This window comes from Bacillus cereus group sp. BfR-BA-01360, assembly GCF_022663595.1.
GTDB classification, from domain to species: domain Bacteria; phylum Bacillota; class Bacilli; order Bacillales; family Bacillaceae_G; genus Bacillus_A; species Bacillus_A cytotoxicus.
Genome location: NZ_JAKUFV010000001.1, coordinates 173,015 through 230,685, shown reverse-complemented (window position 1 = coordinate 230,685; position 57,671 = coordinate 173,015). Strand labels below are relative to the sequence as shown.

The window sequence follows — 57,671 nt, the reverse complement described above, 5'->3', positions numbered from 1 at the left end:
TTGAACCAGGTTTTTATGTAAAACATTTTATGAAAGATATGAAAATTGCATTAGATGAAGCAGAAAAGTTACAATTATCTGTACCTGGTTTATCGTTAGCAAAAGATTTATATGAGCAGTTAATTGAGGCTGGGGAAAGCAATAGTGGAACACAGGTGTTATATAAAAAATATATAAGGGGGTAACATAAATGGATTTAGTGAAATTTGATGGAATGATTGATGCAGTGCAGAGAGCAACTTGCATACCGATTCATGATAAGCAAAAAGAAGCTTTTAAACAAAAATATGATTTTGAGCCTGAATTTGAATATGGTCGTGATGAAAATCAGCATTATGTTATTCGAACTTCGAAGAAAATGTTAGAAGAGATGGAGTTCTATTTAGCGTTAAAATATGATCGTGACGGAATTGATTTATATATGAGTGCGGAAATTGATGGAGTAAGTTATGTGTCTGTTAGCTATAGAGAAGATGCATTACATTTACAGGAGTTATTTCAGTTTTTAGAAGATAATAGATAAAAGTCTTCGCATTGTAAAAAAGATCGTAAGGGGAACTGTCCTTACAATCTTTTTTATCATAATGAATGTGTTATCAATGTTATAAGGAAGCGGAACAAAGTTAAAAAGAGTGTTTAGAAAGGATATATGTGAATCGGTGTCCGAGAGGAAATACTTCTATAAAAAACCCCCACCAGAGTCTCGTGTAGAGGTAGGTGGGGGTTTTTATAATATGGAGGATAAATTAGAATAGATAATGGGATGAGGAATGGATTATAAATTAGAAGCACGACGCGAGCGCTCAATTGGAAAAGGAATAATTTGTGCAACATGATTAGGAGCAAATTGTTTTACACGAGCATGACGTACGATGTAGAAGGCAAACAGAATAGATACAGGAATAGCCCCGTATAAACCAAATAATAAAGCGCTTACAGAAGATGCGACAAAACCTAACATGCCGATTTCTAATTCCTCCATAATAGCTCCGAGAATGGCAGGAATAGCCCCGCATGTAACCCCAATTATAAGTGCCATAATTAAGTTCATGATTTTCCCCCTCTATCTATATTTTTCTTTCCAGTTCTATTATTGGTATTATATCACAATTTAAACAGAATTTTCAGAAAAAGTTCAAAAAATGTTCAAAAAATATTGATAAAGATACTTGATAAAATAAAAAACAGGTTTATTACTTGATTTGTAATAAACCTGATCCATAGGAGGATGTATATATGTAGAGTGAATAAAAGGTGGGAAAAGGGGATCCACTTCCTTTTATTCAGCTAACTACCCTTAGTAAATAGGAACCCAGCCTGCTGTTGTAACAAAAATACGAATGGCTACAACTTGGCGATCATCTTGTAAAGTAAAATAATGTCTTACATTTTCAGGTACAGAAATGAGATCGCCTGGCTCAAGTTCAACATCAAAAAAACGACCGTCTTTGCCTTGGATAGCAAAAATGCCATGGCCGCTGACAATGAAGCGAACTTCATCGTCAGTATGATGGTGTTCTTGTTTAAAGTTAATGAGTAACTCATCCAGATTAGGTGTTGCACTTGAAAGAGAAATGATATCATGTGCTTTATAACCACGGCGCTGTGAAACATCTGCTATTTCGTTGGAAAATAAAGTTAAAATTTCTTCCTTATTTTCATCAGTTAAAGCATAGTTATTTTGTAAATGCGCAGGTAATTTAGAAATGTCCCATTTCTCATATAGTACATCTTCTTTTTGCAAAAACAGCTGTACTTCTTTTTCATTTTCAATGCGAGTATTTATTTCATGAATACGAATTTGCGCCACTAGAAACGCCTCCTTGAATGGATAATAATTTTATATGAAACTGGAATAAAAATTCATATGCTTCCAGCCTTTTCTTTGCATCGAAGCTATCTTCTCCCCATACTGTAATACCATGATTTCGAATTAAGACAGCACCGCAATCTGATTGAATGTGTTTTTTGAATGCTTCGCCTAGAAGCGGGATGTGCGCATAGTTTTCAATAATTGGAATATGAATGGTTGCTCCTTCTTCCCAAATATTAAGTGCTTTTATAATTTCTTGATTTCGAATCATTACTTCTTTCTCGTATAGGTTTGTAATCACATTATTATCGGTTGTATGAACATGTAGAACACAGCCAGCATTTGTATGGTTATAAATATGTGTATGTAAAATGGTTTCAGCAGAAGGGCGTAATTCCGTCTCCAATACGGGATTTCCTTGATGATCCACTAATAAAAAGTCATCTGGCGTTGTTTTTGTTTTATCTTTTCCACTAGCTGAAATAAGAAAGGTAAGCGGTTCATGACTTACCTTTATAGAGATATTGCCACTTGTTGCTGGGAACCAATTTCGATTTGTTAATTCTTTTTTTAATTCACTTAACGTATGCCACTTACGAAAAAGTTGTTTCATAGTTTTACCTCCACCAAGTGCTGCAACTCGTTTTGAATATCATAAAATGTATGAAATGGTGTATAAGGAATATGATATTCTTTGCACTTTGTAATGAGAAAATCACGTGCGAATACTTTATCAGCTTGCTTAGCTGCTTGCAAATCTGTAATAGAATCACCAATGACAATGCGAAAAGCTTGTTGAGAGCTAAGCCTTCGAATCAGCGTGGATTTACAGAGACCACAATGATGGTTACAATGTTTATCGCAAGGATATGGCCATTTTACTTCAATGTATTCTTTTGAAAAGTCAGTTTCATTACAATAAATCTTTTCTTTTGGAACAAGCCCATCTAAAAGGGGGTGCACAAAGAAATCCATTCCTCCTGAAATGACATAGAAAGAAAGGTCATTTTTATTTATAAACTGTACAAATTCCTGAAAACCACTACGTATACTTGCGTTGTTTTTTAAAAATGCAATCATATCGTCATGGAGATTGGTCGGTAATAAATGAAAAAGTTGCTCAACCCCTTCTTGAATCGAAAGCTCTTGAGCTAATATCTGTTTCTTTATTTCCTCAGCCTTTGGTGGCGCGAAATGTTCCATAATAGAAATGATATTGTCGCTATTTGTAATTGTGCCATCAAAGTCGCAGAAAATTTGAATGCTCATATTTTCACCTCACGCGATGGATTTCCCCATAATTGTAGTGCGGTATGTAAGTCAGCATCATCCACTTCATGTAATGGCGTTCCTTGTAAAGTGGCATCAATTGCTGCACGAAATGCTTTGCCTCCGCCTTGTGCACCGTTAGGATGACCATGGATACCACCACCAGCGTTAATGACAACATCATTTCCAAAGTCACGAAGGATAAATGGAACAAATCCAGGGTGAATGCCAGCTGATGGAACAGGGAAACTTCTTTTTAAATGAGAATCTGCGATTGTTAATGTTTCTGCAATTTGAAGGGCATCTTTTTTTTCTAACGCAACATTTCCATATGGAGATGGAAATAAAGAAAAGTCTGCACCAGCATAACGAAGCAATTTCCCAAGTAATAGTGAATGGGAAAAGCCGTATAATTTTGATGATGTATAAGCACCGCTAATAGCAGGGTGAGCCATAATAGGAACATTGATATCTTGATCTTCCGCTAGTAGTTGTAATACATCTAATCCATATGCAAACGCATTAAACAACAGAAGATCAGCACCAGCATTTACTGCCCGTTTCGCGTTTTCTTTTACATCATAAGTACGCCCGGTTATATTGACTGCATATAAAGTTCTATGACCATACGTTTCATAAACAGATTGCAACACTTCTTTTCCTGAACGAACCCGTTTTTCAAGTGGTGTTAATGCATTTTCGAATAAAATTTCATCATCTTTTACGATATCCACTCCGCCAATTGCTTGGTCACGGAGCTGCGTCTTTAAATATCCGATATTTCGCCCAATCATTCCTTTAAAAATGCTCATTAAAAGTGGACGATTATGAACATGTAACCTCTTTCTCACTTCCTCAATCCCAAACTTTGGTCCAGAGAACTGTCTTTTTAAATCATCTGAGAATGTGAGATCGATAAGTTTAATTTCTCCATCTAATGATAATTTTCCAAATGCTGTCGTTAAAATGGCTGGTAAATCAGGACTGAAATTTAACGATGGATACTGAATTTTGATTATACCTTTTGTTACTTTTTTGCCAAGATAGTTGTTTACCTCTTCTTGTTGCGGGAGTTCTTCTACATGAACAACATTGCCTTTATGCTGTTTTAATTGTTTTTGTAATAAGTGGGGTAAATGTGTCCATGAACCAATTGTTAAGCCAAGAGCAATCTGCTCTGCTTTTTTTGTTAAGTTGTGAGAATCATCATGGATTACATATGTTGCAATTATTCCGCTCATTTTCATAACCTCCTAGTTAAATAAAAAAACCTCTCAGCTAAGGAGAGGTTTTTTTACAACCAGCTCCTTATCTGTCAGCGTAACGCTGCGAGAATTAGCACCGTGTCTACATTTGTAGATCGGTTGCCGGGCTTCGTCGGGCTCGTCCCTCCACCAGCTCTTGATAAGAAGTATTTGGAAATATTTTAATTTTTTTGATATCTGAATTTTGACAGAGATAACTTAAGTTGTCAATGGTTTTTTGAAAATTTTTAATTTGCCAATTCGATGAATAGCTTCTTGCAATCGTTCTTCAGTATGTAAGAGGCCAATTCTCACATAGCCTTCTCCATGTTTTCCAAAACCAATGCCCGGAGCAACTGCAACGTGCGCTTGATTTAATAATAGATCAGCAAATTGTTCAGAATGATAACCATTTGGAACTGGTAACCAAGCAAAGAAGGACCCTTTTGGAGTTTTAACATTCCAGCCGATGGAATGACATGCCGAAATAAGAGCGTTCCTCCTAGATTCATAGCGGTTCACTAATTCAGTTACACAAGTTTGCGAACTTAATAATGCTTCGCAAGCAGCTTCCTGAATAGCGCCGAAAAGACTAACATACATATGATCTTGCAGTAGATGAATCGTTTCAATGACACTTTCATTGCCAACTGCAAATGCGATGCGCCAACCAGCCATATTAAATGTTTTTGATAATGTATAAATTTCAATGCCTGTATCTTTAGCACCTCTAGCTTGTAGAAAACTGACCGGTTTTTTTGTATCAAAACCGATAGCTCCATAAGCAAAATCATGAACAACTAAAATGTTATGTTCATTTGCAAAACGGACTGTTTCTTCAAAGAATTCCTTTGAAGCGATCGCACCAGTTGGATTGTTTGGGTAATTTAAAAACATTAATTTTGCCTGCTTGGCAGTATCTTCGCTTATTTTCATGTAATCCGGTAAAAAATGATTCTCTGCTAATAGTGGCATTGTTTCAAGCTTTGCCTTCGCTAAAGCAATGCCAGATAAATAGTCAGGATATCCAGGATCAGGAACAAGAATCGTTTCACCAGGATTTGTAAAACAAATTGGCAATTCTACTAATCCCGCTTTTCCACCAAATAAAATCGCAACTTCTGTTTTTGGATTTATTTTTACCCCATATTCACGTTCATAAAAGATTGCAACTGCCTCTTTTAAGCTGTTATGTCCACGAAATGGTGGATATTTATGATGAAGCACCTTTTCTGCTGCATTTTGTAAAGATTTTACGATATGCGGCGGTGTTGGTTGATCGGGATTTCCTTGCCCTAAGTTGATGACATCATGTCCAGCTTCAATTACTTTATTAACTTTTGTGACAAGTGAAGCGAAAAATTGTGTTGGGAGTGATGTCATAAGCTCGGAAGGTTTAAAATCTTTCATACTTTCCACCTCTTTTGAAAGTTGTTACAATTCTAGTGACAAATAATATATCCTTTCCAAGATTTTGTAAAGAAAAAAATAAAGAATGGGGCTGAAAAAATGAAGGTCGCATGTATTCAAATGGATATTGTTTTTGGTGAGGTAACTTTAAATACAGAGTACGCAGAGAAAAAAATAGAAGAGGCAATGAAAGTGAACCCAGATGTAATCGTATTACCTGAACTTTGGACAACAGGATATGATTTGAAGCGACTTCCTGAAATTTCGGATAAGGATGGAAAACAAACAAAAGAAGTGCTTTCAAAATGGGCAAAAGAGTTTAGCGTGAACATTGTCGGTGGTTCTGTTGCAAAGCAGACAGAGAAAGGTGTTACAAATACGATGTATATTATGGATCGCCAAGGAAACGTACAACATGAATATAGCAAAGTGCACTTGTTTCAGTTAATGAATGAACATAAGTATTTAATAGCAGGACATGAAACAGGAGAATTTACTTTAGACGAGATTCAGTGCGGAGGGGTTATTTGCTATGATATTCGTTTTCCAGAATGGATACGCGTACATACTGCTAAAGGCGCAAAAATAGTATTTGTAGTAGCAGAATGGCCTCTTGTTCGCCTTGAGCATTGGCGTTTATTACTGCAAGCGAGAGCAATCGAAAATCAATGTTATGTCGTAGCTTGTAATCGAGTAGGAAAAGATCCAAATAACGTATTTGGTGGTCACTCGCTTATTATTGACCCATGGGGAAAAATTGTCGCAGAGGCACAAGAAGAAGAGAGCATTCTTTATGGACAGATAGAGCTAGAAAAGATAGAAGAGGTCCGCAGAGGAATTCCTGTTTTTATGGATCGCCGTTTAGAATTGTATAAATAAAAAGATTGACAAATGATTTTTATTCTTGTTATAGTCATCATCAGAAAGTTAAACATTCGAATAAGTTGCAAAACTCTTATCAAGAGCAGGTGGAGGGATTTGGCCCTATGAAACCCAGCAACCGACCGTAATACCATTGTGAAATGGGGCGCTTATGCGCCAAAAAGGCACGGTGCTAATTCCAGCAGAAAATGAATTTTCTGGCAGATAAGAGGGGAGAAGATACACTTCAAACCTCTTTCTTCATGGAAAGAGGTTTTTCTTATGTTGAGAAACCTCTGAATTAAAAAGGGGGATGAAATAGTGGGATATTATGCATTAACGGAAGAAACAGCAGTGCAATATGTTAAAGAACAGGGATATTTTGAAAAAGAAGCCACGATCGTTTGCCGAGAAATAGGGGATGGGAATTTAAATTATGTATTCCATCTCCATGACGGGAAGCGAGGAATCATTGTAAAGCAAGCACTTCCATATGCAAAAGTAGTTGGTGAAAGTTGGCCGCTTTCGCTTAATAGAGCAACTATTGAAAGTTCGGCATTACAAATTTTTGCTAAGTATGTGCCGGAATTTGTTCCGAAAGTATATGGACATGACAAAGAATTGGCTGTAATAGTGATGGAAGATTTATCATCTTTGACAATTGTACGTAAAGGGTTCATTGAAGGAGAAGAGTATCCATTATTGTCTGAGCATGTAGGTCGTTTTTTAGGGAAAGTGTTATTTTATACTTCGGATTTCGGACTGAATACCGAAGAAAAAAGAGTACTAGATGGAAAATTTATAAACCCTGATCTTTGTAAAATTACAGAAGATCTCGTGTTTACAGATCCGTTTGGAAATTACGAAACAAACGACTATGAGAGAGAACTTCAGTCTGTTATAGAAGAGCTTTGGTGTGATAAAAATTTAAAACTGCAAGTTGCGCAATATAAATATAAATTTTTAACGAGAAAGGAAGCATTAATTCACGGAGATTTACATACAGGAAGCATTTTTGCTTCTTCAAAAGAAACGAAAATCATTGATCCTGAGTTTGCAACTTTCGGCCCGCTTGGATTCGATTTAGGACAGTTTATAGCAAATTTATTATTAAATGCCTTATCAAGAGAAGAGAAACGAGAAGTTGTATTTTTTCATATTGAAAAAACATGGAGCTATTTTGTAGATACATTTACAAAACTTTGGATATTGGAGGGTGTGGAAACGTATACGAAGGAAAAGCAATGGCTTCCGATTGTTCTGCAACATATTTTTCGTGATGCGGTTGGATTTGCCGGTTGTGAAGTTATACGTAGAACGATAGGTTTGGCACATGTAGTAGATTTAGATGGAATTGTTGAGAAAGATAGAAGAATACAAGTAAAAAAACAGGCTCTATATTTGGGGAGAAGTCTATTGTTACATCAAACAAAGGGGGCAGACATTCAAGTATTCAAAACATTATTTCAACATATTGTTTCTGAAGGAGGGATAAAGGTGTGAATACAACAGTTGCAGTTCCAAGAGCGATAATTTGGAAAGGTGATTCTATTACCATTTTGAATCAAACGAAGTTACCACATGTTGCGGAATACAAAACATTAACAAGTATTGAAGATGTTTGGAAAAGTATTGTTATGCTAGAGGTAAGAGGAGCGCCAGCGATTGGCATTGCGGCTGCTTTTGGATTAGCTTTAGCTGCTCAAAAATATGAAGCTATAAATATAGTGGAATTCAAAACAAAATTCAATCGAGACTGTAATTATTTAGGGACTTCGCGCCCGACAGCAGTTAATTTATTTTGGGCTATCGACCGTATGAGAGCTGCAATTGAAGAGGTATCCACGATAAAGACAGCACGAAAAATATTAGAAGAGGAAGCGCTACAAATTCAACAAGAAGATGAACAAGTGTGCCGGAGTCTTGGAGAACATGCGTTAACATGTTTCCAAGATGGCGACCGTATTTTAACAATTTGTAATGCCGGCAGTATTGCGACTGCTCGCTATGGCACAGCATTAGCACCATTTTATATCGGAAAAGAAAAAGGAATTCATTTACATGCTTATGCGTGTGAAACAAGACCTGTTTTACAGGGGGCACGCTTGACCACGTGGGAGTTGAGGGAAGCTGGTGTTGATGTAACACTGATTACAGATAATATGGCTGCCCATACAATTCGAACAAAGAATATCTCTGCTATTATTGTGGGGGCGGATCGAATTGTGGCAAATGGAGATACTGCAAATAAAGTAGGAACTTTAAATTTAGCTATATTAGCAAAGCATTATCAAATTCCTTTTTATGTCGCTGCTCCGTTGTCTACATTTGATACGAAGAAAAAAACAGGGAATGAAATCATAATCGAAGAGCGGGATGAAACAGAAGTAACAAAAATAAACGGGCAACAAATTGCCCCGGCTGGAATCCATATATATAATCCAGCATTTGATATAACGCCTCATGAATTCATTTCGGGAATCATTACCGAGAAAGGAATTTTACAGGGAGATTATACAAAAGAAATTGCTTCTTTATTTGAAAAGTAACCTTATGCAAGGGAATTTGTTATTTCTATGCCCCTATTTCTTGTACATACTTATGTATATAAGAGAAAGGGGGACAAAAAGGTGGAAGAATGGATATCGATGATTGGCAACGTAGGGTTTCCGATTGTTGTGACATTATATTTACTACACCGCATTGAAAATAAGTTGGATGGCGTCATTGTCGCAATCGAGAAGCTCCCGCAGCAAATGAAAGGATATGAAGCACCTTACGAACCGAAATAAGAAAGAGCTCGTCCTAAAAAATCTTTTAGGGCGGGCTCTTTTTAGAAAAATTATTGGGCTGTATAGCCTCCATCAATTACAACGGCTTGTCCAGTTATTCCTTTTGCTTGTTCACTGGCTAAAAATAAGGCGTAGCTAGCAATCTCTTGTACTTCCAGTAATCTTTTTTGCGGCACAAGAGGGTAAATAACATCTTCTAATACGCGCTTAAGTGGTACATTTCTCGTATGAGCTAGGTCTTGGAGTTGATTGCGGACAAGAGGAGTATCAACGTATCCTGGACAAAGGGCATTTACTGTAATTCCATGCGTTGCCCCTTCTAACGCAGCTACTTTTGTTAATCCAATTACACCGTGTTTGGCGCTATTATAAGCAGCTTTTCCAGCGAAGCCAACGAGTCCATTAATCGAGGCAATATTAATAATGCGCCCATATTGTTGTTTTTTCATAATAGGAAAGGCATGTTTTATTGCGATAAACGGTGCAATCTGCATAATTTTAATAAGAAGCTCGAACGTATCAGTTGGAAATTCATCAATGGGGGAAACATGTTGCATACCGGCGTTATTGATTAGGACATGTAACGAACCAAATTCTGCTACTGTTTTAGCAATGGCTTCCTCGATTTCTTGCTCGGACGTCACGTCACATTTTAATCCAATTGCTGTATGACCCATCTTTTGTAACTGTTCAGCCGCACTTTTGGCGCGCTCTTTAAGGCGATCGCTCACGACAACTTTTGCTCCTTCTTTTGCAAAGGTAGTAGCCATTTCATATCCAATACCACTCGCCGCACCTGTTAGAAAAATAACCTGGTTTGTAACCATGACGAAATACACTCCTTTATATAAGATGAGATTTCTCTTACTGGCATTATTTAGAGAGTATAGAATGAAAATCCTGCAAACATTTGGAAAAAGATAATTAGCTATCTTGCTTTACAAAATAGTCTTTGTTATACTATTTTGTAAAGCAAGATACTCGTACACATCTATCTTGTATAACAAGATAGAGGGAGGGTTTGAATGATGTCGACAAGTCAAATGCTAAAGGGAATTTTAGAAGGGTGTCTCCTTGCTATTATCTCTGAAGGAGAGATATACGGATATGAAATGAGTGAAAAGTTAGCGAAGTATGGTTTCACCATGGCGAGTGAAGGCAGTATTTATCCGCTATTAATCCGAATGCAAAAAGAAGGACTCATTACAAGTACAATGAAAGAATCGCCATCTGGTCCAAAGCGAAAATATTATACATTAACAGAAAAAGGAGAAGATGCACTCGATGAATTTATGGAGCGCTGGGAAGCGATGCGTAGTAGCGTGGAGCGTTTATTACAAGGAAAGGGGAGAAAATGATGATGCAGATTTCCAAAGAAGGAGAAAAGTTTTTAACAGATACAAAGGTATATTTATTGACAAAAGGAATTAAAGAGGAAGATATCGACATATTTTTAGAAGATGCTGAACTTCATTTGGTAGAGGGAGAAAAGAAAGGGAAGACGGTTAAGGATATTTTTGGAGATTCGCCAAAAGAGTATGCGGATGAATTGGCGAAAGAAATGGAAGTAGATAAAGTAGGAAATATGAAAACTATATTTTCTATGATAATTGGGATTGGTGGATATTGGCTGTTGACTAATATTTTATTTCATCATTCCAATCATCAGTTTACATTAACGGATGTACAGGTAATTGGTTATCCAATTGTTTTGTTAATTACAATTATTGGAACTATAATTGCATTTCGGATGTCATCTTTTCAAAGTAAAATAAAAGAATTTAGCATGATCTATATCATTATACTTACTCCTATTCTATTACTCGTATTATTGATGTTTTTAAATAAATGGTATGGAACACCTGTTTTACAATTATCTATCATACAAAGTTATATATTAGCTGCGATTATTTTTCTGTTGCTGATCATCGGGGAAGTATATGTACTAGGGTGGATTGGAATATTTGTTATACTTGTACCATTTTCCATTATGTTTATATTTAAACAATTGGAAGAACAAAGTGTATATTGGGGGATATTAGAAATTCCGCTTTTGTATATCAGTTTATATGTACTCATGCGATTGCATATAAAGCTGGAAGAGAAAAAGAAAAACAACAAATGAGAGAAAGGAAAGAAGGTGCACACATGCTCTCAAAAGAAGCACAACAATTTCTAGATGATACGACCGTATATTTAGTAATGAAGGGAATCAAGAAGGAAGATATTGATTCTTTTATAGAAGATGCTGAACTTCATTTGATAGAGGGAGCAAAGGAAGGGAAGACGGCTAAGGATATTTTTGGGGATTCACCAAAAGAGTATGCGGATGAATTGGCGAAAGAAATGGAACGGGATACAAAAAAGGATAGAAAGTTATTAATCGCACTTGTAATAGGTGTATTTGCGTACTGGTCGATTCCAAATCTGTTATTTCATAGTGTGAACGAGCCAGTATCTATATCGTTTATTAGTATAATTGGTTATCCGATTATATTGGCTATTAGTATTCTTCTAGGAATCATTAGCTTTCGTAAGTCTGCATTTCTTAAAAGTAAATTAAAAGAATTTTCGATATTATATATAGGTATCATACTTTTACCAATAGGCTTGATTGTTTTTATTATGCTACTTAACAAATGGTATGAGCCACCGCTCTTTTATTTATCTTCGGTGCAAAGTTATATATTAGGAGGGTTACTTCTATTCATATTGGCGATTATGAATATGTGTTTAGCAAGCTGGATGGGATTACTTCAAGTGGTTGTGTTGTTTACCGTTATGTTTATATTTCAATGTACAGCGGTGAAAGATACGAATTTGAGTGCTTTAGAACCAATCTTTTTATACGGTAGTTTAATTGTATTAATGAAAATAGATTTAAAAAGGACAAGAAAAGAAATAAACGCATAAATGAAGGAGAGAGGAGGTACATTAATATGTCAATCGCTCTTGTTTTCTCTTATTTGCTAGTTTAGGTCTATATACTACTTTTGTTAAAAAATAGATGAAGAGTATTTTGGAAATTTGCTTGAAGATACATCCGGATATTTTTCGGGGCGGCTTAATAGGAAAAGGGATACTTTGGATGTGTAAGCGAATATTCTCGAATCAATATTATAAGATTGTATTTCGTGTGATTACATGCTCCTTTAGTTGCTTATTTCTTTTCTGTGCTACATGTATATGTTTTTTAGATTGGGACGTTTTAATTTAAACAGTAACGTATTCTCGAGTTACTGTTTTTCTTTATGCAATAAAATGCTCTGTAAAGCTAACTGTTTTTGTTCTTTTGTTAGGAGAGCATCGAGGGGAACCTTATCTGGTCGCGGAACAATTTTATGCATAAGGTTACTTGCTGAAGGGTGATGTTCAGATCCATTGGGAGAATGAGGATCAGCATGGGTAAGTTTTCCATGAATGCGTCTTGTAAATAAAATATGTCCGATTTCATGAGCGAGTGTATAAATGTTTCGCATGGGTGCAGCTGAATTTGTCAAAATAATATAACCGGTAAGATGCTTTTGTTTTGCTAAAGAATAAGCACAGGCGATGACCGATTGTTCTTGAAAGTAGTTGCTCCCAATATAGCAAATATAAATGTCACAATTTGGAGCTTGTGAAGCGCATGTATGAAAAAAAGATGAAACTTTTGGTTGTTCTTGAATAGAGGCAATATAGCTAATTTCATAATCATCAAAGCGGAAAGAATCGTCTAATATAAGGACATCTTGAATGTGAAACGATATAGGATGCCAGATAAATTCAGCAACGGCTATATCTTTCGCGATACGATTATTTGTAATGTTCGACCCTGGTGTAATGCAGATGCATATGTTTATATACGGGGACATGGAAAACACCTCAAAAGAAAACAAAGTAGTGCTATACAGTATGACAGAAAGCTAGTATGTGTATAGATGGAATCACTATAAGTAAGAAGTAATTTTATCTCATAATGGTCTGGTTAATGAGAAGACATAATCAGTGAGGGATGAAGCCCCAGCGATTAAAGCTTCACTTTATCCCCTGATTGTCGTTAGCAAGATTCTTTGCATTTATACGGCGATTGGAAAAAATAAGTTCAACCTATTTAGATTTTAGGTAAGTTAGGGAAAATATTTATGAAATAGGTACATATAAAGCCTCGCTTTTTTGTGTACTGGTTGCGCTATGTCAATAGAAACTGCGATTATTAAGGAGAGATTTTTGTGAAGTTGCTTATTAACAGCTGTTTTTTACAGATCAACAAGTGTAGTTAGAATTCAGAAAATATTCATAGTTAAAGGAAGTGAGTGGCACTTCCTTTTGATATAGTAAAAACAAGGGGGGAAATGTATGTATACATTAAAAATTGTTTCAGACCGAGAAGCGGTCTATCAGTTTGCCAGTTATGTAAAAGTTGTTCAAGGGGTAGAGAACGTATATGTAGAGGTAGGGGAGCCTTTATATGAACATCCACTGATGAAATTTTATGTACATATTGCAATTCAAGCAACATATGACAATGAAAAGGCACTGAAGGAAATTGCAAGATTAGTAGAATTAGGGCGGTTTACATATGTTCATTACCGCAACGAAGAAATTGAACAGGCATTTGAAGCAGTAAAATATGAAAGTTTTCAAAAATAGTCAAAAGAAAGGGAAGCGGATGCTTCCCTTTTTGATGGGTCAATTTGATAAATTGTAATGTTTACAGCATTCTTTGTTTCAAATAGGAAAAAATAATACGAGAATTGTCCAATTTAAATAAGATAACAAAAAAATTACAAAGGTTTTTCTATGTGCTAACAGAATAGAAGTCTGATATTTAATTCATTTTGAATATTTTGATTTTTCTGAGGGGTTTATAGTATAATACATACAGATAGGCATCTTATGTTATTCCATCTAAAAATTTATGAGGATACATAAGAGAGGGGTAAGTATAAGATGCAGAATGTTGTGATTACAGCAGCAGTTCGTTCACCAATCGGAACTTTCGGAGGAGCGCTCAAAAATATAACACCAGTAGAATTAGTGGTTCCTGTACTTCAAGAAGCTGTAAAGCAAGGTGGAGTAGAGCCACATGAAGTGGATGAAGTCATTTTAGGACACTGCATTCAACGAACGGATGAGGCAAATACAGCGCGAACAGCTGCATTAGCAGCAGGATTTCCAGAAACAGTTACAGGCTATACGATTCAGCGTCAATGTTCTTCAGGGATGCAAGCGATTATGTCTGCAGCAATGCAAATTCAGTTAGGTATTAGTGATGTGGTCGTTGCAGGCGGAGTAGAGGCGATGAGCTCTAGCCCCTATGCGTTAAAACAGCACCGCTGGGGACAGCGTCTTCAGCACGGCGAAATTCGTGATACGGTGTGGGAAGTTTTAGAAGACCCTCTTCATCATATGATGATGGGTGAAACGGCAGAAAATTTAGTGGAACAATATAACATTACAAGAGAGGAACAAGATGAAATTGCGCTGCGTAGCCATCGGCTAGCTCTTCAAGCTATTGAATCTGGTTATTTTGATAAACAAATTGTGCCGATTACAATAAAGGAACGAAGAAAAGAAGTTGTGTTTTCGAAGGATGAACATCCGCGTGCTGATATTACAGCGGAAAAGCTAGCAAATTTAAAACCAGCATTTCGTAAAGGCGGTTCTGTAACGGCCGGAAATGCATCAGGTATTAATGATGGTAGCGCCGTTTTAGTAGTAATGAGTGAAGAGAAAGCGAAAGAAAAAGGATTGCAACCATTAGCGAAAGTTGTAGGATATTCAGTAGCCGGAGTAGATCCTAAAATTATGGGAATTGGTCCAGCGCCAGCAATTCGTAAAGGATTAAAAAAAGTGAATTGGTCGCTGGAAGATGCCGACTTACTAGAAATTAATGAAGCTTTTGCGGCTCAATATTTGGCGGTCGAAAAGGAACTCGGTTTAAATCGTGAAAAAGTAAATGTGAATGGTAGTGGTGTAGGTCTTGGTCATCCAATTGGATGCACAGGAGCACGCATTACGGTAAGCTTAATTCATGAATTAAAAAGGCGAGGTCTTAAAAAGGGAATTGCTTCCCTTTGTGTTGGTGGCGGTATTGGCGTAGCATTATTTATAGAAGCATTATAAAAAAGAAGCGGCGGTGACCGCTTCTTTTTTATGGTTGAAATAATCGCTCACAATTTTCGAAAAAGAGTTTCATTATTTGATCATGTTCAGTTTCTTCTTAATGTTACATTTGGATGGAAATGAAGTGATGGTAATGTCTGAATAACAGGTAAGTAATAAGGATAAACCGTGAAATTATGAATTTGCTCTTTTGGTAAAGAGATGCTTTTTAGAAAAGGGTCGTGTTCATTCCATATATAAATCTCAATTCATCGAAGATTTTGTTTCTAGTATAGCAGCGAATACGAGAGTAAGACAGCTTGCAAGTAAAAGAATAAATTATAAAACTCCAAATCCTAATCCTTCCCATCCATATGTATGTCTCTTGAAAAGGAAAAGTAACACTGTAGAAAAAAGACCAACTAGTGCGGGAATATATTTTATTATTTTTAAATGCTTCCAAAAGAAAAGCAGAGATATGTACTTATGAAAAGCGGCATGAAAATCAGAAAAAAGACGAGTGTTATGGACAAAATATTTCTCCATTCTCTTTATTCCTTATTATAAAAATTCTATCATTGAATGTGTAGATATACCAATGTGAAAATAAATATTGCATAGAAATGAAGGGAATCGGTATGATAAAGTTAAATTTTAATCAGTGGGAGTTTTCTTCATCCCTTACTGATTATGAGTTTTCACCAATCGGGCTGTTACTGGCCTAAAATGGCGGATAAATATACATATGAATTCATGCGTTAGCTATGAAAAAAAGGAGATATTCTCTTACTTTGTTTCATACAGTATGGTGCCAAAGTAGAGTAGACTTCTGTTTTCATATTTTACAAATAGAGAGTATAATAGTATCCAGGTTTACAAGTGTTGTTTACAGGATTTTCACTGTTTCCGTTCTATATAAAATGAAAACAGTATTTTGTTAAATGAATGAAAGTGTTAGGAGTAATAGAAGATGAAAGTATGGAAAAGTATTGGTATTTTATGTAGTTGTCTCTTGATATTAAGTGGTTGCTTTCAAAAGGAAGAAAAGAAAGAACCGAAGAAGAAGGTAGAAGCAATTCCAGAGACGGCTGAATATGGTGGTAAAGAATTGAAAAAAGTTGGACAAGCTGTAAAAGAAAAAGGATGGGGAACATTTAAATTACAAAAATTGAAACATGTAAATCAAACATTCGAAGTAGCGCCAGTGAAAATTCATGTACAAGATGTGAAAGTTATTGAGCTATCACAAATGAGTAAAGAGGCAAAGGATACATTGAAAGTTTATACAGCTTTAAGTCCAGAGGAAGTGCAGCGCAGACTTGGAGATAAAGTGAGTCAAGAAGACGCTGAATTATATGCTTCTTTAAGTGGTCAAGAAATTAAGGACACTATACGCTATGTTGAGATTTCATATAAAGTAGAAAACAGTGGAGATAAAGCTATGCAGTTTTCCGCTATAAATGATGTTGTGATTAATGAAACACAGCAATTCAATGTAACAAAGCAGAATTTCTTATATGAAGAGAATACAATCGCTGGAGCAGAAAGTGTATCAAGAGAGGAGTATAACCCAGGTGAAACGAGGGATGGTATGATTGGGCTGATACTTGAAGATGGAAAAACAGATGTTACAAACATTTCATTTACAACAGATGTTCTCGTAAATAAGGATACGCATGAAACAATCTCAGAACCACAAACGTTCAACATGGCGCTATCTAAATGAAATATCATGAATACAAAAAACAATCAGCTTTATGTTTCAGCTGATTGTTTTTCTATTTCTTTTACGTACGTATCTACCTTTTGAAACTGTTTTTTTATTTTAAAAGCATCTTTTTGTTCTTGAAATTGTTTTTTATTATACGGTCCAAATCGTTTATTTTGTTTGATATCAATAATCCAATAGTACTCGTTTTGTTTATTCGTTAATGTTGACTCAGGGTTATGTGGATCTGATTTTTCCTCAATTTGTTTTGCGATAATATATCTATCATCCCAGGCAACTTCTGTTATGTTTGCGGGGACATATTGTGTCGCATATACAGCATCTTGCGTTGGGAACAGTTCAAATGCATTCCCGGAAGTATTAATCAGTTCATATTCCTCATTAATAGTATAAGCTGGATGATGTGCGCTTTCTGTACAACCTGTGAGTAATATAGTGACAAATAGAATGATCCATCGTCTCAATATGAGTACCTCCTTACAATGCTGTTGTAACACATTGTACAAGAAATGAGAAGGAAACGCTAGTTTACAATGTTTTTTAGAAATGATACGATGAAACGAGTAAAGAAGGATACGAAGGAGTCGACATAAGATGAAGTTAAAGATGCATCGCCCAGCGGTGGTAATGAATCGCATTGGTGCTTCCATAATTGATATGTTTCTCATCTCTGTTTTATACGGGGTGATTGTAGCTATCTTAACCGGAAACTACAGTGCGATTTTTAATCGTTTTAATGTTAGCTTGGGTGATTATCGATATGATCTTACACTTGTTTTTATATTAATGGCCATTTATTTTATTTTTCTCCCCTTTATTTGGAATGGTTGTACCATTGGGAAAAAAATCACTAGAATAAAACTTATATCATTAACAAGGGAAACGTTAACGATACGAATGCTACTTGTACGTTTTTTTGTATTGTTAGTACCGAACATAGTATTTCTTGGAATCCCAGCGATATGTAATGTATATATGATGCTATTTCGTCAAGATAATTGTGGATTCCATGATTTAGTTACAAAGACGAAAGTAATGAGTCTCGTTTAAGAGAGAATAAAGAATGGAAGACAAGTATAGAATGAATATAAGGAAGCAATCTATGTGATCCTCCCTCTATAGGGAGGAAGGATGTATGAGCGTTAGTTTTTCTAACATTCGTACATCCTTATTTTTTAATCAATTTACAATTTATCTCGCTATTTTAGGGCAGCTCGATTGGTAACGACTTATCGTTAGTGGGGATGAAGAAAATCCTCACAAAACATTTCACTTTACACAGGTTTTGTGAGGGTCTTATATGAGTTAGGAAAAGAAAACTAGTTCAAAGTTGCTGTCGAGGGAATGGCTGTTCCTGCTTGCGGATTTATCTAGGAAAGGAGTATACTGAAGGACGGTAGGACTTTTAGAAGGGGTAATGACAATGAAACTTGCAGGAAAGGTCATCGTTGTAACTGGTGGTGGTATTGGTATTGGACGTAGTACAGCTCTTTTATTGGCATCAAACGGTGCCAAAGTGATTGTAACGGATATTAATAGAGAAAGCGGACAAGCGACAGCAGAAGAGATAGTAAATTTAGGTGGAGAAGCACGATTTGTATCCCATAATATGGACAGACAGAGGGATTGGCAACATGTTATTGATGTCGCCATTGCTACATATCATCGCATTGATATGTTATTTCATAATGCTGTGCTATATAAAATTGACGCTATTTTCTTTGATCAACAAGGAAACGATTCCAATGTACTTTGTATGAATGACGTTTCGATAGAAATAAAACAATTGACGTCATCATTTATGAAACAGCAAGAAGAAGTGATGCTAACGGATTTGCCTATCTTTGGTGTTATTAGTGCAAAGAAGCAATCATTTCATACAGTTGAAGCCCTGGTATAATAGTGGAAAACCGCCCTCGATTTGTGCGTGGACGGTTTTTTTGTATATATTAGCAAATATCTTCTCTGAAAAAATAAACAAAGATCTTGCATGTAAACACAAAGCTCTTTAGATAGACCATTTTAAAATAGAAAATCCATATGGCGGAATTGTAACTTGTAATGAATTTGTTTCTGCTGCAAATTCTTCATTTGTATATAGATTAATGATTTTTTTACTAGAAATAGGAAAAGGTATAGGAGCCGAAATCTCATGAGTTGTTGGATTTAAAACAAATAAAATCGTTTCATCTCTATATGTTTTTATATAAGAAATATAACCTTGCTTATCGTTTGCTTCAATAAATTGAAAGGTTCCATGACCACCGAATGCTTTATATTGTTTTCGTAATGAAATTAATGTTTGTACATGTTCAAATAAGGCTTTATCTTGCTTGTCTTCTTCCCAAATCATGCATTTTCGGCAATCGGGATCCATGCCGCCATCCAGCCCAATCTCATCTCCATAATAAATGCATGGTGAGCCGATAAACGAAAGATGGAATATGTAAAGAAGTTTTACCTTGTCTTTGTTACCGCCACATATTGTTAAAATTCTAGGTGTATCATGGCTACCTAACAAGTGAAAAGCTACCTCGTTTACATTCATGGGATAGGAATGAAGAAAAGCTGTAATTTGCTCCATAAATGTACTCGGTGCTATTGTTTCATATGCAAAATAAGAAAGAAGAGCATTTGTAACCGGATAACTCATGACGGCATCAAATTGATCGCCCTGCAGCCATGGTAGTGCATCATGCCAAATTTCACCTACAATGTAGACTTCGGGATTAATCGATTTAATTTCGCTACGAAATTCTCGCCAAAATGCGTGGTCAATTTCATTTGCTACATCAAGGCGCCAACCGTCAATGTTATATTCTTTTACCCAATAGCGTCCTACTTCCAGTAAATATTCTTTCACTTCAGGATGAGCAGTATTGAATTTTGGCATTTGCGGTGTAAATGCGAATGTATCATAGTTCGGACGTGGATCGGTTACAATCGGGAATTCATGGATATGAAACCAGTCTTTATATAGAGAGCACTCACCCTTCTTTATAACATCTTGGAATTTATCGAAAAAGTATCCGCTATGATTAAAAACGGCATCAAGCATGACTTTAATTCCTCGGTTATGACACTCGTTTATTAACCTTTTAAAAGTTTCTTTCGTACCAAATTGCGGATCAATTTCCATATAATCAATTGTGTCATATTTATGATTGGAATGTGCTGTAAAGATCGGAGTAAAGTATATACCAGAAATACCGAGTTTTACGAGATAATCAAGATGTTCAATGACGCCAGTGAAATCTCCACCGAAGAAATTCGTTGGCGTTGGATCTGTACTCCCCCATGGAAGAGTATGTTTAGGATTCCGTGTAATATCTCCGTTTGCAAAACGTTCTGGAAAAATTTGATACCATACTGTATCCTTCACCCATGAGGGTGCTGTAAAGACATCCTTTTCATGAATAAAAGGGAAACAAAAGAAATTTCCAACGTCATGATCCGGAATTTCAGAGAAGAAGCCTCGCTCGGTATAAATAAGTGTTTCGTCGTTATTGTGTAGTTTGAATCCATATCGTAAACGTTTAAATTTTGGTGTGACTGAAACGAACCAATAATCAAATAAAGCGCAAGATCCAGTCTTTCTCATAGGAGTTTGAGTTGTAATCCACTTTTTATCTTTCCATTCATAAGGGTCGCCATGAACAAGTAGGACTTCATTTACATCATTCTTTTTTGTGCGGAGTTGAATATGAAGTGTACGTTTGTTGTAAGCGTATGCATAATGTTCTTTCGGTCGATGATATATTGCTTCTTGCAACATAGAGAAAAATCCCCTTTCATTTTTTATAAAACAGTAATCTATTACAAACGATTGTTTTTTTATGTATAACGTTGTTTATAGGAGTAGGATTTTTATTTTCATTCGTATTTATTTTTTTGTATATGTTTTATGAATCATTCCGTACAGTGGATAATCAATATTAGTTTTATTTCAGTTAAAAAATAGATTGGATGACAGAGTTATTGTTTACAAAGATAACGTTAAATATGATGTAGCTAGCTACAAGTGAAAATTATTCGTCATTAGCTTATATGAAATGATAGCGAAAAATAGTATATTATAGTATAGGAAAATAAGCCTATATCCTTTACAATACATGAAGTGGGAGAATATTCTTTTACATTGATATAATTTAGTAAAACGCGAAAGAAATGGGACTTTTTTCTATAACCCACAAATTTGCAAAATCAAAATAGATGAAGAATGATGCAGAGAGGAGGAGAGGTTATGACAGTTACGATTAAAGACGTAGCGAAAAAAGCGAATGTTGCGCCATCAACGGTGTCTCGTGTGATTGCTGATAATCCAAGTATAAGTGAAAAGACGAAGCGGCGAGTTCGTAAAGTCATGAGCGAGCTCGGATATCATCCGAATTTAAATGCAAGAAGCCTTGCCAATCAAACGACGAAAACGATTGGTCTTGTTATGCCAAGTTCTGCAAATAAAGCATTTCAAAACCCGTTTTTTCCAGAAGTTATTCGTGGGATTAGTTCGTTTGCTCATGTTGAAGGGTATGCTTTATATATGTCAACGGGGGAGACGGAAGAAGAGATTTTTAACGGGGTCATCAAAATGGTGCAAGGACGTCAAATCGGAGGCATTATCTTACTGTATTCACGTGAAAATGACCGGATTATTCAATATTTAAATGAGAAAAATTTCCCGTTTGTTTTAATTGGAAAACCATATGACAAAAAAGACAAAATTACATATGTCGATAATGATAACTATACAGCTGCAAGAGAAGTTGCAGAATATTTTATTTCTTTAGGGCATAAACGAATTGCGTTTATCGGCGGTGGTTCCGATTTACTCGTAACAAAAGATCGTTTAGCTGGGATGAGTGATGCTTTAAAGTTAGCGGATATTCAGTTACCGAGTGAATATATTTTCCATTTAGATTTCTCAAGGGAAAGTGGTCAGCAAGCTGTAGAAGAATTAATGGGACTAGAAGAACCACCAACAGCAATTATGGCTACAGACGATCTAATTGGTCTTGGTGTATTAAGTGCCCTTACAGCAAAAGGGATTTCCGTACCGAAAGATGTTTCGTTAGTGAGCTTTAATAATGTATTGTTATCCGAGATTGCGAGTCCACCTTTGACAACAGTAGATGTCAACATTTATCAATTAGGTTATGAAGCTGCAAAAGCATTAGTCGATAAAGTGGAACATTCAGAATCAAGTTCAAAATGTATTGTGATTCCACATAAATTATTGAAACGTCAGACTTGTGAGGGTTGTGAAAAAAGCTAAGAATGTTCATGAAGTGCACCTCAATTGTTAGACATAGTCTAACAATTGGAGGTGCACTTCATTTATCTCTTCGTTGTTTGTTTGAAGAAATTTTCTAAACGATCACAGCCTTCTTTTAATGTTTCCATACTATACGCGTAGGAAAGACGGATATATCCTTCACCATAATCTGAAAATGCAGTTCCAGGAACAACAGCAACGCCAGCTTTTTTCACAAGGTCAATAGCAAAGTCAAATGATGAAGAAGTAAGATGCCCAACATACGGGAAGAAATAAAAGGCACCCGTTGGTTTTTCGACAGAGAGTCCCATTTGTATGAGTCGATTGTAGACATAATCACGACGTTTTTTATATTGATGGCGCATCATTTTCGGTGCATCTTTTGCTGCTGTTAATGCTTCAATTGCGGCATATTGAGCAATCGAAGTTGCACAAGTTACATTATATTGATGAACCTTTAAAATATGTTCTGCTAAATATTGTGGAGCAAATAAAAGACCAATGCGCCATCCTGTCATCGAATGTGATTTAGATAATCCGTTAATAACAATTGTTTTATTACGCATTTCTGGAAACTGAGCGATAGATCGATGACTTTCTTCATAGACAAGTTCGCTGTAAATTTCATCCGATAAAACAAATATATTTTTATCTTTTAATACATTTACAATATCCGTTAGTTCTTCTTCTGATAGTGTAACACCGGTCGGATTAGAAGGATAAGGTAAAACGATGCATCTTGTTCGATCTGTAATTGCATTTTGAATCGCTTTTGCTGTTAAGCGAAATCCTGTTGGACGAACATCTACAGAAACAGGAGTTGCACCACAAAGTCTAATGATTGGTTCATAGCCAGGATAAATAGGTGCGGGTAAAATAACTTCTGTTCCAGGCTCTAAAATAGTACGGAATGCAATATCAATCGCTTCGCTAGCCCCGATTGTAATAATGGTTTCGTTTTCAGGTGTATAGTGTAGGTTGTAATTTTCCTTTAGAAAGTCGCAAGCTACTTTGCGTAACTCTAGTAAACCAGCATTATGTGTATAGCTTGTATAATTTTCTGTGATCGCTCTCTTAGCAGCTTCTTTTACTAAAGAAGGAGTTGGAAAATCAGGTTGTCCAATTGTTAAAGAGATAATATTGTCATAGTTTTGAATCATATTAGAGAATTGACGGATACCAGAAATTTTAATATCCTTCACTTTTGGATTAATAAATTGTTCCATGTTGACTCCCTTTCCTCGGCTTGAAAAATTACATTTATTTTATCATATTTTTAAATTTTTCGCTTTTCAGCGAAAAAAAGTCGCTGAAAAGCGACTTTTTAATACCCATATTCCCAATCTATTTCATCTTCATTCCAAAGTACGGAAGAAACCTTTCCAAGGTGTATAACCGTTTCATTTACAGAGCAAGTACAATTTTCTTCTCCAGCTTTGTTTTGTAACTCTTCATACACTGATTTTTCAACATTTTCAAGGACGACCAGATTCTCCTCTTTTAAAACAAGGGTAGTTCCTGCCATATTTATCTCCTCCTACTAAAATAATGATTACTTATTTATAAACATAGATAGTATGGATTATATGTTTGCTGTTGTTATAGTTGTCCGTATATTTGGCTTGTTGTACTTTAATTTTTAATCCGTATTCATTGTATACTGCATCATAGTAATTTGATACATGGTTTACAATCATTTCGGAAAGTTGTAACATTTATTATTGTTTGTTCACAAATGATTTACAAATATAAATAGAAAAATCTAAATTTTGAAACAAAGTAGACTTTAAAATGATATAATCAAATCAAAATACATATAGGAGATGAAAGGCTATGGAGCTAATCCGTGATTTAATGATCCAAGTTGCGATTATTATTTTGCCTCTATTTTTATATGAAGCAATCCGTCTCAATCATTATCAAAATATGCTTCCAAAGCCCAATTATTATTTTATTACATTTTTGTCCAGTGTTACACTTGTGCTTTCGATGACATATCCAATTTGTTTTGGAGAGATTTGTAATTTTAATTTTCATGCGATTCCAATTATGAGTAGTTTCTTATATGGTGGAATGATTGGTTTGATTCCAACTATGATTTTTCTTATATATGAATGGTTTTTACATGGTTTAAATTGGTTTCGGATCATAGAGGTCATTGTGTTAGTCGTTATTCCATTATTATTATCCAAAAAGTGGACCGTCTTTCCAAGAAATAAAAAGCTTATTTTATCATTTATTGTGGCGTCTTTATATGTGCTAATTTGTCTCGTGATAGAAATATTTAATGTGTTATTAGGAACTGGATTTACTTCTTCTACTTCCCATGTATATAGCGGGTATATCGTTGCTTTATTTATTATGGTGATGACAATGGTATTTCAAGTATATTTAACGGAGTACTTATATGAAAATGTATTACTGCGTGCAGAAATGCAAAAGTCAGAAAAATTAAATATCGTTAGTGAGCTAGCCGCAAGTGTCGCACACGAAGTTAGAAATCCTCTTACTGTTGTGCGTGGTTTTATTCAATTACTCGATAGCACAGAAGATGTGAAAAATAAAGAGTATATGCGTCTTGTATTAGCTGAATTAGACCGAGCAGAACAAATTATTTCTGATTATTTAAATTTAGCCAGACCACAAATTGAACAAAAAGAACATATTTGTTTATCTGCACAATTAATTGAAATGACTACGTTAATGTCTTCATTTGCAGCAATGCAAGGTGTGTATTTACAGGTTGAAATCTCTGAAAACCTTTATACGATAGGTGATAAGACGAAGCTGAAGCAAGCGATTATGAATGTTGTAAAGAATGGAATCGAAGCGATTCAAGAAAACAAAGGCTATCTAAAGGTTACTGCTATTCAGAAAGGTGACACCATTATTGTGCGAGTAAAAGATAGTGGAATTGGCATGACGAAAGAGCAACTAGCAAGACTTGGACAGCCTTATTATTCTTTGAAAGAAAAAGGAACGGGCCTAGGGCTTATGGTAACATATCGTATTTTACAAGCCCATAACGGTACGCTGGAATATAGTAGTGAAAGTGGGAAGGGGACAGAAGCAATTATTACATTACCAGCAGTTAAAAATAAGGAATAAAAGTTACCGTAAAAGGTAACTTTTTTTATATGAAAACTTGATTATTAGATAGTAAATTGTGACAAGGTAACACTCATGGATTTTTTTCTTGTTTTACACGAACAAATAGATTTTTAAAGGATTGAAATAGACTTTGATCCTTTGATGCGGCAATCATGCGTTTTGTTTCTTGAATTTCACGAATGACTTGCATCAGTTGAGCATCACGATTATTGTCTTTATTATAAATTTGCTGGATTAGTTTATTCATTTTTTCTTCTTGTTTGGATTCACGTTTATACATATGATTCATTAATAAGTCCATTTTTTCTTTTTGTAAAGCATCGGTTTGAGCTGCATGATCGACAAGCTCTTGTAGCATTTTTTCTTGTTTTCCTTCCTTTACATATACTTGTTGCATTAATTCATCAAGTTTTTCATCTTTTAAACGGTTTTGCGTAATGAGTGTAGAGTTTTGATGAATAATTGCTTCATTCAATTGAGCTAACATTTCAAGTTTTAACATGAATTCTTCAAAATTGCGATTTTCATCTTTCTTTTGCATGTCTTGCTGTTCTTTTGTAACATTGATTTTTACGGGCGGATAATCTTTTTCCTTTAAAATAATCGGAATCGTTTCTGTAATATCTTCTTGTAAAGTAGCTGCTCGTTCATGAATTAATTTTAATAGCTTTACATCATCTAGTTTGTATATACGAGCATCGGCAGTTCTTGCAATGTTATAGCCATACTCTTCTAGAAGTTGACTATATTTTCGAACTATATGTTTTGGGATTCCTGTTTTATTTGTGACATCTTTCGTTTTATAGATCGTCTCCATGACATTTCCTCCCCAAAAAGTATCGTATATATCAATTCCATATTTTATGTGGACTTCCTTTGAAAAAGAATGTCGTAAGTCTAGAAAAATTCTACATGATTAGTGGAATTTTGAAGGAAAATGAATGTTTTTTGACGCAAATAAGAGAGGGAATGAAAATAATGTCTGAAAACAAATGGACAAAAAGTTTGTTATAATAGCCTAGTCAAAGAAAAGGATTTAAAAAGCGGAGGCATACGTATGAAACAATTGAAAGGGATTATTATTTCAATCATTGCGGTTCTTTCTATTTTAGTGGCTGTTTATGAAGCGCTTATACCGACAGAACAAGCAAAACAAAAGGACGGTACATATGATCAAGTTCTAGAATTTCCGAAAGATCGTTATCCAGAAACCGGAAAGCATATAGAAAATGCAATAAAGGAAGGACATTCTAAAATCTGTACGATTGATAGAAATGGAGCTGGTGACAGACGAAAGCAATCTTTAGCTCCATATCCACCAAAAAAAGGATACGATCGTGATGAATGGCCGATGGCAATGTGTAAGGAAGGAGGCAAGGGGGCTCATATTGAATATATTAGTCCGGCTGATAATAGAGGAGCTGGCTCATGGGTCGGTAATAAATTGGATAAATACCAAGATGGTACACGTGTGAAATTTGTAGTGAAATAACGGAAGACGGGAGTGTTATTTGTGGAATTAACAATTTCCTATGCACAGCTCATTGTGATGAATTATGATGGACCACCGCCGGATATAGAGTGGACGGATGAGGCGTTTGAGAGAAGATATGTGCAAGTGGATGATGCGGTTATTTTTGAAGCAATCTCTGATTATACATGTGAAGTAGCAGGATATGTCGGTCAGCATAGAGAGAGAGAAGGAATTGTAAGAAAGGTATCCGTTCCTTTTGTTGTAAAAGATGAGGGAGTTTTTGTGAAAAGTATTCTTTCTAATACAGTGCATATTGACGTTCCAAAAGGAAATTATATGTTAGTGTTGCAAGTGATTCCACTTGAAGAGTCAAGAGATGATGAACTGTACAGAGTGCGATATGAGTTATATTTTGAAAGCGAAGAATAGTTACGACGCCACAATTTGAGACGAAAGCAAGTGAAATAAAAAATAGGTATCCCTATTGAGAAGGGATACCTATTTTTGTTAGGCGTTTGTTTTTAGTAGTGTACGAGCTTCCTTTGCAGCTTCAACCATATGTTCTAAAGCGGGTAGAACTTCTTCTGTTCTTCTTGTTTTTAATCCGCAGTCTGGGTTAATCCAGAAGTATTTTGGGTTACAAACTTTTAAAGATTGCTCTACAATTGTATACATTTCTTCTTTACTTGGTACACGTGGACTGTGAATATCGTAGACTCCTAGACCAATTCCTTTTTCATATGTCGTCTGTTCGAGTGTATGGATAAATTCTCCGTGACTTCTTGATGTTTCAATTGAAATCACATCAGCATCTAACGCATGAATCGCATCGACAATATCTTCAAAATTGCTATAGCACATATGCGTATGAATTTGGGTTTCATTTGCCACAGAAGCTGTTGCTAAGCGGAATGACTGAACTGCCCACTCAATATATGAATCCCAGTCTTTTTCTTTTAAGGGCATACCTTCGCGAAGAGCTGGTTCGTCAACTTGAATGATTCTAATACCTGATGATTCAAGTCGCTCAATTTCATGACGAAGCGCTAGTGCAATTTGATAACATACTTCTTTGCGAGGGAGATCATTTCGAACAAATGACCAATTTAGAATTGTTACGGGACCTGTTAGCATACCTTTTACTACTTTATTTGTAAGACTTTGTGCATATACAGTTTCTTTAACTGTCATGTCGCTAATAAATGCAACGTCACCGAAAATGATTGGCGGTTTCACACAGCGCGAACCGTATGATTGCACCCAACCATTTTTAGTAAAGGAGAATCCAGCAAGCCGTTCGCCGAAGTATTCCACCATATCAGTTCTTTCGAATTCGCCATGAACAAGTACATCAAGACCAATATTCTCTTGGTGGCGAATCCACTTTTCGGTTTCTTGTTCAATAAAGTGTTCATACTGTTCGTTTGTAATCTCGCCATTTCGCCATTGTTTCCGCGTTTGACGAACTTCAGGAGTTTGCGGAAAACTACCGATTGTCGTTGTGGGAAGTAGCGGTAATTGTAAAGCTTTTTGTTGCAAATCATAACGTTGTTCAAATGGAAGAGGACGAGAGAAGTCTTCTTCTTTTAGAGATGCTCTCGCTGTTTGAACATCTTTCCGATTTCTTGCAGCGGAAGAGCGGACTGCTTCATGAGAGTTACGATAAGTAGTAATCTCTATTTCGATACTGTTCACACCTTCAGAAAGGCCGCGTTTTATAAGAGTAAGTTCTTCTAATTTTTGGTTTGCAAATGCAAGCGCATCAAATAGTTCCGGTGATAAATGTGTTTCTTCTGTCTTATCAACTGGTGTATGTAATAAACTACACGAAGGCTGAATAATCCAATCTTTCGGCTCAATGTGTGCCTTTAATGTTTCAAATAAAGCGAAGACCTCATCAAGATTGGCTCTCCAGATGTTACGGCCATCTATACAGCCGATAGCTAATGTTTTCTCGGCCGGAAATCCATGTTCTACAATTGATTTTATATTTCCTTCTTTACCGTGAACAAAGTCCAGCCCAATGCCAGCTACTGGGAATGTAATGAGTTCTGTATAGTTTTCTTCAACGCTATCAAAATATGTTTGTAAGATTAAGTTTGCACTTGGAACTTCTTTTTGAATAGCTTCATAAAGTTTTTTCGCCTCTATCATTTCCTCTTTTGTTAAGGAAACAAAAATAGGTTCGTCAATTTGGATGAGTCGTGCTCCAGCTTTATGAAGCTCAGTTAATAATTGTACATATGGTGCGATGAGTTTATGTAAAATGGTAGGGAATTGATCTTGTGTATATCCTTTTGCTAATTTTAAAAATGTATAAGGGCCTAATATAACAGGCTTTCCGTCTATTCCTAATTCTCGCTTTGCTTCTTCATATAAGCGAAGTGGACGATTATCTTTCAAAGAAATATTTAGTCCTTCTTCATACTCAGGAACAATATAATGATAGTTTGTATTGAACCATTTTGTCATTTCAGAGGCCACATGATCTTTGGAACCACGTGCCATGGCAAAATATATATCAAGGTAAGATGTGAAGTTTGAAAAACGTGATGGAATAAAACCAAGCATATAAGCAGTGTCTAGCACGTGATCATAATATGTAAAATCACCAATTGGAATGAAATCGATTCCTTTTTCTTTTTGAACCTTTAAATGTTCAAGATGGATTTCTTTCATTGTTGTTATAAGTTGTTGTTCGTCAATTTTTTGTGCCCAGAAGGCTTCCAATGTTTTTTTCCACTCTCGCTGTAATCCAATTCGTGGATAACCTAAATTACTTGTGTGAAGTGCCATTTAAATTTCCTCCTCAATTATAAGTAAGCATTTCGGTTTACTAGGAAATGCGTTTAACGATAAGCATAAAAGGATATAAAATCACCTTAGCTTATTGTTTGTAACACCTAATCATCATCCGTGAGTCTATCAGTGTTGTTAAAATAGGCAGGTCTCCTGGCTTATGCCTTATACAATTTTTTTCACCTTCCCGTTTTCACAGTGGCATAGAAAAAAATCTCAGCAGTTACAGTGGCGGGACCGCGTTGGAATTTCACCAATCTTCCCTTTTAAACACAAATAGTTGTATTTGTGTACCTATTTTCCTCATTGAAAGGAATTTAACAAGCGAATATGATATTGAAACAAATTCTAACATAATTTTTGGAATTTTGTCTACTGTTTTAAAATGACAAAATTCTTATTTTTTAAAATTCTTTATTTCTTATGATCTAGGAAAATATATTATGTAGTGTGAAGGGTATGCTAGGTCATCTTTGGTAGTAAGACTCCCACCTTAAGATTCAGAGAGAAGCAAAGAATATAGGTGAGAGCTCATAATCAGTGGGGGGATGAAGAAAACCCTCACTGATTAAAGGTTTATTGTATCTTAACTTACTTGTTTTTGTTTCTTCTTTTCGCCTGTGAAAAGTCGTTCTTTACCCATTAATAAAATACAAATCATACTTAAAGAAGCGGGAATAAGTGCCCAAAGAAATGTATCAGCAATCGATGTTGTAAGCGATTGTTTAATTAAACTAAGTACTTCAGGTGGGATTTTTTCCGTAGCATGCGGCGTTAATAAAAAGCTTGTATCTCCACCTTTTGGGACTAGTTTTGCAAATTCAGGCGGGAAAACGACTTTTAATTGATTCGTAAAAATATGATTTTGAATCGTACCGAAAATAGTTACACCAAGAGTCATTCCAAGAGAGCGGAAGAATGAATTTGTAGATGTGGCAGCTCCTCGTTCTCTCATTCCTAGGTCGTGAATAGAAGACATACTTAAAACTGAGAATGAGAACCCAACACCTAAGCCAGTAAGAATCATAAAGATTGTTACAAGTGTTCGCGATGTTTCCATTGTTAATGTACTAAGTAAATAAATGCCGCCGATAAAAAATACTCCTGAGATCATCATAATGTTACGATAGCTCATTCGTGAAGCAAGTTGTCCGCCTGTTTGGCTTCCAATTACTGAACCAATCATCATTGGGGTTAAAATGAACCCAGCGTTGGAAGCAGAGCCACCAAGAACGCCTTGTACGAAGATAGGAATATAAACGGTACAAATAATAAAAGTTGCGCCATAGAAAAATGCAACTCCTTGACTTGCTGCAAATAACCGTTTTTTAAATAAATGGAAAGAGATGATAGGTTCTGTTGCCTTTTTCTCTACAAAAAAGAAGAGTATAAGCATAATAGTGAATATTGTAAATAAACCGATGATTACATTTGAATTCCATGCGTATTCTTTACCGCCAAGTTCTAGTGCGAACATTAAACAGACGATACTGATAACAAGTGTGATTGCACCAGCCCAATCAATTGTTTGCTTTCTATGTTGTAATGATTCTTTATAATAATTCGAAATAAAGAAGAAAGAAATAATACCCAATGGAATATTAATATAGAAAACCCAGTGCCAGCTTATATAATCAGTGATATAGGCACCTAATAAAGGACCGAAAACACTTGATGTCCCAAAAACGGCACCAAATAGTCCAGTCATTTTTCCACGTTTTTCAGGTGGAAAGATATCGTACATAATGGTAAAAGCAATTGGCATAAGAGCGCCGCCGCCAATTCCTTGAATTGCTCGATAAACGCTTAATTGTTCAATACTTGATGCTGTACCACAAAGAATAGAGCCGAGTAAAAAGATTAATAGTCCTCCGATATAAAAGCGTTTGCGTCCATACATATCCGACAATTTCCCGAAAATAGGCATTCCAGCCATTGTAGCTACCATATAAGCGGATGTAACCCAAACAAACTTATCAAATCCTCCTAAATCACCTACAATGGTTGCCATGGCAGTTGCAACGATGGTATTATCCATTGCTGCCATTAAAATACCAAGTAACAATCCAGTAACAACAAATTTTGTTTTTCTTATTTTGCTTTGTGTTATCTGTGTTTCCAAATATAGCCCTCCTTTAGTGTGAAAATGAAATGGTCTTATCTCTCAAAGCTATTTTGTTTAAGAAATCGAAGTACAATTCATAAAGAATATTGTTATATACAGTTTGAATTGTACCATGAGGATTTCGCAAAAAGCATAAAACATATTATAGTAAAATTTGACTAAAAGGCAAACTTTTTTCTTATACCAAAATCTTCACGCTATAAATAAGAATTTGAAATTTGAAGATATAAGGAAGTAGGAAATCATATGCTTTTCTATTATTTAAAATGGTTTTTCTTTTCATTGTTGAATAAGAATAGAGAAGAGAGAAAAATGGTGATATGTATTGAACGGATGTAATGATAAGCAGTTGGAGAAGAATACGTAAGTGGGCTAGGACGTGTGAAGTAGAGATGTACAGTTGATAGATCTAGAATGAGGTGAAATGAGTTATGAGAGTATGGAAGTGTATTTCAAATCAAGAAATGTTTCTTATGCCCCTGCAACCTATTTTATGGATAGAAGGAGGGGGAAAAGGAGAACAGGAGAGTACAGCTGTTCCAAATGTAACAGCAACTTTACAAATTCGTGGCATGGAAGAAGAGAATTTTTCATATCAATTTATTTCTGATTTAGATGGCATTCTCTATATGCAGCTTGAAATTGAAAATAAGGGAAAGGAGGAAATTTCTCACATAATTGTAAGTCACATGATTCGAGATCATTTTTTGTATGTACCTAATACATTAGAGATGAATAAAGGGACAGGAGAATTTTTATTTCAACTTGTTAGATGGCGAATTGAAAAATTGCTTCCTAACGAAAAAGCTCGGTTAGTTTGTCAGATCAAAATAGTAAGACCTAATATTCCTGATACGATGTCATTAAGCGCTACATATACATTTCAGTTTGCAGGAATAACTTACGGGCCTTTGCAAACGACAGAAGCGCGTATAATAAAACGATAAAAGGAACCGTTTCATTGGTTCCTTTTTTTAGTGAAGATTGTGTTTTTTTAGTAATTCTTTCTGTTCTATTCCCTTTTTACCAACATAGTTGTTTTTGTATCCAAAATATAGAATGAATAAGAATGACGCGACATTTATAATAGCATCAATTTGATCATGTGTAATAAAGGTTAATCCAAATGATTCAAATAGTAGTTTTAAAGATAAAAGAAATCCTGCAATAAAGCGTATAATGTCCGATAAATTTTCTTTTTTGAACATGATATCCCTCCTTTTTATCAAGCTTATATACTATATATATGAAATAGAATGAAAAACGAATACAAGCTTATAAAAAGAAAAGGTGCGAATTTGTACATTTTTTTGAGGCAAAAAAACATTATTATCATAAAAAACATATAGTATGAGTAAAGGAGGTTATACATGAAGCACAAAGGGAAAATTAGTGGGTTGTTATTAGGAAATACAGTTGCAGTTACAGAGTGGATTGCTTTGCAGGATGTAATTGCCAAAATGGATGCTCGTTCTTTTTGGACTGTACTTATTATTTATATTATACAAATGATACTCAGTTATTATTTTGGGTATCGCTATGATAAAAAGCAAGGGGAGATCCATGAACGGTTAGGAATAAAAAGCAATGAATTTATGATAGATTTTTTTGGGAAAATGGCCGCCTTGTCAGAAAGGAATACCCACAAAGTTACTGTATACATGATTTCCATTTATGAATGGAGCGAATTAATAAGCAATTTACAAGAGAAAAAAATAAATCAGTTAGTAAAAAAAGTAGAAAATATACTTGTAAATACAGTTCGAAAAAGTGATGTTGTGGCATGTTGGGAAGAAAATCAATATGTAATTATAGCGGTTGATAATGGATATGAAAATTCTAGTATAATCAATCGATTTTTAAATAATATAACGAAAGAATTAGAAAATGATATGGTGAATATTACATTTTTATTTGGAGCTGCTAGTTATCCGATAGAAGGAAGAACAATAGAAGAATTATTAAATAAGGCAAAAGCGAATCTATATAAAAATAGGGACTTAAAAAATCATAAAGTGAAACTTTAATCAGTGGGGTTTTCTTCATCCCCCCACTGATTATGAGCTCTCACCTATATTCTTTGCTTCTCTCTGAATCTTAAGGTGGGAGTCTTACTGCCCTAAAATAGTAGGATAAATAATAAGAAGATGTTTCGTAACAATTTCATCTCTTTTGTTACAAAAAAATGACTTTTTTGTAACAAAAGCCTTTAAAAATACATGCAATCAGCATATAATTGTGATGGATGTATCAAGCTATTTTGCACATTGTTTTTTAATTGAAAGTGTAGAGAGGGGAAAACTCTACACTTTTCCTTTTAAGGGAAAGAAAAGAAAAATTGTAAGTTGTTGCAAGTCGACCTTTACAATGTGTAAAATGAACAAGTAGATTGGTAGAAAGAAAGGGAGAAAGGAAATGGTACAATGATAGACGTAAGGAGTCAGAGCCAGCGAGCGCCTTTCGTCAGGCGACTGGTAATAATTGCTCTCGCAATGAGTACTCTCGCAGCAGGATTTTTCTTGTTTCACTCCTTTACATCGCCTGCGAAGGCTGTAGCAAATCAAGTGAACATCGTTCAAATGGCTAGTGAACAGTCTAAAGTTGAATTAGCTAAGCAAGCACCGGTGAAATTTAATGGACAAGTACGTAAAGTCGCTTATCTAACATTTGATGATGGACCGAGTGAATTTCAAAAAGAAATTTTAGATATTTTAAAGAAAAATGAAATAAAAGCGACCTTTTTCATGATTGGTAGTAATATTTCATCTCATAGTGAGAGTGTGAAACGTTTAGTAAAGGAAGGACATTATCCCGGTGTTCATAGCATGACACATAATTATGCGAAATTGTATAAACAAGGGCAATTTGTAGAAGAGATGAAACAAGCACAAAATATGGTGAAAGATATTACCGGGATTCATCCAAAACTTGTTCGTTGTCCATATGGTAGTATGCCAGGATTAAATCAAAGGTTACGTGATCAAATGGTAGTCGCAGGTATGAAGGAATGGGATTGGACGATTGATTCTTTGGATTGGAAATTACCAGGAAATCCAAATGGTGTAGTGCAAAATGTAATCTCAGGAGCTAATCAAGACCGAGAAGTGATTTTAATGCACGAGAAGAAACAAACTGTACAAGCTTTACAAACAATTATTAATGATCTTCGTAAAAAAGGATATGAGTTTGAAACATATGAGGAATCAGCTCATTTCCCATTAAATTTTTGGCATGATAATCGCATTTAAGTAGGAGGAAAATACGTTGAAGTATAATAAAATAGCAATTGTAACGGCATTATCTACGATTTTATTAGCAGGGTGTTTTGGCCCAAAACCAGAGGAAGAACTATATGTAGCATTTGAAAATGCTGCAAAGCAAGAAAAAACGATGTTTGAAGACGCGAAAAAATTAGAAGCTATGGAAAAAGAAGGACAAGCATTATACACACAAATTGTGCAAGAAGGAAAGGACAATAATCAAGCTGTGAAAGAAAAGCTTACCCAAGCTATTAAAAATACAGAAGAGCGTGGAAAAATCATTAATAAAGAAAAAGAAGCGTTAAAGAAAGCGCAAGAAGAGATGAAGTCAGTTGATAAATATGTAAAAAAAATTGAGGATAGTAAGTTAAAAGAAAAAGCGGATAAAGTGAATCGTACATATGAAAAACGACATGAATCATTTAAAAAGATGTATGACAGCTACATGAAATCATTAAAATTAGAAAAAGAATTATATACAATGTTACAAGATAAAAATGTAAAATTAAAAGCGATTAGTGATAAAGTGAAAACAGTAAATCAATCTTATAAAGATATTGATACTGAAAAAGATAAGTTTAATGAATATACGAAATCATATAATAAAGAAAAAGTCACTTTCTATAAAGAGGCAAAAATTAAAATTAAAGAAGAAAAATAAGGTTTGGCCATATGGCCAAACCTTATTTTTTTGTGTACGTACGTCGATACCACGGAATAGCTTCGCTTAATTTTTTTTCTTGTGTTAAGGCTTCAGGACCGATGAAATTTTGAAGAGTCTTCTTTGCTGTTGTTAAAGAAAGGGTAGTTTTGGGATTACGATAGGAAGATTCAAGAGCACCAAGATGTGGGAGAGTACGAAAATCATCTTTTGTGGGAGGAATATGGAAAAAGTAATCACCTAGACGGATCAAGACGTCAGACTGTTGTTGACTGAAGCGTGGATTTCGAGAAAAATGTAGACCTTCTTTAATCGCCTTTTTTTCAGCAATTAGTCGCTCTAAAGCAACTTTTTTTAACCAATATAAATATTTAGGATTTGTAGCTGCCTTTGCATGACGATTTACAACAAAAATAGATTGAGCTAATTGATTAACAGAATATTGTTTTGGTGAATGAGATTGAGGGTGGGATTGTTTCATTGTATGGATCTCCTTTCTAGTTTTTCACTATTATAGCATAAATAGAATAAGTCATTATTATATACAAAAAATGATTATGTATATGCTTAATATTAAAGCAATCTTGTTCCAAAAAACAACTATTTTGTATAATAGTGATAGGAAGGGGTTTTAGAAATTTGATTATGAAAGAGTGAAAAAAATGAAAGATATATTGAAACAGCAATATGCCATTATCGATATCGGTTCGAATACGATGAGGTTGGTAATTTATGAAAGGCAAAATGGTGGCTTTTATAAGGAGATTGAAAATATAAAAGTTGTTGCTCGGCTAAGAAATTATTTGCGAGGCGGTCTATTGATAGAAGAAGGCACAAAAATATTACTTCAAACATTGCGCCAATTTCAAGAAAGTACAAGGTTCTATCATATACAAAATGTACTTTGTGTTGCTACAGCGACTATTCGTCAAGCTAAAAATCAAGAGGAAATAAAAAGGGTTGTTGCGAGAGAAACAGACTTTACACTTCGGATTTTGTCTGAATATGAAGAAGCTCGTTATGGGTATTTAGCAGTCATGAACTCCACTTCATTTTGTGAAGGGATTACTGTTGATATTGGCGGAGGAAGTACAGAAGTTACATATTTTAAAGATAGAGAAATTGTAGAATATTATAGTTTTTCATTTGGAGCTCTTTCTTTGAAACAACAATTTATTCAGCATGAGATACCAACTACAGAAGAATTGAAGAAATTGAGAAACTATCTATATGATCAATTTCAAACATTGCCGTGGTTAAGAGGAAAAAAACTACCCCTTATTGCGATTGGTGGTAGTGCTAGAAATTTGGTCAAAATTCATCAAAACTTAATTTCCTATCCTTTAGCAGGCCTACATCTATACAAGATGAAAGAAAAGGATATAAAGGATGTACAAGAAGAGTTGATGAAGCTTTCTTTTGCTGATTTACAAAAGTTAGATGGATTAGCAAAAGACAGAGCAGATACAATCATTCCAGCGGTTGAAGTCTTTCATATTCTCACAAATATAATTGAAGCACCAGCATTTGTATTAAGTAGGAAAGGTTTGCGAGAAGGTGTATTTTATGAAGAATTAACAAGGGGATTTGGAATTTTTTATTATCCAAATGTGATAGAAGAAAGCTTATATTTATTGTCACATGAATATGAAATAAATATGGGTTTTGTTATTCAGCTTATGAAACAAGGAGCGGTTATTTGTAAGCAGCTTGAGCAAGCTGGACTTATTTCTTTATCAGAACAAGATTGGAAAGCGTTTTATCAAGCAGCTAAAGTATTTAATATTGGGAAATATATTGATGAAGAAGCAAGCTGTTTGCATACATTTTATTTGTTAGCGAATAAAACGATTGACGGTATGATGCATAAAGAACGAATTAGATTAGCGCTTATTGCTTCATATAAGTCGAAGGTGTTATTTAAGCAACATTTAGCACCATTTGAAGATTGGTTTGACAAAAATGAACAGAAAAAAATGCGCCTTTTAGGAGCGGTATTGCAATTTTCAGCTGCTTTAAATGTAAGGCAGAGCCAGCTTATCGAAAACATACACATAGAACGAAATAAAGATGCACTTGTATTTCAAGTCTTTTGTAAGCAAGCTGTTTTAGCGGAAATAGTGGAAGCAGAGAAACAAAAAAAGCAGTTAGAAAAAATATTAAAAATGAACATTCAGTTGATATTTACAAAGGAATGTTAAGAAGTACGGATGTCTTTACAAAAATTTTACACTTTAACAAATTGAAATTTGGTACAATAAATGTACATAAATTATATTGAAAAAGTTTCAAGGGGAAGTGTGAATAGAATGGAATTATTGAAGGGGAATAGAGTAAATTTAAATGATACTGCTTATTACAATAATAGAGAGTTAAGCTGGTTAGCTTTTAATGAGCGTGTATTAGAAGAGGCAAAAGATGAGGGGAATCCACTTTTAGAAAGATTGAAGTTTATCAGTATTTTTAGTTCAAATTTAGATGAATTTTTTATGGTGCGTGTTGCCGGATTAAAAGATCAAGTAAAGGCTGGGTTTAATCAACCGGAAAATAAAGCGGGATTAACGCCGAAGCAACAGCTTAACAAGATTGCTATGAAGGCTCATGAATTAATGGAAGTTCAGTATGATACATTTAAAAATGTCATATTACCTGCACTTAAAGAAGAGGGAATTGAACCTTTGAAATTTCAAGATTTAACAAAGGAACAACGTGCGTTTATTGAAGAATATTTTGACGAACAAATTTTTCCTGTTCTAACACCTGTAGCGATTGATGCGTACCGTCCGTTTCCGATGCTTTTAAATAAAAGCTTAAACTTAGCTACTATTCTTTATGATGAAAAGCAAGTCGAAGAGGAAAATCGGACGAAACTTGGCATTGTACAAGTGCCATCATTGCTGGAACGTTTTATTTTTTTACCAAGTGAAGGCCAGAAGCAGAAATTTATTTTGTTAGAGGATGTTATTAGTAGTTTTACTCATAAATTATTTACAGGATATAAAGTATCATCTGTTACACGCTTTCGTATTACACGAAATGCGGATTTAACAATACATGAAGAAGGGGCACGAGATTTATTAAAAGTAATTGAGAAAGAGCTGAAAAAACGGAAATGGGGCGCGGCTGTTCGCTTAGAAGTTGGAGAAGATCATGTTGATGAAAGAGTGTTAACTCTTTTGTATGAAGTATTAGAGGTAAAAGATGAAGATGTGTACATGATAGATGGACCACTGGATTTAACATGTTTATTTTCACTTTATAAAGAATTAGCACCTTTACATGAACATCTTGTATATCCAGCGCTGATTCCGCAACCGCCACGAGATTTAGCTGATGAAGAGAATGTGTTTGAGAAAGTGGCGGAGCATGATATTTTATTGCATCATCCGTTTGAATCGTTTCAACCTGTTGTTGAGTTTATACGTGACGCAGCAAATGATCCGAATGTATTAGCGATAAAACAAACACTTTATCGTGTAAGCGGAGATTCTCCCATTATTCAAGCATTGAAGACAGCGGCTGAAAAAGGGAAACAAGTAACGGTATTAGTTGAATTGAAAGCTCGATTTGATGAAGAAAATAATGTGCATTGGGCAAAGGAACTGGAACAAGAGGGATGTCATGTCATTTATGGTGTGAGTCACTTGAAGACACATAGTAAAATTACCCTTGTTGTCCGGAGAAAAAACGGAAAAATCGAAAGATTTGTACATTTAGGAACTGGGAATTATAATGATGCTACTGCGAAATTATATACGGATTTTGGCTATATTACATCTAGAAAAGAGTTCGGAGTAGATGCAACAAATTTCTTTAACTATTTAAGTGGCTATACAACAAAACCACATTTTCATCAGATTTCAGTAGCACCTTTTGATATTCGTAAACAATTTATGGACTTGATAGATGAAGAAATTCGTTACCATAAACACTATGGGAATGGACGTATTATTGCAAAGATGAATTCTTTAACAGATAAACCCCTAATTAAAAAGTTATATGAAGCATCACAAGCTGGGGTTCAGGTCGAACTCATTGTTAGAGGAATATGCTGTTTGCGTCCAGGTATTCAAGGAGTAAGTGAAAATATTCGTGTAATTAGTGTTGTTGGACGTTACTTGGAGCATAGTCGCATTTATTATTTCCATCATAATGGTCATGAAAAAGTTTACTTATCTTCAGCGGACTGGATGACACGGAATATGGAAAAAAGAATTGAAATATCTTTTCCAATACTAGAGTTTGAAATGAAAGCTAGAATAAAGGCAATTTTGCAGCTTATTTTAGCTGATAATGTGAAAACTCGTGAACAAAATAAAGACGGTGAATATTATTACGTAATAAATAACAAAGCTGAAAAAATTGATAGTCAAGTGAAATTATTTAAGTTAGCTTATCAAGAGATGGATGCGGAATAAAATATCATATATAAGTTCGTCGTTGTACATATATAGTACTGAAAAAAGGGTATCCTATAACTTTTAAGGTACCCTTTTTTATTTTCTCCTTTCCATATCGTTAGTTAAAAATGTGGATGGAGAAAATAGTTTGTTAAACTTGCATGGTTCATTCATAAATACGGTTATGTTTAGAAATGAACGGGAGATGGTTATTAATAATAGTACGGTTGACAAGAAGCTCCGTAACAAGGATATGGTGCTGGTGGATAAGGTGGATAGAATGGCCGAGGCCCAAAGGCCAATGCCCCGCCAAGTAATCCACCAGCAATTCCAGCTAAAAACGGAACACCAAAAAACGGTAGAAAGCGTGAGTCGCCTGCTGGACCAACAGGTGCTGAACGAACTGGTATGGGCTGATAGTAGGAATACATGTAACAACCTCCTTTATTGGACTCATTGTTATCATATGGGAGAAAAACGTGGATGAGCGAGTACAAGAAAGGATATATGAAAATAGGCGTAAGGGCGTTACCTTTCCGTATGTTGTAATGTGAAAAGGGTGATTTCAGGGCGAGCCATAAATCGAAAGGGAATTCTAGTTCTGCCAAGACCACGGTTCACATAGAGAACTAAGTCATCGATATGGTAAAACCCTTCAATATATTGTTTGGCAAGTGTTGAAGTAACAACGGCTCCTAGAAACGGAATTTGAACTTGGCCGCCATGACTATGTCCAGAAAGTTGGACATTTACTGGGAATTTGGCGACTTTTGATGCTATATCGGGTTCATGAACAAGAACAATTGTATAAATATTATGTTTGATATGTTGTAAAGTTTCTTCAATTTTTGGTTTTCCAAGGAGCATGTCATCAATTCCAACAATAGAGATTTCGGTACCATCGAATAATCGAATTCTCTTTTCTTTGTTTTGAAGCAGTTCAAAGCCAGATTCATTCATAATTTGCTGATAGTACTCCGTGCCATAACCGCCGTGATCGTGATTTCCATAGATTGCAAATTTTCCAAATGGTGCTCTAATATTACGTAAAATAGCAGAGACGAAAGGCGTTTCACCATATGTTTGATAATTATCTATTAAATCACCGGTAAACAGGACGATATCGGGTGTAGCATCATTTATTTTAGAAACAATGCTGGATAAACGTTGAAGAGAGAAATAATAACCTAAATGTAGGTCGCTAAACTGTATAATCTTCATACCATGAAAGCTGTTAGGGATAAGGGGAGATTGAAGTGTATAGTGTGTAAAAGATAGAAAATTGGGTTCTATATATTTTGCATAGTAATAGCCAATACTAGCTGTAATACAAGTATAAAGGCAAGTGCGTATTCCCGTTTTCATAAAATGTCTTCTTGTCATTTGTTTCATAGAATCACGGATAGGTTTCATGTTTTGAAATAAGGAATATGAATAAAATTCATAATTGGTCACCTCATTATCCTTTCTAGTAAGTTCTTGTACATAAAGATATCAGAAAAAAATAAAAATATAAAGAATTCTATCCGATAAAATGGTAAAATGAATTTGTATTCATTTTTGGAGGAGGGGATAGGGTTGGAACGTAAAGTAGTCGTGATAACAGGTGGTTCAAGTGGAATGGGGAAAGGAATGGCAACTAAATTTGCGAAGGAAGGAACAAGAGTTGTTATTACAGGGCGTACGAAAGAAAAGCTGGACGAAACAAAAAAAGAAATTGAACAATTTGACGGACAGGTTTTAACAGTGCAAATGGATGTTCGAAACACGGAGGATATTCAGCGTATGATTGAATCCATTGATAAGGAATTTGGACGTATCGATGTTTTGATTAATAATGCGGCAGGTAATTTTATTTGTCCGGCAGAAGATTTATCTATTAATGGATGGAATGCTGTGATTAATATTGTATTGAATGGAACGTTTTATTGTAGTCAAGCAGTAGGAAAGTATTGGATTGAAAAAGGGATAAAAGGAAATATCATTAACATGGTAGCTACATATGCATGGGATGCTGGCCCTGGTGTAATTCATTCTGCGGCAGCGAAAGCTGGAGTGCTAGCAATGACAAAAACGTTAGCTGTAGAATGGGGGCGTAAATATGGTATTCGCGTTAATGCGATTGCTCCTGGCCCGATTGAAAGAACAGGTGGTGCAGATAAATTATGGATTTCAGAAGAAATGGCAAAGCGTACCGTGCAGAGTGTTCCACTAGGAAGATTGGGAACACCGGAAGAAATCGCAAGCTTAGCGTTTTATTTATGCTCTGATGAGGCAGCGTACATAAATGGAACATGCATGACAATGGATGGTGGACAACATTTACATCAGTATCCGTTTTAAAGGGATGGGGACATAGATATGAACCGTGATCTATGTATCGTAAAATGTGACGAATTTGTGACATATCAGAAAAAGTATTTACAGAAGAGCTTATATGAGGTATATTTAAGACCTCTTTTTTCTTCATAGTAGAATTGCTAATTCCCCTTAGCATTTTACCCCTCTAATCCCTTCAGGAAAACTGAAGGGATTTTTTTATTATTTTTCTATACATACCGTGTTATAATTTTTTGAAAAGTAAAGGGAGGGAAGCAGTTTGATAGATGCATTAGATGTAATGAGTAATTTGGATAAAGTCCTTCCTTATTATCAAGCTATTTTTAGTGCTGATGAACATACAGTAGTTGGATATGAAGTAGTAGGACGTATCCAAACAGAAGAAGGGATACAAAGTCTGTCTTCTTTCTTTCATGATGATTCTGTTCCAAGTGAGTTTCAGCTTGAAGTAGATAATAACATTGTGGCAAAAGCTTTAAATCGATATTTAAAAACAGATCAATCTTTTTTATTGTTTATACACCGAAATGTAAATGTACTAATGAATGATGAGGAAGAAAGTTTACTACAGCTTTTATTGATGTACGAAAAAAAAGGATTAAACTTAAGTAATATTGTTTTAGAAATAACGGAGCATGAGTGTAAGGAAGACATTGAACAATTTAATCATTTGTTAATGTATTATCGTACATATGGCATTCGAATTGCAATCAATAAAGTAGGAACAGGTATGAGTAATTTGGAACGAATTAGTGTGTTAGCACCTGATATTTTAAAAATAGATTTAACAAATTTAAGACAAACAGCCCTTTTACAATCATACCAAGATATTTTGTACTCTCTATCCCTACTTGCAAGAAGAATTGGTGCAACTTTATTATATGAAGAAATTGATGCGTTTTACCAACTGCAATATGCATGGAAAAATGGAGGAAGATATTATCAAGGCGATTATTTGAAAGAGTGTTTGCCAGATTTTATTGAAGCAACTATTTTGAAAGAACGTCTTGGTAATGAGTGTCATCAATTTATTCAACAGGAAAAGAAGAAGTTACAAAAGATTTATCAGCTCACCGAAACATTGCGTGAGCAAGTTGGAAATATTTTATTAAAGCAAAAAAAGAATGGAAATGTGAATGAGTGGCTATTACATTTTAGTCAACATGTATCGCATTTTAGCTTCCGGATCTTTATCTGCAATGAAGATGGTTTTCAGCAATCAGGAAACGTTATGAAAAAAGATGAGGAATGGATTGTTATGCCTGAATATTATATGAAAAATTGGAGTTGGCGCCCATACTTTTTAGAAAATATAATGAAAATGCGATTTGAGAATAAAGCGAGACTTTCCGATTTATATGCAGATATTGAAACAGGAGAAATGGTGCGAACATTTTCCTTTCCGATTGACGACGAACATTTCTTATTTATTGATTTATCGTATGAATTTTTATATGAAGAAGATGTTTTATTTTAATGCACGAAGCAATTCGTGCATTTTTTGTTTGTTTTTATCATAAATTGGTAATAGTGAAAATGGTGATGAAAATGCTGTCTATCATTGTAAAGATTTTACGAACGAAATCATCACTTTCTTTGCATAATCATTGTTACAATGAATACTACAGAGACAAGCTCTTGTAAAGGAAGGTGAGAGAATGAGGAAATATGGAATATGGTTTGTTCTATTTTTGTGTGTTGCCTTTCTAGTTGGGTATAGTGTTACAACGGTTCTTGGGAAAGAAGAAGTAAAAGTAAATCAAAAAGAAATATTTACAACAATTCAAAAAGGATATGAAGCACAATTTTCGATTCGTGGAAAACATTTATCAATGGAAAAAATGTATGAAGTACTGTCACCATATTTTACAAATAACTTCTTACAAGTATTTACGGATGAAAATAGTAATCATGACAAACAAAGTGGTGAATATTTACTTCCTACAAAAGAAGCTCCGTTTAGTTTTTCTTCTCAAACAAAACTAGCTTATAATGAAGAGTACCGTCTTTTATATGTATATGAGCGCGGAAAAAATAAGCAATATCAAATTGTTACGTTACAAAAGGATGATGGAAGATGGAAGTTAGCTGGCTACCATGAAAGTCAGGAACTTTTGACAGAAATAACAAAATCACAAGAGTTAAAAGAACAGGAATAGTGCATGTTGCCTATTCCTGTTCTATGTTTAATAACTGTTGTAATTTCTCAATTTGAAAGCCAGCGACTACTTCACCATCGACAACAACAGTAGGTGTTGAGTAGGAATCGTAATCATATAATAAACGATCACGAGCAGCTGCATCCTTTTTTATGTTAAATTCTTCAAATGTTATGTTATTATGTTTTAAAAATTCTTTTACAATTGCGCATGGTGGGCAATCAGTTTGAGTATAGACCTCGACTTTTTTCATAATGATTCCTCCTATTTTCTGTTTTTTATTATATTCTCCAGTTTAAAAAACCGCAACAAAGAAGACAAAAGATATTCTTTCTGCTTTTTACCTCTTATTTCGACAAATTTTAGTTGAGTTTCTTGCTAATAACCTTTATCCTAGAGTGTGGGACATTTTTTCTGTTATGACGGATAGAATGAATATAGCTGTAAAACATAATTGATAGGAAGATTAGAGAAAGGAGAGATTTCATGTCTCTACTCCAAGGAATTTTAACTCGACTTGTTAGTCTACAAGAACAAGCTGAAAGCGGTGAAGTAGCACAACGCTATTTCGAAGTGAACGGTGAACGCAAATGTAGCGTGAAATTTTTTGATAAAAGTGAAATGTATGAGTTAGAAGTGTATCAACAAGGTGAAAAACCACAAGTATATCAATTTGATAACATTGATATGGTTGCGATTGAGATTTACGATATCATTTCTTGATACATATAAAAAGGTATCGCCAAGGGGCATAGCCATCAACTTTAGAGAAGTGCCTCCGATGCTAAAAGCATCGGAGGCACTTTTTTTTACAACCTTTGAATACACTCCTGTATTTTGGGCATACTCGAACAGAACTTCATATGGCATTTCTTTTAGGAAGCCATTAGAATCTAATCCATTTATTCATTTTCTTAAGTTGATGGCTATGACCAACGGAAGGCTGTTTTTTTGTTTTTACTCCCGAGAAAATATTCTGATAATTGTTTTTCAAATAGTTTTAAAAGGAGAAAGATAGGTGATATATAGAATTATGTTAATGTTTAGAAAAAAAGATGGATTATTATGAGCGTGTATATAGTGACTAAAGAACAAATTAAACACTCATTAGATAGTTGGTATAATTAATGTCAAAACAAGATTTTATTCAATCAAAATCATGAAAAGAAGAAATAGATTCCAAAATTAGTACAATCATAGCAGGATTAGCAATTGCGTGTATTTTAACAGTTAGTTTAAATATGTTTACTCCACAAGTAATGAATCGAGGCGATGGTGGTTCGCATTCTAATGCGTATGAAAACGGTGGAGGAATTGTAGCAAAAGAAATTTAAATACATTTACAGTAAAAGAAGAACGCTAATCCTTATGATAAGGTGTTTTTCTTTGTGTTTTATTCCGCTACATTTTCCCTTCTTCATGGGGCTTATGTATATATTGGAAACAGCATCTAGATTTCGTAACTATTTCCTTGGTCTTTTCAAAAAAAAATTTTCACCGTGTTCAGTACAACGATATTTTCCGTGTACGCTAATAACAAATTGTCGTCCCTTAGCGTCAGGATACATTTCATATATCGCCACTTTCAATAAATCCTAAGTAAGCATAAATATTCTCTATTAATAACGAGACGCGTTCTTCTTCGTCCGTTCAATCCTCTTCGTCGGCGACTATAAGATACACATGTCCATCGTGTCAATGCATTAGAAGAAATATTGAGACGAGTACGGATAGAAGCGTTATATTTTTTATTTTTGTCCCATATAATAAAATGACGAAAAAGTCTGTCTAATTGGGGGGCGTGACTATATGGACGGGGAGCATAAATTTTATAATGTATCCGAAAGGTACATGGACTTTGAAACAGTGTTTACTCGTATTTGTCATTTTATTAAAAGAGATCCGAGGAATTTATACCGGTTATCAATTGGAACTGATTCACAAGCACATCAAAAGGAAACTCGTTTTGTGACAGCGATACATATTCATCGTGTTGGTAAGGGAGCATGGGGATGCTTGCACTATAAAGCTATACATCAAAAATTACCAACATTACGCGAAAAAATATATTTAGAGACACAGCTAAGCCAAGAGATTGCATGTTTATTTACAGCGGAACGGATGCAGAAAATCTGGGATTTATTGCATCCTTATGCTCATGAAGGTGCTGGTTTTGTAATGGAAATTCACTTGGATATAGGAAATGATGGGTTAACGAAAGAATTTATTTCTGATATGACAAGAAAAATAAGAGAGATGGGATTGACCGCTAAAATCAAACCAGATTCTTATGCGGCCTTTAGTTATGCAAATCGATATACAAAATAAAAATGATTTTTTTGTCTATTAAATTAAATAAATATTTTATATAATAAACAAAAGGAAATGATTGTAAGGAGAGGAGTACATGCGAAAAGAATTCGGGTTAACAAATGAAGAAAAAGAGTTACTGTTAGAAGTTTTATTTCAACAAAATTATGCAAGTGAAATTTTAGCTGTTGAGCTGTCAGATATTGAAAGCGGCCTTAAGAAAACAAATATTTCCCAATATAAAAGAATCGCAAGGTTATTTTATAGATTAAAAAATGAAGGTTATTAAGGACTACCAGAAAGGTAGTTTTTTTTTTGAGTTCTATGATAAAATGGTGTATGTATATTATATTTTATAGGAATTCGATACGGATAACATAATGATGTGAAAACGCTGTCATGATATGTAAATAACAGTGGGAAATAAAGTGAAACTTTAATCAGTAGGAGGGATTTTCTTCATCCCGATTGATTATGAGCCATCACCAATCAGGATGTTACGGGCAGCCCTACTCCCACCTATTTTCTTTGCTTCTCTCTGAATCTTGAAGTGGGAATCTTAACTGTCCTAAAATAGCAGGATAAAAAAGGAAGTAGAAGGTTTTTCAGGCTGTACGGGAAAGTGTTATGAACAGGAAAAAGGGATAAAAATGGGGGATGTAAAATGATTAGTATTCCGAAAGATGAGTTTCAACAAGTTCTTGTAAAGGATTTAATGATTTCATCAGAAAAGGTAGCACACGTTCAAATTGGTAACAGTTTAGAGCATGCGTTACTTGTTTTAGTGAAGTCCGGATATTCTGCAATTCCTGTGTTAGATCCGATGTATAAATTGCATGGGCTCATTAGTACTGCCATGATTTTAGATGGAATTTTAGGATTAGAGCGCATTGAATTTGAGAAACTTGAGAATATGAAAGTGGAAGAAGTCATGAAAAGAGATATTCCATTTCTTAAGTTAGATGATTCATTTACGAAAGCATTAGGAATGACGATTGATCATCCTTTTATTTGTGTTGTAAATGATGAGGAGTACTTTGAAGGCATTTTAACGCGACGAGCTATTTTAAAGCTGTTAAATAAGAAAGTAAGGCAGTATAATCGGTAGTGAAGGGCAAGCGACTTCGTAGACAAAAAAGAAGTCGCTTTTTTATCGTGCATCTCTGTTAATGATGTATTATATTTAAAAAGAAATAAAGATGAAAGAGTAAGCAAACTTTACACTTATTTCACCATGAAAAATACAAGTTAGACTGTGCATGTTAATAAACATAATGCATATATATTGAGGGTAGATGAGTGTTTCGTCATGTAGTGACAATACGATAGGGATTTTATGTTAGAAAGGTCAGCTTGGATATTCTCCATTGACTTAATGTTTGTTTTATATGTAGGACAAGGAAAGAGGGAGAAAGTTGCAAATCGATGATTTTCAAATGATGGTTGTCTTAGCGCAAGAATCCAATATGAGAAGAGCGGCAGAGCGTTTATTTGTTTCGCAGCCTGCACTAAGTCAACGATTACAATCTATGGAGAAACAATGGGGAATGAAATTTTTTATTCGCTCGCAAAAGGGATTGACAATTACACCAGAAGGGGAAAAAGTAGCTAGTTATGCGAAGGAGATGTTAGAAAGAGAAGAAGCGATTAAGAGTGAGTTAGCAATCTACCACACTGAGACATATGGAACATTGAAAATTGCTGTTGCTTCTGTAATTGGACAATATTGGTTACCTCCTGTTTTGAAAAAATTTGTACAAAAATATCCTTTTGTGAAGATTTCGCTTTTTACAGGTTGGAGTAGCGAAGTGCAAAAGCATTTTTATGAAGGAGACGTCCATGTTGCTATTTTAAGAGGAACGCAAGAATATAAAGGGCACAAACAACAATTATTTGAGGATGAATTATACTTAGTTGATACAGAAATAAAAGATATTTCTATGCTGAAGGATACAAATAGACCTTTTATACAATTTAAAAGTGATTCAACATACTATGGACAAATTCAAAATTGGTGGTACGGGCTATTTTCGAATCCGCCTAAACGTACAATCGTTGTAGATCAGATTGAAACGTGTAAGCAACTTGTTTTAAATGGCATTGGCTATGCTTTGTTGCCTTCTACAGTATTAAAAGAAGTAAAGACAAATACATATAAAACACCTGTACAATTAACAAGAGAAACTTGGCTATTAACAAGTGATTCTGCTAGACAATTAAAGCAAGTGCAAGCATTTTTAGAAATTATAGAAGAAATTCAAAAGGAAAAATAAGATTCTTATCTTGCTACTAGCTCTTTCGTTTGATAGAGTAACAATATAAATGGATTTAGGAGGCAACAAGCATGAAAATGATGGATGCAAATGAAATTATTTCATTTATTCAAAAAAGTGAAAAGAAAACTCCTGTGAAGGTATACATAAAAGGGGATTTAAAAGAGGTAACATTCCCTGGAACTGTACAAGCATTTGTGAACAAAAAAGCGGGTGTGTTATTTGGAGAATGGTCTGAAATTAAGGTGATTCTTGAAGAAAATAAAAAGCACATTGCAGATTATGTTGTGGAAAATGACCGTCGTAATTCTGCAATTCCAATGCTTGATTTAAAAGGTATTAAAGCTCGTATTGAGCCAGGTGCGATTATTCGTGACCATGTCGAAATTGGTGATAATGCGGTTATTATGATGAATGCAACAATTAACATCGGTGCTGTAATCGGTGAAGGTTCTATGATTGATATGAATGCTGTATTAGGCGGACGTGCAACAGTAGGTAAAAACTGTCACGTAGGTGCAGGTGCAGTTCTTGCAGGTGTTATTGAGCCACCTTCTGCTAAACCAGTTATCGTTGAAGATGATGTTGTAATTGGTGCCAATGTAGTTGTTTTAGAAGGTGTGACAGTAGGAAAAGGTGCGGTTGTTGCAGCGGGTGCGATTGTAACAGAAGATGTACCTCCATATACAGTAGTTGCAGGGACGCCAGCACGTGTCATTAAAAAAATTGATGAGAAGACAAAGGCAAAAACAGAAATTAAGCAAGAGCTTCGTCAATTAAACCCAGAAAAATAAAAAAGCAAAAAGCGTAAGGGAATGAAGAGGCCCTTACGCTTTTTATAAATGGCGGTGTAGACATGACAATCAGTAAATTTGTACAAATCCGTAGGGATTTACATCAAATTCCTGAATTAGGATTTCAAGAGTGGAAAACACAGCAATATATTTTAAATTATATTGAGACGCTTCCTAACGAACATATTGAAGTAAAGACATGGAAAACAGGGGTTATCGTTAAAGTCAAGGGAAAGAATCCGTTAAAAACAATTGGTTACCGCGCGGATATGGATGGTTTGCCAATTGTAGAGGAAACAGGATATGAATTCGCTTCGACTCATGAAGGAATGATGCATGCGTGCGGTCATGATTTTCATACTACAATTGGTTTAGGATTGCTTACCGCCACTGTAAATGACAGAATAGATGATGACCTTGTTTTTCTATTCCAACCTGCTGAAGAAGGGCCTGGCGGAGCACTTCCTATGTTAGAAAGCGAAGAATTAAAAGAATGGAAACCAAATATGATTCTTGGGCTTCATATTGCACCAGAATATCCAGTCGGAACGATTGCTACAAAAGAAGGGTTACTCTTTGCAAATACATCCGAATTGTATATTGATTTAAAGGGAAAAGGTGGACATGCGGCATACCCACATATGGCGAATGATATGATTGTTGCAGCTAGTCATCTTGTGACCCAGCTTCAATCTGTAATTAGTCGTAATGTGAATCCATTGGATAGTGCAGTGATTACAATTGGTAAAATTACAGGTGGAACCGTTCAAAATATAATTGCAGAAAAGTCGCGTTTAGAGGGGACAATTCGAACATTATCTGTTGAATCAATGAAGCGAGTGAAAGATAGAATCGAAGCGATTGTTGCTGGGATTGGGGCTGCATTCCAATGTGAGGCGGTTATTGATTATGGTGCAATGTATCATCAAGTATATAATCATGAAGCATTAACAAAAGAATTTATGGAGTTCGCTTCAAAAGATACGAATATGAATGTGGTTACTTGCAAGGAGGCTATGACGGGAGAAGATTTCGGATACATGCTTCGCGATATTCCAGGATTTATGTTTTGGCTTGGTGTCGATTCTGAATATGGTTTGCATCATGCGAAACTAAAGCCAAATGAAGCGGCAATTGATCGAGCAATTGAATTTTTAAATCAATACGTCAAATGGAAAGGGAACAGGAGGTAGACCTGTTCTTTTTTTACGGCACGATTTTAAAGAGCGATCCTCGGTGAAGTAGATAAAGGATTTTAAAAATATGTTCTATGAAAAATTAGAATGGGGGTAAATTCGGTATATTAGTTAGCAAAGAAGCGATATGTTTTGCTTTACTTTACTTTTTATATAAAACGTGTGTAAAATCAATGTGATACATTGAAAAAGGGTGGGGAGTCAGGTGCAAATCAGTAGTGCAATATTATGTTTCTTTCTGTATACATACGTTATTATTGCTGCGATATATTTCGGTATCAGCTTTTACGCATATCGCTTAGCTAATAAAGTTGAATATAAAGAAACATACCAGTGGGTGAAGAAATACTTATCCCCTGTACTAGAAATTATGAATGGCTTTGTTCTTTTTTTATTTATTGGATTAGTTGCGTTTTCAACAAGTTTCGTCGGAAATAAGGCAACTTTATTTGGAATCGGTATTATTATTTTTATGCTGTTAGGGGTTCGAATTGGGAATGCTGTGTTTTGGAATGAACAGAAAATTGATGGTTGGACAGGGATGTTTATTCCTTGTATGCTTGCTGCTATCGTTACAAATATAGAACATGAATATTACCAGCTTCATTTTTGGTTAATTATTGTTTTAACAATTCTCTCTGTTTTATATATAAGCACTGCGTTTTTGACGTACTGTGCAAATGAAAAAGGGGATCAAAAGGGTGTTCGCTTTTTTAGAAGGAGAGCACTATTTTGGAGTGTGCCAACAATGTTTGTAATAGTGGTTATTGCAGTAATTATGAACGGTCATCATTTTGAAGGATGGCAACTATTTTTCGGAACATGGTGGATATTTATCATTTCCTTTTTGGCTTTTTTAGGAGCGACACATTATTTATTTCATCAACATCACTATATGTGGGCACTTTTATTTGCTTTTGCGCAACTGTTGTTTGCATTTTTTGGTCAAGAAACATTAGTATTCGTTTTTCAAACGTTTAGTTCGTTTGGGAATATTTTTGTATTTGGAATGCTAGTCTGTAGTATTTCATTGTATGTACAACAATATTTTTACATACAAAAGCAGTAGTAGTGGGCAAGGTTCGCTAGTGAAAATAAAGTATGCTACAATAAAATGAAGTTGGATTTGATGTTATTGGAGGAATTCATGTGAGTGAAAAAGAGAAAGAGTTTGCTGTCATTGGACTTGGACGTTTTGGAGGCAGCATTTGCCGTGAATTAGCACAACTAGGTATGGAAGTAATGGCCATTGACTTAGATGAAGATAAAATTAATGAATTTGCAAATATTGCGTCCCATGCTGTAATTGCAGATTCCACAGATGAAATGGTCTTAAAAAGTCTTGGTATCCGCAACTTTGATCACGTTGTTGTAGCAATTGGAGACAACTTAAATGCTAGTATTTTAACAACACTTATTTTAAAAGAATTAGGAGTAAAAAATATTACTGTAAAAGCTCAGAATGATTATCATGAAAAAGTATTAAGTAAAATAGGGGCAGATCATATTGTTCATCCTGAGCGTGATATGGGAAAACGTATTGCAAATAATATTGCTTCTAGCAACGTATTAGATTATTTAGAGCTTTCAGATGAACATAGTATTGTAGAAATAATTGCTAATAAAAAAATCGATGGTCATTCGTTAATCGAACTGGATATTCGTGCGAAATTTGGCTTGAATATCGTAGCGATAAAACGAGGTAAAGAAGTGATTGTCTCGCCGCGAGCTACTGAAAATATCCAGTCTGGGGATATTTTAATTGTGATTGGCCATGATGACGAAGTAGATCGTTTCAAGCATTTCTTACGATAGAAAGAATCGTATGAAAAAAGGTTTGGCTGTAGATAAGGTCACGAAAAAATCCACTGTATAATAAAAAGAGTCTATCACCTCTATATAGGTGATAGACTCTTTTTTTGTAGTGACTGTTTCATTGGATTGTTATCATTTTAACATAAATGAAGAAAGACCAATTTGCTATACAAATTGGTCTTTTCACTCTTATGATATGTTCCATTAAAATAAGACTATTTCTGTTGGAACATGTTTTTTATATTTCCATAATGATTGGTAAAATCATTGGACGGCGCTTCGTCTTTTCATATAGGAATGGAGCTAATGTATCTGTAATTTCATTTTTAATTTCAGACCATTGTGTTGTCTTTCGTTCCATCACCTTTTCTAGATGTGTTGTAATTAATGTTTGTGCGTCATTAATTAAATCGCTACTTTCACGCATATAAACGAATCCACGAGAGATAATGTCAGGCCCTGCGGCAATTTTAAATTCTTTCATATCAATGCTGACAACGACGATTACAAGTCCTTCTTCTGAAAGAATACGACGGTCACGTAATACGATATTTCCGATGTCGCCAATTCCATTTCCATCAATATAAACAGACCCTGATGGGATTTTTCCAGCAATATTTGCTTCATCTGAACGCAAGGCGAGTACATCACCATTGTCCATGATAAAACAATTTTCTTCAGGAATACCACAATCATTTGCTAAGCTCATATGCATGCGTTGCATACGATATTCACCGTGAATAGGCATGAAATATTTCGGTTTAATGAGACGTAACATAAGTTTTTGTTCTTCTTGTCCGCCGTGTCCGCTCGTATGAATATTGGTAAGTTTACCATGGATGACCTCAGCACCAGCACGGTATAACATGTTGATTGTACGGCTTACACTAACTGTATTTCCTGGAATAGGAGAAGAAGAAAATACAACCGTATCCCCAGGAATAATTTGGATTTGACGATGTGTGCCGTTGGCAATGCGAGAAAGTGCCGCCATTGGTTCACCTTGACTACCTGTGCATAAAATAACAATTTGGTTAGCAGGTAGTTTATTGATTTGAGCTGCATCGACGAATGTATCTTTTGGACAACGAATATAACCAAGGTCTTGTCCGATTTGAATGGCAGCTTCCATACTTCGACCGAATACAGCTACCTTGCGATTGTTTTCAACAGCAGCTTCGACAACTTGTTGTAAACGGTGGATATTAGATGCGAAAGTAGCAAAAATAATACGTCCTTCTACTTTGCGGAAAATATCTTGAATGCTATCACCAACGCGACGTTCAGACATTGTAAAGTTAGGAACTTCGCTATTTGTGCTATCGGATAATAGGCAAAGTACACCATCTTTACCGATTTCAGCCATTTTCGTTAAATTTGCTGGCTCACCAACTGGTGTGAAATCAAATTTAAAGTCTCCCGTATGAACAATTTGCCCCTGTGGTGTTTTCACAACAACGCCAAATGAATCTGGAATGCTATGTGTTGTACGGAAGAAGGAAACAGACGTTTTTTTAAATTTAATTACATCATCTTCTTGAATTTCGTAAAGTTTTGCTTTACGAAGTAAACCGTGCTCTTCTAATTTATTTTTAATTAGGGCAATCGCTAATTTCCCTCCGTAAATTGGAACATTTACTTGGCGTAATAAGTAAGGGATTCCACCGATATGATCTTCATGACCATGTGTGATGAAGACACCCTTAATTTTATCTTCGTTTCGTACAAAATAAGTGTAATCAGGGATCACATAGTCGATCCCGAGAAGTTCGTCTTCTGGAAATTTAATTCCAGCATCAATTATAATAATTTCATCTTGAAATTGAACAGCATATGTATTTTTGCCGATTTCGCCCAGTCCACCAAGAGCGAATACGGCAACCTGATCGTTTTTTAGAAATTTCATAAATTATACGATCTCCGTTAGTTTTAAATCAGCATTTTGCTTTTCGTATTCAAGATGAGCGCCAGTCACTGACTGAACAAACTCAATGTTATATGCGAACTTTTTTAATTTTGCACGAACGTCTCTTTCAGAGTCAGCCTCTAAATATAGAACTTTTGTATTTTCACGTACTGGAACCTCAGTCATTTTTTCTTGATAAAATACTTTAAAAATCATTGGAAAAACCTCTCCTTGTCTATGTTTTGCATAATCTATTACCTATTATAAAGCAAATAGTCATGTTTTTCATGTTTTTTCGAATGGGAATGAAGAAAAAGCCCGAAATGGGCATGATTTAAGCCATTGTTTTTTTTCGTACTAAATCATTTAAATAGCGTTTTAGCTTTTTCTTCAATTTTTTTAGCATAGCTGCTCCTTCCTTTCCTTATTGTAAAACATACACATATATTCATCGGGGTTTCTTACATTATCTTATTCATCGTTTCTCGTTTAAGTGCTAGCTTGAATAGTACGTCATGATTGACAGTCATTTCACTCGTTATGTGTATAGTATGAGAAAGATGAGAAAAGAAAATTCATTTAGAAAAACCTCGATACTCGTTCTCATTAATATATATGTATGACAGGGATAAAGTTAGGAAGCGAATGCTTACTTTAAAGATGGTTAATATGTTATACTTTTTTTTAGTATTTTAAAAGTGATAGTAAAGTTAGAAGTATATAAGAAGTGGAAAGGGTTTTGATAAATGAATGATAAAATTGTCTTTTTTGATATTGATGGAACATTGTTAGATCATGATAAAAAAATTCCGCAATCTACAAGAGAAGCAGTGCGTACTTTACAAGAAAAGGGAGTCCATGTAGCAATTGCAACGGGACGTGCTCCGTTTATGTTTGAAGATATCCGTCATGAGCTCAATATTCATAATTATGTTAGTTTTAATGGTCAATATGTTGTATTTGAGGATGAGGTCATCTTTAAAAATCCACTACGCTCAGAAACGCTTCGTAAATTTACAACATTTGCAAAACAAGAAGGGTATCCACTTGTTTATTTAGACGATCAAGATATGAAAGCAACGGTAGAATATCATGATTATGTAAAAGAAGGTTTTGGGAGTTTGCAATTTGAACACCCAGTATATGAGCCTAATTTTCATGAAAATCGTGATATTTATCAAACGCTTGTTTTCTGCCAAGCAGGTGAAGAAGAAAAGTTTATTCATGATTATCCAGATTTTCATTTTATTCGTTGGCACGCATATTCAATGGATATTATTCCTAATGGAGGTTCAAAAGCGAAAGGAATCGAAAAGTTTATTGAGAAATTAGGATTTCAGAGAGAACAAGTGTATGCTTTTGGGGATGGACTGAATGATTTAGAAATGATTGAAGCAGTTGGAACAGGAATTGTAATGGGAAATGGTCATGAAGAGCTGAAGAAACTTGCAAATTATGTAACAAAAGATGTGAGTGAAGGCGGGATTCATCATGGGTTACAGTGGGCTGGTTTAATTTAAAATAGAGATAAAAACTGTTTCATAGAGAACGATTGGATAAGAATGAAAAAGCAGAAGCGTAGCTTCTGCTTTTTAGCGTTCAAGAGGTTTTGCGTTTTCAGGAACAGCAAAAGGATTATCTTGATTAATATGATCATAGAACATGACGCCATTTAAATGATCGATTTCATGTTGGAAGACAATCGCTGGTAAGCCTTTTAACCGTAATTTTACTTCTTCTCCATCAACAGTTGTTGCTTTCACTGTAATTCTTGCATAGCGAGGAACATATCCAGGTACTTCACGATCAACAGATAAACACCCTTCGCCAGCTGGTAAGTATGTACGTTCAACGGAATGACTAATGATTTTTGGATTGAACAATGCATAGCTATATAATGTTTCATTTGCATCCGTAACATGAATCGCAATCATTCTTTTCGAAATACCAATTTGTGGAGCCGCTAATCCAATCCCTGGGCGCAAATTATATTTTTCAACCATTTCCGGGTTTTGACTGTTTATGACAAACTCAATCATTTCTTTTAGTGTCTGTGTATCTTCTTCGCTAGCTGGCAGCTGTACTTCTTCTGCTACTGTTCTGAGAATCGGATTTCCTTCACGAATTACATCGTTCATTGTAAGCATTGTAATCTCTCCTTTCTCCTTAAGTCTACCAAAGGAAATAAAAAAAGTCATGGTAAAGCATATGTAGTACATTGCGAACAGAGTGTCTTGTTCAAAACTTCAATTCCTTGAAGGAAAAAAGGCCCCAAAAGTCACGTTTCACTGACTTTTGGGACACCTCTTTTTCATAGTTGTTGTGTCTTACATTAACGAATACAAGCAGCACCAACGATAATTAAAAGGATAAACAATACAACGATTAAAGCAAAACCGCGTCCAGATCCGCCGCAAGAACCGCCGTAGCCGTAAGAAGGGTATGAGCAAGTTGGATAACAATATGTGTATCCGTACATATATATGACCTCCTTTATCATTTTCCGCTAATATTGCGGTTACTTATAATGTATGGGAGAGTAGAGGGAAATGTATGGGCATTTACCTAGAA

At 35.0% G+C, this 57,671-nt stretch carries 59 protein-coding genes, 2 pseudogenes and 3 riboswitches (1 of these 64 cut by a window edge); of the genes and pseudogenes, 37 read left to right on the top strand and 24 right to left on the bottom strand.

Annotated elements, in window-relative coordinates:
* A protein-coding gene (locus tag MR056_RS01170) for an NAD(P)-dependent oxidoreductase (RefSeq protein WP_048721794.1) crosses the window boundary here: on the top strand, positions 1-185 show its 3' end. The gene continues 694 nt to the left of window position 1, outside the view; the window shows 185 of its 879 coding nt (coding positions 695-879); its start codon lies off the left edge, out of view; the stop codon is at positions 183-185.
* A gap of 5 nt (positions 186-190) precedes the next feature.
* Positions 191-523: a DUF3909 family protein gene (locus tag MR056_RS01165; protein ID WP_012095198.1), complete on the top strand. Its 333-nt coding sequence runs from the start codon at positions 191-193 to the stop codon at positions 521-523.
* A 252-nt stretch (positions 524-775) separates the two neighbouring features.
* Here MR056_RS01165 and MR056_RS01160 read toward each other — a convergent pair whose 3' ends face one another.
* The 6 genes from MR056_RS01160 to MR056_RS01135 form a co-directional block, all read right to left on the bottom strand.
* The gene (locus MR056_RS01160; protein WP_012095197.1) at positions 776-1,051 is read right to left on the bottom strand and encodes a hypothetical protein; all 276 of its coding nucleotides are present in this window, start codon (positions 1,049-1,051) and stop codon (positions 776-778) included.
* A gap of 246 nt (positions 1,052-1,297) precedes the next feature.
* On the bottom strand, positions 1,298-1,810 hold the full coding sequence (locus MR056_RS01155) for a 1,2-dihydroxy-3-keto-5-methylthiopentene dioxygenase (protein ID WP_012095196.1): 513 nt from the start codon (positions 1,808-1,810) through the stop codon (positions 1,298-1,300).
* Complete coding sequence (locus tag MR056_RS01150) at positions 1,788-2,426, bottom strand: methylthioribulose 1-phosphate dehydratase (protein WP_048721795.1); 639 nt, start codon at positions 2,424-2,426, stop codon at positions 1,788-1,790. The genes MR056_RS01155 and MR056_RS01150 overlap by 23 nt, the downstream gene beginning before the upstream one ends.
* Positions 2,423-3,082, bottom strand: coding sequence for a 2-hydroxy-3-keto-5-methylthiopentenyl-1-phosphate phosphatase (locus MR056_RS01145; RefSeq protein WP_048721798.1), 660 nt, complete (start codon positions 3,080-3,082; stop codon positions 2,423-2,425). Before MR056_RS01145 ends, MR056_RS01150 begins: the two co-directional genes overlap by 4 nt.
* A complete protein-coding gene (gene mtnW / locus MR056_RS01140) occupies positions 3,079-4,323 on the bottom strand; it encodes a 2,3-diketo-5-methylthiopentyl-1-phosphate enolase (RefSeq protein WP_048721800.1) in 1,245 nt (414 codons plus the stop codon). Before mtnW ends, MR056_RS01145 begins: the two co-directional genes overlap by 4 nt.
* A gap of 64 nt (positions 4,324-4,387) precedes the next feature.
* A riboswitch (SAM riboswitch) is annotated at positions 4,388-4,493 on the bottom strand.
* Between the two features lie 52 nt (positions 4,494-4,545).
* Positions 4,546-5,736, bottom strand: a complete 1,191-nt coding sequence (locus tag MR056_RS01135) for a pyridoxal phosphate-dependent aminotransferase (RefSeq protein ID WP_048721802.1) — start codon at positions 5,734-5,736, stop codon at positions 4,546-4,548.
* Positions 5,737-5,750: 14 nt separating this feature from the next.
* On the opposite strand from MR056_RS01135, the pseudogene MR056_RS01130 reads away from it, so the two are divergent.
* The 4 genes and pseudogenes from MR056_RS01130 (at position 5,751) to MR056_RS01115 (ending at position 9,389) form a co-directional block, all read left to right on the top strand.
* A pseudogene (locus MR056_RS01130) lies at positions 5,751-6,615 on the top strand (carbon-nitrogen family hydrolase).
* 73 nt (positions 6,616-6,688) lie between these two features.
* Positions 6,689-6,829, top strand: a riboswitch (SAM riboswitch).
* Between the two features lie 89 nt (positions 6,830-6,918).
* Positions 6,919-8,100 carry an S-methyl-5-thioribose kinase gene (gene mtnK / locus MR056_RS01125; protein WP_012095190.1) on the top strand — a complete coding sequence of 394 codons (1,182 nt, stop codon included), beginning with the start codon at positions 6,919-6,921 and terminating at the stop codon, positions 8,098-8,100.
* Positions 8,097-9,146, top strand: a complete 1,050-nt coding sequence (gene mtnA, locus MR056_RS01120) for an S-methyl-5-thioribose-1-phosphate isomerase (protein ID WP_048721807.1) — start codon at positions 8,097-8,099, stop codon at positions 9,144-9,146. The genes mtnK and mtnA overlap by 4 nt, the downstream gene beginning before the upstream one ends.
* 81 nt (positions 9,147-9,227) lie before the next feature.
* Entirely contained in the window at positions 9,228-9,389 is a 162-nt protein-coding gene (locus MR056_RS01115; RefSeq protein WP_012095188.1) for a YvrJ family protein, read from the top strand.
* 50 nt (positions 9,390-9,439) lie between these two features.
* On the opposite strand, the gene MR056_RS01110 is transcribed toward MR056_RS01115, so the two are convergent.
* Positions 9,440-10,216 (bottom strand): 3-hydroxybutyrate dehydrogenase, encoded by a 777-nt coding sequence (locus tag MR056_RS01110; RefSeq protein WP_012095187.1) that lies wholly within the window; start codon positions 10,214-10,216, stop codon positions 9,440-9,442.
* Positions 10,217-10,417: 201 nt separating this feature from the next.
* On the opposite strand from MR056_RS01110, the gene MR056_RS01105 reads away from it, so the two are divergent.
* The 3 genes from MR056_RS01105 to MR056_RS01095 are packed head-to-tail and all read left to right on the top strand — an operon-like array spanning position 10,418 to position 12,302.
* On the top strand, positions 10,418-10,747 hold the full coding sequence (locus MR056_RS01105; RefSeq protein WP_041809962.1) for a PadR family transcriptional regulator: 330 nt from the start codon (positions 10,418-10,420) through the stop codon (positions 10,745-10,747).
* Positions 10,748-10,749: 2 nt separating this feature from the next.
* Positions 10,750-11,514, top strand: coding sequence for a DUF1129 domain-containing protein (locus tag MR056_RS01100; RefSeq protein WP_048722064.1), 765 nt, complete (start codon positions 10,750-10,752; stop codon positions 11,512-11,514).
* 23 nt (positions 11,515-11,537) lie between these two features.
* Complete coding sequence (locus MR056_RS01095; RefSeq protein WP_048722067.1) at positions 11,538-12,302, top strand: DUF1129 domain-containing protein; 765 nt, start codon at positions 11,538-11,540, stop codon at positions 12,300-12,302.
* 323 nt (positions 12,303-12,625) lie between these two features.
* On the opposite strand, the gene MR056_RS01085 is transcribed toward MR056_RS01095, so the two are convergent.
* A complete protein-coding gene (locus MR056_RS01085; protein WP_012095183.1) occupies positions 12,626-13,243 on the bottom strand; it encodes an ImmA/IrrE family metallo-endopeptidase in 618 nt (205 codons plus the stop codon).
* A 484-nt stretch (positions 13,244-13,727) separates the two neighbouring features.
* Here MR056_RS01085 and MR056_RS01080 point away from each other — a divergent pair, with 484 nt between their 5' ends.
* From MR056_RS01080 to MR056_RS01065, 3 genes are all read left to right on the top strand, one after another.
* Positions 13,728-14,021: a DUF3928 family protein gene (locus MR056_RS01080; RefSeq protein WP_012095182.1), complete on the top strand. Its 294-nt coding sequence runs from the start codon at positions 13,728-13,730 to the stop codon at positions 14,019-14,021.
* 300 nt (positions 14,022-14,321) lie between these two features.
* Positions 14,322-15,497, top strand: a complete 1,176-nt coding sequence (locus MR056_RS01075; RefSeq protein ID WP_012095181.1) for an acetyl-CoA C-acetyltransferase — start codon at positions 14,322-14,324, stop codon at positions 15,495-15,497.
* A gap of 949 nt (positions 15,498-16,446) precedes the next feature.
* Positions 16,447-17,202, top strand: a complete 756-nt coding sequence (locus MR056_RS01065; RefSeq protein WP_048721810.1) for a hypothetical protein — start codon at positions 16,447-16,449, stop codon at positions 17,200-17,202.
* 29 nt (positions 17,203-17,231) lie between these two features.
* Here the strand turns inward: MR056_RS01065 and MR056_RS01060 are convergent, their stop codons facing one another.
* Positions 17,232-17,669 (bottom strand): DUF3997 domain-containing protein, encoded by a 438-nt coding sequence (locus MR056_RS01060; RefSeq protein ID WP_012095179.1) that lies wholly within the window; start codon positions 17,667-17,669, stop codon positions 17,232-17,234.
* A gap of 130 nt (positions 17,670-17,799) precedes the next feature.
* Between MR056_RS01060 and MR056_RS01055 the strand changes: the two genes are divergently transcribed.
* Positions 17,800-18,255, top strand: coding sequence for an RDD family protein (locus MR056_RS01055; RefSeq protein ID WP_012095178.1), 456 nt, complete (start codon positions 17,800-17,802; stop codon positions 18,253-18,255).
* A gap of 343 nt (positions 18,256-18,598) precedes the next feature.
* Positions 18,599-19,105: pseudogene (locus MR056_RS01050) on the top strand (SDR family NAD(P)-dependent oxidoreductase); the annotation flags it as partial.
* Positions 19,106-19,213: 108 nt separating this feature from the next.
* Here the strand turns inward: MR056_RS01050 and MR056_RS01045 are convergent.
* The gene (locus tag MR056_RS01045; protein WP_048721812.1) at positions 19,214-20,980 is read right to left on the bottom strand and encodes an alpha-glycosidase; all 1,767 of its coding nucleotides are present in this window, start codon (positions 20,978-20,980) and stop codon (positions 19,214-19,216) included.
* 468 nt (positions 20,981-21,448) lie between these two features.
* Here MR056_RS01045 and MR056_RS01040 point away from each other — a divergent pair, with 468 nt between their 5' ends.
* A complete protein-coding gene (locus tag MR056_RS01040; RefSeq protein ID WP_048721814.1) occupies positions 21,449-22,477 on the top strand; it encodes a LacI family DNA-binding transcriptional regulator in 1,029 nt (342 codons plus the stop codon).
* Between the two features lie 62 nt (positions 22,478-22,539).
* Here MR056_RS01040 and MR056_RS01035 read toward each other — a convergent pair whose 3' ends face one another.
* Positions 22,540-23,703: an aminotransferase A gene (locus MR056_RS01035; protein ID WP_048721816.1), complete on the bottom strand. Its 1,164-nt coding sequence runs from the start codon at positions 23,701-23,703 to the stop codon at positions 22,540-22,542.
* 98 nt (positions 23,704-23,801) lie between these two features.
* Positions 23,802-24,002: a hypothetical protein gene (locus MR056_RS01030; protein ID WP_048721818.1), complete on the bottom strand. Its 201-nt coding sequence runs from the start codon at positions 24,000-24,002 to the stop codon at positions 23,802-23,804.
* Between the two features lie 308 nt (positions 24,003-24,310).
* Here MR056_RS01030 and MR056_RS01025 point away from each other — a divergent pair, with 308 nt between their 5' ends.
* Positions 24,311-25,585: a sensor histidine kinase gene (locus tag MR056_RS01025; RefSeq protein WP_012095167.1), complete on the top strand. Its 1,275-nt coding sequence runs from the start codon at positions 24,311-24,313 to the stop codon at positions 25,583-25,585.
* A 73-nt stretch (positions 25,586-25,658) separates the two neighbouring features.
* Here the strand turns inward: MR056_RS01025 and MR056_RS01020 are convergent, their stop codons facing one another.
* Complete coding sequence (locus tag MR056_RS01020; RefSeq protein WP_012095166.1) at positions 25,659-26,405, bottom strand: DUF3967 domain-containing protein; 747 nt, start codon at positions 26,403-26,405, stop codon at positions 25,659-25,661.
* Between the two features lie 240 nt (positions 26,406-26,645).
* Here MR056_RS01020 and MR056_RS01015 point away from each other — a divergent pair, with 240 nt between their 5' ends.
* Positions 26,646-27,080, top strand: coding sequence for a NucA/NucB deoxyribonuclease domain-containing protein (locus tag MR056_RS01015; RefSeq protein ID WP_012095165.1), 435 nt, complete (start codon positions 26,646-26,648; stop codon positions 27,078-27,080).
* A 21-nt stretch (positions 27,081-27,101) separates the two neighbouring features.
* Complete coding sequence (gene comJ, locus MR056_RS01010) at positions 27,102-27,491, top strand: competence protein ComJ (RefSeq protein WP_012095164.1); 390 nt, start codon at positions 27,102-27,104, stop codon at positions 27,489-27,491.
* A gap of 78 nt (positions 27,492-27,569) precedes the next feature.
* On the opposite strand, the gene metE is transcribed toward comJ, so the two are convergent.
* Both metE and MR056_RS01000 read right to left on the bottom strand, forming a co-directional pair.
* On the bottom strand, positions 27,570-29,858 hold the full coding sequence (metE, locus tag MR056_RS01005) for a 5-methyltetrahydropteroyltriglutamate--homocysteine S-methyltransferase (RefSeq protein ID WP_048721820.1): 2,289 nt from the start codon (positions 29,856-29,858) through the stop codon (positions 27,570-27,572).
* Between the two features lie 129 nt (positions 29,859-29,987).
* Positions 29,988-30,174, bottom strand: a riboswitch (cobalamin riboswitch).
* A gap of 273 nt (positions 30,175-30,447) precedes the next feature.
* Entirely contained in the window at positions 30,448-31,983 is a 1,536-nt protein-coding gene (locus tag MR056_RS01000) for an MDR family MFS transporter (RefSeq protein ID WP_087099055.1), read from the bottom strand.
* Positions 31,984-32,417: 434 nt separating this feature from the next.
* Here MR056_RS01000 and MR056_RS00995 point away from each other — a divergent pair, with 434 nt between their 5' ends.
* The gene (locus tag MR056_RS00995; protein ID WP_087099053.1) at positions 32,418-32,933 is read left to right on the top strand and encodes a hypothetical protein; all 516 of its coding nucleotides are present in this window, start codon (positions 32,418-32,420) and stop codon (positions 32,931-32,933) included.
* Between the two features lie 27 nt (positions 32,934-32,960).
* Here the strand turns inward: MR056_RS00995 and MR056_RS00990 are convergent, their stop codons facing one another.
* On the bottom strand, positions 32,961-33,194 hold the full coding sequence (locus MR056_RS00990) for a phage holin (protein WP_012095158.1): 234 nt from the start codon (positions 33,192-33,194) through the stop codon (positions 32,961-32,963).
* 162 nt (positions 33,195-33,356) lie between these two features.
* Here MR056_RS00990 and MR056_RS00985 point away from each other — a divergent pair, with 162 nt between their 5' ends.
* From MR056_RS00985 to MR056_RS00975, 3 genes are all read left to right on the top strand, one after another.
* Positions 33,357-34,013, top strand: a complete 657-nt coding sequence (locus MR056_RS00985) for a GGDEF domain-containing protein (protein ID WP_012095157.1) — start codon at positions 33,357-33,359, stop codon at positions 34,011-34,013.
* Between the two features lie 396 nt (positions 34,014-34,409).
* Positions 34,410-35,234, top strand: a complete 825-nt coding sequence (locus tag MR056_RS00980) for a peptidoglycan-N-acetylglucosamine deacetylase (RefSeq protein ID WP_012095156.1) — start codon at positions 34,410-34,412, stop codon at positions 35,232-35,234.
* 16 nt (positions 35,235-35,250) lie between these two features.
* Entirely contained in the window at positions 35,251-35,907 is a 657-nt protein-coding gene (locus MR056_RS00975) for a YkyA family protein (protein WP_012095155.1), read from the top strand.
* 22 nt (positions 35,908-35,929) lie between these two features.
* Here MR056_RS00975 and MR056_RS00970 read toward each other — a convergent pair whose 3' ends face one another.
* On the bottom strand, positions 35,930-36,388 hold the full coding sequence (locus MR056_RS00970; RefSeq protein WP_012095154.1) for a YkyB family protein: 459 nt from the start codon (positions 36,386-36,388) through the stop codon (positions 35,930-35,932).
* A 181-nt stretch (positions 36,389-36,569) separates the two neighbouring features.
* Here MR056_RS00970 and MR056_RS00965 point away from each other — a divergent pair, with 181 nt between their 5' ends.
* On the top strand, positions 36,570-38,108 hold the full coding sequence (locus MR056_RS00965; protein ID WP_012095153.1) for a Ppx/GppA family phosphatase: 1,539 nt from the start codon (positions 36,570-36,572) through the stop codon (positions 38,106-38,108).
* A gap of 108 nt (positions 38,109-38,216) precedes the next feature.
* Positions 38,217-40,325 (top strand): RNA degradosome polyphosphate kinase, encoded by a 2,109-nt coding sequence (locus MR056_RS00960; protein ID WP_012095152.1) that lies wholly within the window; start codon positions 38,217-38,219, stop codon positions 40,323-40,325.
* Between the two features lie 194 nt (positions 40,326-40,519).
* Here MR056_RS00960 and MR056_RS00955 read toward each other — a convergent pair whose 3' ends face one another.
* On the bottom strand, positions 40,520-40,738 hold the full coding sequence (locus MR056_RS00955) for a hypothetical protein (protein WP_012095151.1): 219 nt from the start codon (positions 40,736-40,738) through the stop codon (positions 40,520-40,522).
* 97 nt (positions 40,739-40,835) lie between these two features.
* Positions 40,836-41,699, bottom strand: coding sequence for a metallophosphoesterase (locus tag MR056_RS00950; RefSeq protein WP_012095150.1), 864 nt, complete (start codon positions 41,697-41,699; stop codon positions 40,836-40,838).
* 186 nt (positions 41,700-41,885) lie between these two features.
* Here MR056_RS00950 and fadH point away from each other — a divergent pair, with 186 nt between their 5' ends.
* From fadH to MR056_RS00935, 3 genes are all read left to right on the top strand, one after another.
* Positions 41,886-42,650, top strand: a complete 765-nt coding sequence (gene fadH / locus MR056_RS00945; RefSeq protein ID WP_012095149.1) for a 2,4-dienoyl-CoA reductase — start codon at positions 41,886-41,888, stop codon at positions 42,648-42,650.
* Positions 42,651-42,906: 256 nt separating this feature from the next.
* A complete protein-coding gene (locus tag MR056_RS00940; protein ID WP_012095148.1) occupies positions 42,907-44,124 on the top strand; it encodes an EAL domain-containing protein in 1,218 nt (405 codons plus the stop codon).
* A gap of 181 nt (positions 44,125-44,305) precedes the next feature.
* Entirely contained in the window at positions 44,306-44,806 is a 501-nt protein-coding gene (locus MR056_RS00935; RefSeq protein WP_012095147.1) for a DUF3993 domain-containing protein, read from the top strand.
* Positions 44,807-44,816: 10 nt separating this feature from the next.
* Here the strand turns inward: MR056_RS00935 and MR056_RS00930 are convergent, their stop codons facing one another.
* Positions 44,817-45,059 carry a glutaredoxin family protein gene (locus MR056_RS00930; RefSeq protein ID WP_012095146.1) on the bottom strand — a complete coding sequence of 81 codons (243 nt, stop codon included), beginning with the start codon at positions 45,057-45,059 and terminating at the stop codon, positions 44,817-44,819.
* Positions 45,060-45,292: 233 nt separating this feature from the next.
* On the opposite strand from MR056_RS00930, the gene MR056_RS00925 reads away from it, so the two are divergent.
* The 9 genes from MR056_RS00925 (at position 45,293) to MR056_RS00885 (ending at position 53,194) form a co-directional block, all read left to right on the top strand.
* On the top strand, positions 45,293-45,529 hold the full coding sequence (locus MR056_RS00925; RefSeq protein ID WP_000055151.1) for a YkuJ family protein: 237 nt from the start codon (positions 45,293-45,295) through the stop codon (positions 45,527-45,529).
* Positions 45,530-46,615: 1,086 nt separating this feature from the next.
* Positions 46,616-47,134, top strand: coding sequence for a ribonuclease H-like YkuK family protein (locus MR056_RS00920; RefSeq protein WP_012095144.1), 519 nt, complete (start codon positions 46,616-46,618; stop codon positions 47,132-47,134).
* A gap of 79 nt (positions 47,135-47,213) precedes the next feature.
* Complete coding sequence (gene abbA, locus MR056_RS00915) at positions 47,214-47,405, top strand: antirepressor AbbA (RefSeq protein ID WP_012095143.1); 192 nt, start codon at positions 47,214-47,216, stop codon at positions 47,403-47,405.
* Between the two features lie 375 nt (positions 47,406-47,780).
* Entirely contained in the window at positions 47,781-48,224 is a 444-nt protein-coding gene (gene cbpB, locus MR056_RS00910; protein ID WP_012095142.1) for a cyclic-di-AMP-binding protein CbpB, read from the top strand.
* A 307-nt stretch (positions 48,225-48,531) separates the two neighbouring features.
* Positions 48,532-49,389 carry a LysR family transcriptional regulator gene (locus MR056_RS00905; RefSeq protein ID WP_012095141.1) on the top strand — a complete coding sequence of 286 codons (858 nt, stop codon included), beginning with the start codon at positions 48,532-48,534 and terminating at the stop codon, positions 49,387-49,389.
* 71 nt (positions 49,390-49,460) lie between these two features.
* Entirely contained in the window at positions 49,461-50,183 is a 723-nt protein-coding gene (gene dapD / locus MR056_RS00900; protein WP_012095140.1) for a 2,3,4,5-tetrahydropyridine-2,6-dicarboxylate N-acetyltransferase, read from the top strand.
* A gap of 62 nt (positions 50,184-50,245) precedes the next feature.
* Complete coding sequence (locus tag MR056_RS00895) at positions 50,246-51,376, top strand: N-acetyldiaminopimelate deacetylase (protein ID WP_048721838.1); 1,131 nt, start codon at positions 50,246-50,248, stop codon at positions 51,374-51,376.
* Between the two features lie 208 nt (positions 51,377-51,584).
* Positions 51,585-52,448: a cytochrome c oxidase assembly protein gene (locus MR056_RS00890; protein WP_012095137.1), complete on the top strand. Its 864-nt coding sequence runs from the start codon at positions 51,585-51,587 to the stop codon at positions 52,446-52,448.
* Positions 52,449-52,528: 80 nt separating this feature from the next.
* Positions 52,529-53,194, top strand: coding sequence for a potassium channel family protein (locus MR056_RS00885; RefSeq protein WP_012095136.1), 666 nt, complete (start codon positions 52,529-52,531; stop codon positions 53,192-53,194).
* Positions 53,195-53,432: 238 nt separating this feature from the next.
* Here MR056_RS00885 and rnjA read toward each other — a convergent pair whose 3' ends face one another.
* Together rnjA and MR056_RS00875 are read right to left on the bottom strand one after the other, a co-directional pair.
* Positions 53,433-55,100: a ribonuclease J1 gene (gene rnjA, locus MR056_RS00880; protein ID WP_012095135.1), complete on the bottom strand. Its 1,668-nt coding sequence runs from the start codon at positions 55,098-55,100 to the stop codon at positions 53,433-53,435.
* A 3-nt stretch (positions 55,101-55,103) separates the two neighbouring features.
* Complete coding sequence (locus MR056_RS00875) at positions 55,104-55,316, bottom strand: DNA-dependent RNA polymerase subunit epsilon (protein WP_012095134.1); 213 nt, start codon at positions 55,314-55,316, stop codon at positions 55,104-55,106.
* 530 nt (positions 55,317-55,846) lie between these two features.
* Between MR056_RS00875 and MR056_RS00870 the strand changes: the two genes are divergently transcribed.
* Entirely contained in the window at positions 55,847-56,620 is a 774-nt protein-coding gene (locus MR056_RS00870; protein ID WP_012095133.1) for a Cof-type HAD-IIB family hydrolase, read from the top strand.
* A 72-nt stretch (positions 56,621-56,692) separates the two neighbouring features.
* Here MR056_RS00870 and def read toward each other — a convergent pair whose 3' ends face one another.
* Both def and MR056_RS00860 read right to left on the bottom strand, forming a co-directional pair.
* Positions 56,693-57,247 carry a peptide deformylase gene (def, locus tag MR056_RS00865; protein WP_048721844.1) on the bottom strand — a complete coding sequence of 185 codons (555 nt, stop codon included), beginning with the start codon at positions 57,245-57,247 and terminating at the stop codon, positions 56,693-56,695.
* A 185-nt stretch (positions 57,248-57,432) separates the two neighbouring features.
* Positions 57,433-57,579, bottom strand: a complete 147-nt coding sequence (locus MR056_RS00860; RefSeq protein WP_000274566.1) for a YjcZ family sporulation protein — start codon at positions 57,577-57,579, stop codon at positions 57,433-57,435.
* Positions 57,580-57,671: the final 92 nt, after the last annotated feature.

Bases quoted from the DNA above. Each gene is read 5' to 3' on its own strand.
- MR056_RS01020 (WP_012095166.1), bottom strand. From the start codon at position 26,405: ATGGAGACGATCTATAAAACGAAAGATGTCACAAATAAAACAGGAATC.
- MR056_RS01160 (WP_012095197.1), bottom strand. From the start codon at position 1,051: ATGAACTTAATTATGGCACTTATAATTGGGGTTACATGCGGGGCTATT.
- MR056_RS00990 (WP_012095158.1), bottom strand. From the start codon at position 33,194: ATGTTCAAAAAAGAAAATTTATCGGACATTATACGCTTTATTGCAGGA.
- MR056_RS01065 (WP_048721810.1), top strand. From the start codon at position 16,447: ATGAAAGTATGGAAAAGTATTGGTATTTTATGTAGTTGTCTCTTGATA.
- MR056_RS01030 (WP_048721818.1), bottom strand. From the start codon at position 24,002: ATGGCAGGAACTACCCTTGTTTTAAAAGAGGAGAATCTGGTCGTCCTT.
- dapD (WP_012095140.1), top strand. From the start codon at position 49,461: ATGAAAATGATGGATGCAAATGAAATTATTTCATTTATTCAAAAAAGT.
- MR056_RS00920 (WP_012095144.1), top strand. From the start codon at position 46,616: ATGGACGGGGAGCATAAATTTTATAATGTATCCGAAAGGTACATGGAC.
- MR056_RS01150 (WP_048721795.1), bottom strand. From the start codon at position 2,426: ATGAAACAACTTTTTCGTAAGTGGCATACGTTAAGTGAATTAAAAAAA.
- rnjA (WP_012095135.1), bottom strand. From the start codon at position 55,100: ATGAAATTTCTAAAAAACGATCAGGTTGCCGTATTCGCTCTTGGTGGA.
- MR056_RS01105 (WP_041809962.1), top strand. From the start codon at position 10,418: ATGTCGACAAGTCAAATGCTAAAGGGAATTTTAGAAGGGTGTCTCCTT.
- MR056_RS00870 (WP_012095133.1), top strand. From the start codon at position 55,847: ATGAATGATAAAATTGTCTTTTTTGATATTGATGGAACATTGTTAGAT.
- MR056_RS00860 (WP_000274566.1), bottom strand. From the start codon at position 57,579: ATGTACGGATACACATATTGTTATCCAACTTGCTCATACCCTTCTTAC.
- cbpB (WP_012095142.1), top strand. From the start codon at position 47,781: ATGATTAGTATTCCGAAAGATGAGTTTCAACAAGTTCTTGTAAAGGAT.
- MR056_RS01085 (WP_012095183.1), bottom strand. From the start codon at position 13,243: ATGTCCCCGTATATAAACATATGCATCTGCATTACACCAGGGTCGAAC.
- MR056_RS00970 (WP_012095154.1), bottom strand. From the start codon at position 36,388: ATGAAACAATCCCACCCTCAATCTCATTCACCAAAACAATATTCTGTT.
- MR056_RS00985 (WP_012095157.1), top strand. From the start codon at position 33,357: ATGAAGCACAAAGGGAAAATTAGTGGGTTGTTATTAGGAAATACAGTT.
- MR056_RS01025 (WP_012095167.1), top strand. From the start codon at position 24,311: ATGGAGCTAATCCGTGATTTAATGATCCAAGTTGCGATTATTATTTTG.
- MR056_RS00960 (WP_012095152.1), top strand. From the start codon at position 38,217: ATGGAATTATTGAAGGGGAATAGAGTAAATTTAAATGATACTGCTTAT.
- MR056_RS00935 (WP_012095147.1), top strand. From the start codon at position 44,306: ATGAGGAAATATGGAATATGGTTTGTTCTATTTTTGTGTGTTGCCTTT.
- MR056_RS01035 (WP_048721816.1), bottom strand. From the start codon at position 23,703: ATGGAACAATTTATTAATCCAAAAGTGAAGGATATTAAAATTTCTGGT.
- MR056_RS01080 (WP_012095182.1), top strand. From the start codon at position 13,728: ATGTATACATTAAAAATTGTTTCAGACCGAGAAGCGGTCTATCAGTTT.
- MR056_RS01135 (WP_048721802.1), bottom strand. From the start codon at position 5,736: ATGAAAGATTTTAAACCTTCCGAGCTTATGACATCACTCCCAACACAA.
- MR056_RS00875 (WP_012095134.1), bottom strand. From the start codon at position 55,316: ATGATTTTTAAAGTATTTTATCAAGAAAAAATGACTGAGGTTCCAGTA.
- MR056_RS01165 (WP_012095198.1), top strand. From the start codon at position 191: ATGGATTTAGTGAAATTTGATGGAATGATTGATGCAGTGCAGAGAGCA.
- def (WP_048721844.1), bottom strand. From the start codon at position 57,247: ATGCTTACAATGAACGATGTAATTCGTGAAGGAAATCCGATTCTCAGA.
- metE (WP_048721820.1), bottom strand. From the start codon at position 29,858: ATGGCACTTCACACAAGTAATTTAGGTTATCCACGAATTGGATTACAG.
- MR056_RS00950 (WP_012095150.1), bottom strand. From the start codon at position 41,699: ATGAAACAAATGACAAGAAGACATTTTATGAAAACGGGAATACGCACT.
- MR056_RS00955 (WP_012095151.1), bottom strand. From the start codon at position 40,738: ATGTATTCCTACTATCAGCCCATACCAGTTCGTTCAGCACCTGTTGGT.
- MR056_RS01110 (WP_012095187.1), bottom strand. From the start codon at position 10,216: ATGGTTACAAACCAGGTTATTTTTCTAACAGGTGCGGCGAGTGGTATT.
- MR056_RS01145 (WP_048721798.1), bottom strand. From the start codon at position 3,082: ATGAGCATTCAAATTTTCTGCGACTTTGATGGCACAATTACAAATAGC.
- MR056_RS00925 (WP_000055151.1), top strand. From the start codon at position 45,293: ATGTCTCTACTCCAAGGAATTTTAACTCGACTTGTTAGTCTACAAGAA.
- MR056_RS00980 (WP_012095156.1), top strand. From the start codon at position 34,410: ATGATAGACGTAAGGAGTCAGAGCCAGCGAGCGCCTTTCGTCAGGCGA.
- MR056_RS00995 (WP_087099053.1), top strand. From the start codon at position 32,418: ATGAGAGTATGGAAGTGTATTTCAAATCAAGAAATGTTTCTTATGCCC.
- MR056_RS01015 (WP_012095165.1), top strand. From the start codon at position 26,646: ATGAAACAATTGAAAGGGATTATTATTTCAATCATTGCGGTTCTTTCT.
- MR056_RS01055 (WP_012095178.1), top strand. From the start codon at position 17,800: ATGAAGTTAAAGATGCATCGCCCAGCGGTGGTAATGAATCGCATTGGT.
- MR056_RS00965 (WP_012095153.1), top strand. From the start codon at position 36,570: ATGAAAGATATATTGAAACAGCAATATGCCATTATCGATATCGGTTCG.
- MR056_RS01075 (WP_012095181.1), top strand. From the start codon at position 14,322: ATGCAGAATGTTGTGATTACAGCAGCAGTTCGTTCACCAATCGGAACT.
- MR056_RS01045 (WP_048721812.1), bottom strand. From the start codon at position 20,980: ATGTTGCAAGAAGCAATATATCATCGACCGAAAGAACATTATGCATAC.
- mtnW (WP_048721800.1), bottom strand. From the start codon at position 4,323: ATGAGCGGAATAATTGCAACATATGTAATCCATGATGATTCTCACAAC.
- MR056_RS01040 (WP_048721814.1), top strand. From the start codon at position 21,449: ATGACAGTTACGATTAAAGACGTAGCGAAAAAAGCGAATGTTGCGCCA.
- MR056_RS00930 (WP_012095146.1), bottom strand. From the start codon at position 45,059: ATGAAAAAAGTCGAGGTCTATACTCAAACTGATTGCCCACCATGCGCA.
- MR056_RS00895 (WP_048721838.1), top strand. From the start codon at position 50,246: ATGACAATCAGTAAATTTGTACAAATCCGTAGGGATTTACATCAAATT.
- MR056_RS01100 (WP_048722064.1), top strand. From the start codon at position 10,750: ATGCAGATTTCCAAAGAAGGAGAAAAGTTTTTAACAGATACAAAGGTA.
- abbA (WP_012095143.1), top strand. From the start codon at position 47,214: ATGCGAAAAGAATTCGGGTTAACAAATGAAGAAAAAGAGTTACTGTTA.
- MR056_RS01095 (WP_048722067.1), top strand. From the start codon at position 11,538: ATGCTCTCAAAAGAAGCACAACAATTTCTAGATGATACGACCGTATAT.